At 48.9% G+C, this 49,663-nt stretch carries 44 protein-coding genes (1 of these 44 running past the window's edge); 27 read left to right on the forward strand and 17 right to left on the reverse strand.

All coding sequences use genetic code 11. The features are described 5' to 3' along the window. A protein-coding gene (locus F458_RS0115805; protein ID WP_018984409.1) for an MFS transporter crosses the window boundary here: on the reverse strand, nt 1–1,042 show its 5' portion. The gene continues 308 nt to the left of window position 1, outside the view; the window shows 1,042 of its 1,350 coding nt (coding positions 1–1,042); it begins with the start codon at nt 1,040–1,042; its stop codon lies off the left edge, out of view. A 171-nt stretch (nt 1,043–1,213) separates the two neighbouring features. On the opposite strand from F458_RS0115805, the gene uvrA reads away from it, so the two are divergent. From uvrA to F458_RS0115820, 3 genes are all read left to right on the forward strand, one after another. Next, a complete protein-coding gene (gene uvrA, locus F458_RS0115810; RefSeq protein WP_018984410.1) occupies nt 1,214–4,048 on the forward strand; it encodes an excinuclease ABC subunit UvrA in 2,835 nt (944 codons plus the stop codon). A 66-nt stretch (nt 4,049–4,114) separates the two neighbouring features. Further along, nucleotides 4,115–4,534, forward strand: coding sequence for an acyl-CoA thioesterase (locus F458_RS0115815; protein ID WP_018984411.1), 420 nt, complete (start codon nt 4,115–4,117; stop codon nt 4,532–4,534). Beyond that, nucleotides 4,527–5,240 carry a 2OG-Fe(II) oxygenase gene (locus F458_RS0115820; RefSeq protein WP_018984412.1) on the forward strand — a complete coding sequence of 238 codons (714 nt, stop codon included), beginning with the start codon at nt 4,527–4,529 and terminating at the stop codon, nt 5,238–5,240. The genes F458_RS0115815 and F458_RS0115820 overlap by 8 nt, the downstream gene beginning before the upstream one ends. 44 nt (nt 5,241–5,284) lie before the next feature. On the opposite strand, the gene F458_RS0115825 is transcribed toward F458_RS0115820, so the two are convergent. The 4 genes from F458_RS0115825 to F458_RS0115845 all read right to left on the reverse strand — a co-directional run bounded on the left by F458_RS0115825 (nt 5,285) and on the right by F458_RS0115845 (nt 8,823). Continuing rightward, nucleotides 5,285–6,118, reverse strand: a complete 834-nt coding sequence (locus tag F458_RS0115825) for a patatin-like phospholipase family protein (protein ID WP_018984413.1) — start codon at nt 6,116–6,118, stop codon at nt 5,285–5,287. A 427-nt stretch (nt 6,119–6,545) separates the two neighbouring features. Further along, the gene (locus F458_RS0115835) at nt 6,546–7,022 is read right to left on the reverse strand and encodes a DUF3299 domain-containing protein (RefSeq protein WP_018984416.1); all 477 of its coding nucleotides are present in this window, start codon (nt 7,020–7,022) and stop codon (nt 6,546–6,548) included. A gap of 143 nt (nt 7,023–7,165) precedes the next feature. After that, nucleotides 7,166–7,699: an inorganic diphosphatase gene (gene ppa / locus F458_RS0115840; protein WP_018984417.1), complete on the reverse strand. Its 534-nt coding sequence runs from the start codon at nt 7,697–7,699 to the stop codon at nt 7,166–7,168. A 146-nt stretch (nt 7,700–7,845) separates the two neighbouring features. Beyond that, on the reverse strand, nt 7,846–8,823 hold the full coding sequence (locus F458_RS0115845; RefSeq protein ID WP_018984418.1) for a class 1 fructose-bisphosphatase: 978 nt from the start codon (nt 8,821–8,823) through the stop codon (nt 7,846–7,848). Between the two features lie 253 nt (nt 8,824–9,076). Between F458_RS0115845 and mpl the strand changes: the two genes are divergently transcribed. The 3 genes from mpl to F458_RS0115860 are packed head-to-tail and all read left to right on the forward strand — an operon-like array spanning nt 9,077 to nt 11,891. After that, nucleotides 9,077–10,444, forward strand: coding sequence for a UDP-N-acetylmuramate:L-alanyl-gamma-D-glutamyl-meso-diaminopimelate ligase (mpl, locus tag F458_RS0115850; protein WP_018984419.1), 1,368 nt, complete (start codon nt 9,077–9,079; stop codon nt 10,442–10,444). After that, nucleotides 10,441–11,067: a flavin prenyltransferase UbiX gene (locus tag F458_RS0115855; RefSeq protein ID WP_018984420.1), complete on the forward strand. Its 627-nt coding sequence runs from the start codon at nt 10,441–10,443 to the stop codon at nt 11,065–11,067. Before mpl ends, F458_RS0115855 begins: the two co-directional genes overlap by 4 nt. Nucleotides 11,068–11,072: 5 nt before the next feature. Next, on the forward strand, nt 11,073–11,891 hold the full coding sequence (locus tag F458_RS0115860) for a S1/P1 nuclease (protein ID WP_018984421.1): 819 nt from the start codon (nt 11,073–11,075) through the stop codon (nt 11,889–11,891). Between the two features lie 5 nt (nt 11,892–11,896). Here the strand turns inward: F458_RS0115860 and rraA are convergent, their stop codons facing one another. Continuing rightward, on the reverse strand, nt 11,897–12,382 hold the full coding sequence (gene rraA, locus F458_RS0115865) for a ribonuclease E activity regulator RraA (RefSeq protein WP_018984422.1): 486 nt from the start codon (nt 12,380–12,382) through the stop codon (nt 11,897–11,899). A gap of 269 nt (nt 12,383–12,651) precedes the next feature. Here rraA and F458_RS0115870 point away from each other — a divergent pair, with 269 nt between their 5' ends. From F458_RS0115870 to F458_RS0115905, 8 genes are read left to right on the forward strand one after another with little or no spacing between them, the layout of a single operon-like run. Beyond that, on the forward strand, nt 12,652–13,170 hold the full coding sequence (locus tag F458_RS0115870; protein ID WP_018984423.1) for a phosphatase PAP2 family protein: 519 nt from the start codon (nt 12,652–12,654) through the stop codon (nt 13,168–13,170). Between the two features lies 1 nt (nt 13,171). Continuing rightward, nucleotides 13,172–14,239 (forward strand): MJ1255/VC2487 family glycosyltransferase, encoded by a 1,068-nt coding sequence (locus F458_RS0115875; protein WP_018984424.1) that lies wholly within the window; start codon nt 13,172–13,174, stop codon nt 14,237–14,239. 51 nt (nt 14,240–14,290) lie between these two features. Further along, nucleotides 14,291–14,449: an LPS translocon maturation chaperone LptM gene (gene lptM, locus F458_RS20765; RefSeq protein ID WP_156824275.1), complete on the forward strand. Its 159-nt coding sequence runs from the start codon at nt 14,291–14,293 to the stop codon at nt 14,447–14,449. Beyond that, the gene (gene lysA, locus F458_RS0115885; protein ID WP_018984426.1) at nt 14,449–15,699 is read left to right on the forward strand and encodes a diaminopimelate decarboxylase; all 1,251 of its coding nucleotides are present in this window, start codon (nt 14,449–14,451) and stop codon (nt 15,697–15,699) included. The genes lptM and lysA overlap by 1 nt, the downstream gene beginning before the upstream one ends. A 35-nt stretch (nt 15,700–15,734) precedes the next feature. After that, the gene (dapF, locus tag F458_RS0115890) at nt 15,735–16,565 is read left to right on the forward strand and encodes a diaminopimelate epimerase (RefSeq protein WP_018984427.1); all 831 of its coding nucleotides are present in this window, start codon (nt 15,735–15,737) and stop codon (nt 16,563–16,565) included. Next, nucleotides 16,562–17,254, forward strand: coding sequence for a DUF484 family protein (locus F458_RS0115895; RefSeq protein ID WP_018984428.1), 693 nt, complete (start codon nt 16,562–16,564; stop codon nt 17,252–17,254). The genes dapF and F458_RS0115895 overlap by 4 nt, the downstream gene beginning before the upstream one ends. After that, a complete protein-coding gene (xerC, locus tag F458_RS0115900; protein ID WP_018984429.1) occupies nt 17,254–18,171 on the forward strand; it encodes a tyrosine recombinase XerC in 918 nt (305 codons plus the stop codon). Before F458_RS0115895 ends, xerC begins: the two co-directional genes overlap by 1 nt. Before the next feature lie 9 nt (nt 18,172–18,180). Beyond that, nucleotides 18,181–18,897, forward strand: coding sequence for an HAD-IA family hydrolase (locus F458_RS0115905; RefSeq protein ID WP_018984430.1), 717 nt, complete (start codon nt 18,181–18,183; stop codon nt 18,895–18,897). Here F458_RS0115905 and cysE read toward each other — a convergent pair. Continuing rightward, nucleotides 18,880–19,698: a serine O-acetyltransferase gene (cysE, locus tag F458_RS0115910; protein WP_018984431.1), complete on the reverse strand. Its 819-nt coding sequence runs from the start codon at nt 19,696–19,698 to the stop codon at nt 18,880–18,882. The two genes, F458_RS0115905 and cysE, sit on opposite strands and share 18 nt — an antisense overlap. Nucleotides 19,699–20,103: 405 nt before the next feature. Here cysE and F458_RS0115915 point away from each other — a divergent pair, with 405 nt between their 5' ends. The 3 genes from F458_RS0115915 (at nt 20,104) to F458_RS0115925 (ending at nt 23,960) form a co-directional block, all read left to right on the forward strand. Next, entirely contained in the window at nt 20,104–20,289 is a 186-nt protein-coding gene (locus F458_RS0115915) for a CsbD family protein (protein WP_018984432.1), read from the forward strand. A 163-nt stretch (nt 20,290–20,452) separates the two neighbouring features. Continuing rightward, the gene (gene uvrD, locus F458_RS0115920) at nt 20,453–22,624 is read left to right on the forward strand and encodes a DNA helicase II (RefSeq protein ID WP_018984433.1); all 2,172 of its coding nucleotides are present in this window, start codon (nt 20,453–20,455) and stop codon (nt 22,622–22,624) included. 52 nt (nt 22,625–22,676) lie between these two features. After that, on the forward strand, nt 22,677–23,960 hold the full coding sequence (locus tag F458_RS0115925; protein WP_040610656.1) for a GGDEF domain-containing response regulator: 1,284 nt from the start codon (nt 22,677–22,679) through the stop codon (nt 23,958–23,960). Between the two features lie 14 nt (nt 23,961–23,974). Here the strand turns inward: F458_RS0115925 and rarD are convergent, their stop codons facing one another. Together rarD and F458_RS0115935 are read right to left on the reverse strand one after the other, a co-directional pair. Then, the gene (gene rarD / locus F458_RS0115930; RefSeq protein WP_018984435.1) at nt 23,975–24,886 is read right to left on the reverse strand and encodes an EamA family transporter RarD; all 912 of its coding nucleotides are present in this window, start codon (nt 24,884–24,886) and stop codon (nt 23,975–23,977) included. Between the two features lie 91 nt (nt 24,887–24,977). Further along, nucleotides 24,978–26,315, reverse strand: a complete 1,338-nt coding sequence (locus tag F458_RS0115935) for a magnesium transporter (RefSeq protein ID WP_018984436.1) — start codon at nt 26,313–26,315, stop codon at nt 24,978–24,980. Nucleotides 26,316–26,519: 204 nt separating this feature from the next. Here F458_RS0115935 and recQ point away from each other — a divergent pair, with 204 nt between their 5' ends. Then, the gene (gene recQ, locus F458_RS0115940; RefSeq protein WP_018984437.1) at nt 26,520–28,364 is read left to right on the forward strand and encodes a DNA helicase RecQ; all 1,845 of its coding nucleotides are present in this window, start codon (nt 26,520–26,522) and stop codon (nt 28,362–28,364) included. On the opposite strand, the gene F458_RS0115945 is transcribed toward recQ, so the two are convergent. Next, nucleotides 28,365–29,027 (reverse strand): glutathione S-transferase, encoded by a 663-nt coding sequence (locus F458_RS0115945; RefSeq protein ID WP_018984438.1) that lies wholly within the window; start codon nt 29,025–29,027, stop codon nt 28,365–28,367. 180 nt (nt 29,028–29,207) lie between these two features. Between F458_RS0115945 and F458_RS0115950 the strand changes: the two genes are divergently transcribed. The 4 genes from F458_RS0115950 (at nt 29,208) to ribA (ending at nt 34,613) form a co-directional block, all read left to right on the forward strand. Next, nucleotides 29,208–30,644, forward strand: a complete 1,437-nt coding sequence (locus tag F458_RS0115950) for a protein adenylyltransferase SelO (protein WP_018984439.1) — start codon at nt 29,208–29,210, stop codon at nt 30,642–30,644. Beyond that, on the forward strand, nt 30,632–30,946 hold the full coding sequence (locus tag F458_RS0115955; RefSeq protein WP_018984440.1) for a hypothetical protein: 315 nt from the start codon (nt 30,632–30,634) through the stop codon (nt 30,944–30,946). The genes F458_RS0115950 and F458_RS0115955 overlap by 13 nt, the downstream gene beginning before the upstream one ends. A gap of 65 nt (nt 30,947–31,011) precedes the next feature. Beyond that, on the forward strand, nt 31,012–33,915 hold the full coding sequence (locus tag F458_RS0115960; protein ID WP_169334845.1) for an EAL domain-containing protein: 2,904 nt from the start codon (nt 31,012–31,014) through the stop codon (nt 33,913–33,915). Nucleotides 33,916–33,998: 83 nt separating this feature from the next. Continuing rightward, complete coding sequence (ribA, locus tag F458_RS0115965; protein ID WP_018984442.1) at nt 33,999–34,613, forward strand: GTP cyclohydrolase II; 615 nt, start codon at nt 33,999–34,001, stop codon at nt 34,611–34,613. A gap of 34 nt (nt 34,614–34,647) precedes the next feature. On the opposite strand, the gene F458_RS0115970 is transcribed toward ribA, so the two are convergent. Then, nucleotides 34,648–35,502 (reverse strand): ATP-grasp domain-containing protein, encoded by an 855-nt coding sequence (locus F458_RS0115970; RefSeq protein ID WP_018984443.1) that lies wholly within the window; start codon nt 35,500–35,502, stop codon nt 34,648–34,650. Nucleotides 35,503–35,511: 9 nt separating this feature from the next. Beyond that, a complete protein-coding gene (locus F458_RS0115975) occupies nt 35,512–36,066 on the reverse strand; it encodes a hypothetical protein (protein ID WP_156824277.1) in 555 nt (184 codons plus the stop codon). 95 nt (nt 36,067–36,161) lie between these two features. On the opposite strand from F458_RS0115975, the gene F458_RS0115980 reads away from it, so the two are divergent. From F458_RS0115980 to F458_RS20235, 3 genes are all read left to right on the forward strand, one after another. Then, nucleotides 36,162–37,031, forward strand: a complete 870-nt coding sequence (locus tag F458_RS0115980) for a mechanosensitive ion channel family protein (protein ID WP_018984445.1) — start codon at nt 36,162–36,164, stop codon at nt 37,029–37,031. Between the two features lie 70 nt (nt 37,032–37,101). Next, nucleotides 37,102–38,577, forward strand: coding sequence for a methyl-accepting chemotaxis protein (locus tag F458_RS0115985; RefSeq protein WP_018984446.1), 1,476 nt, complete (start codon nt 37,102–37,104; stop codon nt 38,575–38,577). Nucleotides 38,578–38,579: 2 nt separating this feature from the next. After that, entirely contained in the window at nt 38,580–39,107 is a 528-nt protein-coding gene (locus F458_RS20235) for a DUF6436 domain-containing protein (RefSeq protein WP_018984447.1), read from the forward strand. A gap of 1 nt (nt 39,108) precedes the next feature. Here F458_RS20235 and F458_RS0115995 read toward each other — a convergent pair whose 3' ends face one another. The 4 genes from F458_RS0115995 to F458_RS0116010 form a co-directional block, all read right to left on the reverse strand. Then, the gene (locus F458_RS0115995) at nt 39,109–40,050 is read right to left on the reverse strand and encodes a histone deacetylase family protein (protein ID WP_018984448.1); all 942 of its coding nucleotides are present in this window, start codon (nt 40,048–40,050) and stop codon (nt 39,109–39,111) included. After that, nucleotides 40,047–41,888 carry a bifunctional acetyl-CoA hydrolase/transferase family protein/GNAT family N-acetyltransferase gene (locus F458_RS0116000; RefSeq protein ID WP_018984449.1) on the reverse strand — a complete coding sequence of 614 codons (1,842 nt, stop codon included), beginning with the start codon at nt 41,886–41,888 and terminating at the stop codon, nt 40,047–40,049. The genes F458_RS0115995 and F458_RS0116000 overlap by 4 nt, the downstream gene beginning before the upstream one ends. A 147-nt stretch (nt 41,889–42,035) precedes the next feature. Beyond that, complete coding sequence (locus tag F458_RS0116005; RefSeq protein ID WP_018984450.1) at nt 42,036–45,146, reverse strand: efflux RND transporter permease subunit; 3,111 nt, start codon at nt 45,144–45,146, stop codon at nt 42,036–42,038. Nucleotides 45,147–45,174: 28 nt separating this feature from the next. Then, nucleotides 45,175–46,311, reverse strand: a complete 1,137-nt coding sequence (locus F458_RS0116010; protein WP_018984451.1) for an efflux RND transporter periplasmic adaptor subunit — start codon at nt 46,309–46,311, stop codon at nt 45,175–45,177. 103 nt (nt 46,312–46,414) lie between these two features. On the opposite strand from F458_RS0116010, the gene F458_RS0116015 reads away from it, so the two are divergent. Further along, complete coding sequence (locus F458_RS0116015; protein ID WP_018984452.1) at nt 46,415–47,029, forward strand: TetR family transcriptional regulator; 615 nt, start codon at nt 46,415–46,417, stop codon at nt 47,027–47,029. 283 nt (nt 47,030–47,312) lie between these two features. Here the strand turns inward: F458_RS0116015 and F458_RS0116020 are convergent, their stop codons facing one another. Next, nucleotides 47,313–47,930, reverse strand: a complete 618-nt coding sequence (locus F458_RS0116020; RefSeq protein WP_018984453.1) for a DNA-J related domain-containing protein — start codon at nt 47,928–47,930, stop codon at nt 47,313–47,315. Between the two features lie 134 nt (nt 47,931–48,064). Here F458_RS0116020 and F458_RS0116025 point away from each other — a divergent pair, with 134 nt between their 5' ends. Further along, a complete protein-coding gene (locus tag F458_RS0116025) occupies nt 48,065–48,787 on the forward strand; it encodes a DUF1499 domain-containing protein (protein ID WP_018984454.1) in 723 nt (240 codons plus the stop codon). Nucleotides 48,788–49,663 lie beyond the last annotated feature (876 nt).

A 49,663-nucleotide genomic window follows, 5' to 3' on the forward strand; every position in this document is an offset into this window, starting at 1 on the left:
CGCCGATGAAGGCGCCAAAAAACTGGAAGCTGGCATAAATTCCCATGGCCGTGCCTTTTTCGCCGGCAGGCGCAATACTCGACACCAGGGCCGGAAAACTTGCCTCGAGATAATTGAAGCCGGTAAAGAAAAGAATCACCGCACCGACCACAACCCAGCGGGCATGGTCCTGGGCGCCTAACATGGCGAAAGCGACCGTCATCATCAACGCTGCGGCCATCACCACTTTGCGTGGGGTCTGCCCCTTGCCAATAGCCATCAGAATAATCAGACCGATGATAGATGCTACCAGTACCGGTAGATACAGCATCCAGTGACTTTCCAGGGTCATATCAAAATGCACCAGCGTTACCGGCAACTGTACGAACAACAGGGTAATCATCATATGCAACAGCATCACACTGAGATTAAGACGCCACAGTTGTGAAGAGACCAGTAATCGGCGCAATTGATTACGCTGTGGCAGAACATCCCCACTGCCTTGCATACCAACCGTGGGTACTGCCCACTGGATAAGGGGCATACAACATATCGCCAACACGCCGGTCAGCGCAAAAATACCACTTAAGCCCCAGCTATTGGCGATGAGCGGCCCGGCCAGTACCGCCAGATAAAATGAAAAGCCAATAGCAATACCAATAACTGCCATTACCTTAGCCCGTTGCGTCTCACGGCTAACATCGGTGGCCAGCGCCATGATAGCCCCGGCAATCGCCCCGGCGCCCTGCAGGATTCGCCCGGCAATCATCCACGCCAGCGTGTCTGCTGTAGCAGCAATAAAACTACCGGCTGCAAAGACGGTTAAGCCAAATAAAATAACCGGTTTGCGCCCCCACCGGTCCGACAACATGCCCATAGGTATTTGTAACGCAGCCTGTGTCAGGCCATAGCCACCAACGGCCAGACCTACAAGGACAGGGGAGTAGTCAGGATAATCCATAGCCGCCACGGCGAGTACCGGCATCACCATAAATAATCCCATCATGCGCAGAACGTAAACCAGTGCCAGGGACACTGCTGCGCGGACCTCTAACGCGTTCAAAACCTTACATTATCCTGTCATCGAAATTCGTCGCGCAGTGTACCACAAAAAGCTTTTTCGCCCATGACACGTTTTTCATTAACTGATCTGCCTTATTAAGCAGGCGTAACTAAATAGTATTTTCAACAGCCAGTGTGGCATACTGGAATTTTGGCAAACGTATGGGTTTCAATGGATAAAATCGAAATACAGGGTGCCCGCACCCACAATCTGAAAAATATCGATTTGGCAATTCCAAGAGATAAGCTGGTCGTTATCACAGGCTTATCAGGCTCTGGCAAATCGTCGCTGGCGTTTGATACGCTGTATGCAGAAGGCCAGCGGCGTTATGTCGAATCTCTGTCTGCTTACGCGCGCCAGTTTCTGTCGATGATGGAAAAACCGGACGTTGACCACATCGAGGGGTTATCGCCAGCTATCTCCATTGAGCAAAAATCGACATCCCATAATCCTCGTTCCACAGTTGGGACGATTACCGAAATATACGATTACCTTCGCCTTTTGTTTGCCAGAGTGGGCACTCCGCGTTGTCCTACGCATGATGAACCGCTTGATGCCCAAACTATCAGTCAGATGGTCGATAAGGTCCTGGAGATGCCGGAAGGCAGTAAGCTGATGTTGTTAGCCCCGGTGGTCTCTGACCGCAAAGGTGAACATGTTAAGCTCCTGCAAAATCTGGCTGCTCAGGGTTATATCCGGGCACGGATCGATGGTGAGGTTTGTGATTTGTCAGATCCTCCGGAATTGGATTTGCATAAAAAGCACACCATAGAAGTGGTGGTGGATCGCTTTAAAGTCCGGGACGACCTGCAGCTACGTTTATCCGAGTCGTTTGAGACAGCGCTGGAGCTTTCTGGTGGCAATGCGCGTGTTGTTGACATGGATACCCCGGACGCTGAACCTACTGTTTTTTCGGCTAACTTTGCCTGTCCTCACTGTGGTTATAGTCTTAGTGAGCTGGAACCCCGGTTGTTTTCGTTTAACAATCCCGCCGGCGCCTGCCCTACCTGCGACGGTCTGGGAACGCGGCAATTTTTCGATCCATCCCGTATTATTATCAATGACGAGCTGAGTTTATCTGGTGGTGTGATTCGTGGCTGGGACAAACGCAGCTATTATTATTTTCAGATGCTGCAGGCGGTTGCTGACCATTACGGCTTTGATCTGACCAAACCCTTTGCGCAACTAACGCAGGAAGAGCGCGATATCGTCTTGTACGGCTCTAAGGGTAAATCGCTGAAGTTTAAATATATCAATGATCGCGGCGATATCATGGAGCGCAAACATCCCTTTGAAGGCATCATTCCCAACATGGAACGCCGCTACCGCGAGACAGAATCTAACGCAGTGAGAGAGGAGCTTGCCAAATACCTTAGTCAGCAGCCATGTACCAGCTGCGGCGGCTCCAGGCTCCGTGAGGAAGCGCGTAATGTATTTATCCAGCGGACCAATTTGCCGGACATTGCTGAAATGTCCATCGCTAATGCTTTCGACTTTTTCGAAACACTTGATTTAACCGGGCAAAAAGCGCAGATAGCCGATAAAATCTTAAAAGAAATTCAGGACAGACTGGGCTTTTTGGTAAATGTTGGTCTGAATTATCTGAATCTATCCCGCAGCGCCGACACATTGTCCGGCGGCGAAGCGCAGCGTATTCGCCTGGCCAGCCAGATTGGTGCCGGCCTGGTAGGTGTAATGTATGTGCTTGATGAGCCCTCTATCGGTCTGCATCAGCGGGACAACGAGCGTTTGCTTCGTACCCTCACCCGCTTACGGGATTTGGGCAATACCGTACTGGTGGTGGAGCATGACGAAGACGCTATTCGAGAGGCCGATTATGTCATTGATATTGGTCCGGGCGCGGGTGTTCATGGCGGTGAAATCATCGCTGCAGGTTCGGTAGATGATATTATCAATAGTGAAGACTCACTTACCGGAAAGTACCTGTCTGGCCGAGAGCGAATTGAAATTCCCGCACAGCGCAACAAGCCTGACAAGAAAAAATGGTTACACCTGGAGGGTGCTACCGGCAATAATCTGCAATCTGTCACGCTGGACGTGCCGGTAGGTTTGATGACATGTGTCACCGGGGTATCCGGCTCAGGTAAATCAACCCTTATCAACGATACATTTTATCCCATTGCACAGCGTGAACTAAATAATGCCACCGCCAATGAGCCAGCCCCCTATACTATGATGAGCGGACTTGAGCACCTGGACAAAGTGGTGGACATTGACCAGAGCCCCATCGGCCGAACACCGCGCTCTAATCCTGCCACTTATGCGGGTATTTTTACGCCTATCCGCGAGTTATTTGCCGGCACTCAGGAATCCCGCTCACGAGGTTATAAACCGGGCCGCTTTTCTTTTAACGTCAAAGGTGGACGTTGCGAGGCTTGTCAGGGCGACGGGATGATTAAAGTAGAAATGCACTTTTTGCCGGATATCTATGTGTCCTGCGATGTGTGTAAAGGCAAACGCTACAATCGTGAGACTTTGGAAGTCCAGTACAAGGGTAAAAACATCAACGAAGTGCTGGATATGACAGTGGAAGAAGCCCGGGAATTTTTCGACCCGATTCCTTCTATTGCCCGAAAACTTCAGACCCTGAAAGATGTGGGCCTGGCATATATCCGACTTGGTCAGGCTGCCACTACACTTTCCGGCGGTGAGGCCCAGCGTGTCAAACTGGCCCGGGAGTTATCCAAGCGGGATACTGGTCAAACGCTATATATTCTGGATGAGCCCACCACCGGTTTGCATTTTCATGATATTAAACAGTTGCTGGCAGTATTACATCGGTTGCGGGATCACGGGAATACTGTGGTTGTTATCGAGCACAATCTTGATGTGATAAAAACAGCCGACTGGATTGTAGACTTAGGGCCTGAAGGCGGGTCCGGCGGCGGAGAGATTATTGCGCAAGGAACGCCTGAGGATGTTGCTAACGCAGAAGTTTCCCATACGGGTAAATTTCTCAAGCCAATGCTTGAACGGCAACAGTAGGTTTGTTTGGTGCTTCCGCCGTGCTAAGGTGGAAGCACTACAACAACTTGATTCAACACTAAACTTATGAGCGAAGCACGCCCTTTAGAAACAACATTTGATGTGAGATTTTGTGAAACAGATGCGCTGGGACACGTGGGAAATACTGTGTTGGTGCAATGGTTTGAAGCTGCACGTGACCCGGTGTTTGCTTATTTTGTGCCCACCCTAGACATCAAACAATGGCCCCTGATTCTGGCCAGTTATCACGTCGACTTCCACCATCAGCTGTTCTACGGTACGCCGGTCACCATCAAAACATATCTTCAGCGTATCGGTCGCAGCTCTTTTGTTACTCTGCAGGAAGTCTGGCAAAACGATAAAAAATGCGCCACGGGCACCACCACCTTGGTCAATTTTGATTACCAAAATCAGTGTTCTGCGCCTATCTCTGAAGAGATAAAAGATAAACTTTCTGTTCACTTGCTGGAGTCACATGATGAGTAGTAGTAACGATTTCATCGAAGTCATTGATGATGTCCTTGACCCGCAGCTTTGTGCTCAGATTATCGAACGGTTCGACAATAGCCCCAATCTTGCGCCCGGTCGCACCGGCGGTGGTGTTGATCTTGATAAGAAACGTAGCGTGGATGTGTCGTTCAGCGAAAATGAAGAGTTTGCGTCGTTTTTTCAGCCTGTTATGGAAAAAACTGGCCAGGCTTTACTTAACTATATTGAGAAGTATTTCTTTGCCCTGGTGGGGCCTATTGCTCTAACGGTCAGGCATCCGCAAACGGGTGAACCGGTCAAACTGACTCATGACAATTTTGCCGAAGTAGGTAAGCCAAATTTGTCTAACCTGCTTAACTATCTGTTTCGAATTGGTGAAGTTAACGCTCAGCGTTACACCGCGCAAGAGGGTGGCTATCCTTATTGGCATTCAGAAGTGTATCCGCAACTTCCCCACAACGATGCGTTACACCGTGTATTGTTATTTATGTATTACCTGAATGACGTTGAGGAAGGCGGTACGACAGACTTTTATTATCAGGATCGCTCTGTGACCCCGAAGACGGGCAGAATGGTCATTGCACCGGCCTACTTTACGCATACCCACCGTGGCCAGATCCCCACCAGCAACGACAAGTATATACTGACCTCATGGCTGTTGTTCAGTCGTGCTGAGCATATCTATACACCTCAGGGGCAGTAACACGCTGCCCGCTGTAAATAACAGCACTGATTGCAAGCGGTCGTCTAGGCAGCCGCACGCTGCGCTTTAAACATTTTCCGCGCCGCGATTTTGCCCAACTTGTAACCGCGCTCCAGCTTTTTCTTATCCATGGTAAGTCTCTTAACCTGAAAACCGGCCGGCGGAGCTACTATCGTAAGATTCAAATCAGCTGGCGGATTTTTCAAAAATGACAGCGTTTCGTTATAAATACCAGGCCGTTGCAGCAGGGTTTCCATTAATTCGGGCTGATGGCCGTATAAACGCTCAAATAACCAGGGCGACCTGATGGTCGGCTTCGAAAAGCCTAAAGGTTGTGACAAGACTACTGTAATATCACGGGCGCCCATCTCATACGCCTTTTTAACCGGAATTGCATCAGCTACACCACCATCCACATAACGATGATTACCAATTACAGGCTGCTCGCGATACGCCATGGGAATGGAACAGGATGCCACCATCAAATCATCAATATTATCGTGGTCAGCACGCAGGTAATCACATTGCCCGGTATCCACATTTGTCACCCCTACATACAGAGGAATTGCCGTTTTAATTGTGGGCAGGCGGCTGTCGAGTTGCTGACGACACTGATGCCACAACCAGTGAACATCTGTCATATGGCCACCACGGATAAATCGCAACGGGCTGAAAAACTCCCTGCGCGTGGCATAATCGGTGATGATTGTGCGGCTCAGACCCGGTATCTGCGATACGTATGTAGCCAGATTAGTGGCCCCAGCCGACACGCCGATGGCAAAATCAAAGCTTTGCTGATGACTTAAAAACATGTCCAGCACGCCTGCTGCAAAAACCCCGCGCATCGCGCCGCCTTCAACTACCAGTGCTTTGTTCATGCAATATCTCCGTGCCAGGTAAGTAACAACTACACTGCACCGTTTCCATATGACTGCCATTTCAGACAGAACGATGTCATGAGCCGCTGAATCTTTAAACTATGACGTTATTATTCAAGATTCTGACCAACCTTTTATCGAGCAACTATTAATTTGGCAAAGGCGTTTGATAGCGGCTGCAACCAGCCTGTCCAACAACAAGGACTCGGACATTTTACGTAATCAAATTGCCGGTGAAGATGAAATAGCCAACCACGTTTGGCGGAATGAGGGCGCAAATACCGCTGCCTGGTAATGGCATGGAGAAATTAAACGGGCAAAGTGAACGTGTTAATGCTGCCAGCCATTTTTTCTGCGCAGCTGTCCACCGTGCTATTTATTTTTTCGTCACCGTAGATGAGCATTGATGCTACTAACGCTGGTTGGTTTAAAACGGCGCGACAGACTCACCGGTTAGTCGATATCCAACTGACGCTATGTCGCCCTTCCAGCCAGCTGTTGAGAGTGTGCCAGTAACCCAAATCGCGTCATACAAATCGTCAATAGCAACACCTTCTTCAAATTTTACGTAAACAATCTGATTGGACGGCGGCGGTGGTACGTGTATGCACGCCCCAAAGTATGGCACCAGCAGGAACTCAGTGGTTAATTCGGCAGTCCCTTCCAAAGGTACTACGAAGCCGGGAATTTTCACGCGCTTTCCGTCGTACTTATCGACGACAGGCGCATTAGGCTGAAGTTGTGTCATCTCTCCGTCATGCTGAACCGCTGGGGCATCTAACTCGTTAAACCCTTCAGGCACAAGATCTTCCCAATAAACCTCCTGTGGCTCGGCGCCGAGGGCACCCGTCGAAGTGATAAAAAGTACAGTGAAAACCACTGATTTTACTATTCTGCTAACCATATTAGTTCCTGTTCTCACCTTACCTGTGCGATAACTTGATATTGCTGAAACGCAATTTTTGTTCATCTGACCGTTAAAAAGTATTTCGGGCATTAAACAAAAAAAAGGGCCGGTTCGGCCCTTTTCAATATACACAGACAGTTTTATTTATTCTGTTCAAAGCGCTTTATGCTGCTGGTAATTTCATCTTTGGCGGCCTGAGCATTTGCCCAGCCGTCAATTTTGACCCACTTACCAGGTTCCAGATCTTTATAGTGCGTAAAGAAATGCTCAATCTGCTGCTTAGTCAGTTCAGGCACATCATCAATTTCTTTAACATCACGATAAATCGTAGACAATTTATCCACTGGCACAGCAAGAATTTTCGCATCTTTGCCCGACTCGTCCGTCATGTTCAGAACGCCCACCGGACGGCATTTAATTACCGACCCACTGTGAATTGGAAACGGGGTCATTACCAATACATCTACCGGGTCACCATCTTCTGACAATGAGTCATTAACATAACCGTAGTTCACCGGGTAATGCATACAGGTGGCCATAAAGCGGTCCACAAACATGGCACCAGAATCTTTATCCACTTCATATTTTACCGGGTCCGCGTGGGCCGGGATTTCGATGATAACATTCACTTCATCAGGCGCATTAGAACCTGCGGTAACATCGTTCAGACTCATGAAAAGTTCCTTAGTAGTAGGCTAAAAGTCGACTCGCTACAATAAAACGAATTCGGTTTATTGCAGCAAATAGTTAAAGTATACGGCGCGCGTGACAAAATGAGAACTGCTGTTCTCATGTAGTTGACCACACACGCATCAATTGATTATTTATCAGTCTGATAATAGCTTAGGCATGTTTCAACCTCTTCTTTTGAACCAAGAATGGTTGGTACCCGCTGATGGATTTCGGTTGGCATCACTTCCATGATGCGACCATGGCCAGTATTCGCCAGCCCGCCAGCCTGCTCCATTAAAAATGCCATTGGATTGGCTTCATAAAGCAGTCTCAGTTTACCGGGTTTCGACGGGTTCCGCTTATCAAACGGGTACATGAAAATACCACCGCGACACAATACCCGGTGAATATCACCTACCATCGCAGCCACCCAGCGCATATTGTAATCTTTGCCTCGGGGGCCTTCGGTACCTGCCAGCAAATCATTGATATAATTTTTAACCGGGTCTTCCCAGTGACGCTCATTAGACGTATTAATTGCAAACTCAGCAGTTTGCTCTGGCACTTTGACATTAGGATGGGTCAGCAAAAAACCACCATGGGTTTTATCCAATGTATAAATATGCGTGCCGCGCCCGGTAGTCATCGCCAGCATGGTCGATGGGCCGTACAAAACGTAACCAGCAGCAACCATTTGCGAGCCGGGTTGCAAAAATGCTGACGGATCATCAGGCTCCATCCATTGCGGAGCATGGGTGATAGAAAATATAGTACCGATCAGGCTGTTGATTTCAGTATTCGATGAGCCGTCCAGGGGGTCAAAACTGACCAGATAATTGCCTTCCGGGTTACAGGGCACCACTGTGTCTTCTTCTTCAGACGAAATCGCCTTTACATAGCCTGAATCACGCAACGTATCTTTTAAAATCTGGTTGGAGATCACATCCAGCTTTTTCTGCGTTTCACCCTGAACATTTTCACTGAGGGTAGACCCAAGTACCCCGGCAAGCGCGCCCTGGCTTACCCGAAAAGAGATTTCCTTACACCCGGCCAGCATGGTGCGTAAGAGTAAAATAAGTTCAAGGGGGGCGCCGTCATGCTGCAGCTGTGAGTTTAATCGTTTCATGTGTGCTAATGCCTTGTTTCTTTTGTAGGGTAATTATTATCGGTATAGATAGCCATATCTGTGCTTCACCGGTCCTGAATTATTGTGCTATGCAAATGGCTGACCAGCAAGCTGGGCCGAACCATGGGCATCGGTTCTTTTTTGACCGGCAAAGAGATTGTACCTTTGAAACGACGTACAGGGAAATGAGTTATTCGATCCACCGCTGCCTTCTGATAAAGTAACGCACTTCTTCGCCAAGGCAGTAACCGCTATGCACGTACACATTCTGGGGATCTGTGGCAGCTTCATGGGAGGCATCGCCGCTATCGCAAAAACACTGGGCCACACAGTGACAGGCTCAGATATCAATGTATACCCGCCCATGAGCACACAGCTTGAAGCGCTGGGTATCACACTAACCCAAGGCTACGACCCGACGCAGTTTGAGCCTCAGCCCGATATCGTTATTATTGGCAACGCGTTGTCCCGCGGTAATCCGGCAGTAGAATATGTGCTGGATCGCAATCTGCCGTACACCAGCGGCCCCCAGTGGCTGCTGGAAAATCTGCTTAACGATCGCTGGGTTATCGGTGTCTCGGGTACCCACGGCAAAACCACTACCAGCAGCATGATTGCCTGGATACTTGAGTTTGCCGGCCTTGAGCCAGGCTTTTTGATCGGGGGAGTCCCGGAAAATTTTGGCATCTCTGCGCGGACAGGCGCCAGCCCGTTTTTTGTCATCGAGGCAGATGAATATGACAGCGCATTTTTTGATAAACGGTCCAAATTTGTCCACTATCGCCCCAAAACACTGGTTATCAATAATTTAGAATTTGATCATGCGGATATCTTTGCTGACCTGGCCGCCATCCAGACTCAGTTTCATCATTTGGTGCGTATGGTGCCCCAAAACGGATTGATTTTATCGCCTGCGAACAATGCGGCCATTGACCAGACGCTGCAACGGGGTTGCTGGAGTCAGCAACAATTCTTAGGCAAAGACTGGCAGGCAGAGCTGGTGAACCCTGATGGCAGTGTTTTCACGGTATACAAAGCAGGCGTCAAAGTAGGTGTAGTAGACTGGGCATTATTAGGCCAGCACAACGTGGATAATGGTATGATGGCCATCGCCGCCGCTCACCACGCCGGTGTACAAATAGAAACCGCAATCGACGGACTGTCGGGCTTTAAAAATGTAAAACGCAGAATGGAGCTAAAGGGCGCAGTTAACAATATTTCTTTATATGACGACTTTGCTCACCACCCCACGGCCATCGCCACTACCCTGGCCGGTTTGCGCAACAAAGTGGGCCAGCAGCGTATTATCGCCATCCTTGAGCCGCGCTCCAATACAATGAAAATGGGTGTCCACAAAGATACCCTTACCAACTCCTGGCAACAAGCCGATGAAGTTATTGTTTATGAGCCTGCCGGTATGAACTGGTCGCTGGCAGACTCGGCGCTGGCCAGCCGTGCGCCAGCGCATATATTTCAGAAGACGCAGGCTATTGTTGACTGGGTAGTGGAACACGCACAGCCAGGTGATCATATTGTGGTAATGAGTAATGGTGGATTTGAGGGTATCCACCAGCGGCTGCTTGATGCCCTTCAGGGTACAGTGTCACAGGAGATAATATGACCGAAAAACGAATAACCCTGGCGATAACCGGTGCATCCGGAGCGCCTTATGCTATGCGTTTGCTGGAGTGTCTGGTCAAAGCAGACTATGAGGTGTTTGTACTGATTTCATCTGCGGCAAAAGTCGTTTTTGCCACTGAGGAAGACCTGAAAATTCCGGCCCGCCCGGACGCAGCGGCAGCATTTTTCACCCAGCATTTTGCTGCCCGCGAGGGGCAGATTAGAGTGTGTGGCAAAGAAGAGTGGTTTGCACCGGTAGCATCAGGTTCAGCGGCCCCCAAAAAAATGGTTGTCTGCCCCTGCTCCACCGGTACGCTTTCAGCCATAGCCACTGGCGCCAGTGACAATTTAATAGAGCGCTCTGCGGATGTAGTAATGAAAGAACGTGGTCAGCTCATTTTGGTTCCACGGGAAATGCCTTTATCGTCTATCCACCTGGAAAATATGTTAAAACTGTCACAAATGGGTGTCACAATCATGCCAGCCGCCCCCGGCTTTTATCATCAGCCCACCACTATCTCCGATTTGGTAGACTTTGTGGTAGCGCGAATTCTGGATCATCTGGGACTGGACCAATCGCTGATTGCCCGATGGGGTTATCAACCATCCACGACAAAGGACTAAAACACATGCACGTATTTTTCGGAAAAAAACGCTTGCTGACGCTGGGTCTCGCCAGCAGCTTGCTGGCCAGCCTTCCGGCATTTGGCTGGGGTCAGACTGGCCACCGTGTTACCGGTGCTATTGCACAGCATTACCTAAGCCCCCATGCGACGGCCGCGGTAGATGCATTGTTACCCAATGAAACTCTGGCCGAAGCATCCACCTATGCCGATGAAATGCGCTCCAATCCGAGCCATTTCTGGCAGGATGTATCGCCCCCGTATCACTACGTAACCGTGCCCGAGGGAAAAACCTACGCGGAGGCGGGCGCGCCAGAACAGGGCGATTCAGTCACCGCCTTAAATCGTTTTACCGAAACACTGACCGATGACACTGCCTCACAGGAAGATAAGCAACTGGCACTGCGGTTTCTGGTACACATCATCGGCGACCTGCATCAACCACTTCATGCCGGAAACGGCACTGATCGCGGTGGTAATGATGTAAAGGTACGCTTTTTCTGGGAAGACTCTAATCTGCACCGTGTCTGGGACTCGCAGATGCTGGCCCAGCGAAAACTGTCATTTTCTGAATGGACTCGTTGGCTAAACGCAAAAATCACCCCGGAACATCTCACACAGTGGAATACCACTGATCCACTGGTTTGGATTAAAGAGAGCACAGCAATACGTGACAGTGTTTATCCTGACAACGCCAACGATATGTCTTACGATTATTTATACAACCACCTGCCCACCGCCAAAGAGCGGCTGCAGCAAGCAGGGGTTAGAATTGCATTCTATCTGAATGAGGTGTTTGACCCTGCAAACAAGAACCAGGGCTAAATGCCCTAATCAATATCCAGAGGTTCCGGCGATAAAATGACGCCGGTACTGTCAGCATAAAGGTGATCTTCGGGCAGGAATGTTACACCGCCGAAGTTCACCGGAATATCCGCATCACCGATACTTTCGCTGTCCGCGTTAACCGGAATAGCAGCAATGGCCAGGATGCCTATGTCATAATCAGTCAGGGTATCCACATCACGCACACTGCCATAACAGACAATACCTTCCCAATCGTTATCAATAGCCAGTTGTGCCGACGTTGCATCTACCAAAGCACGACGTGTAGAGCCGCCACCATCAATTAATAAAACTTTACCACTGCCTGGCTGAGCCAGTACCCGGTCTATTATTCCCCGATCCTCATAACATTTTACTGTGGTAATCTCACCGCCGAACGAGTAGCGCCCACCATAGCTGATAAACATAGGATCAACCACATCGACACTATCAGCAAACAAATCACATAATTCAGAGGTGTTATAATCCATCACGAAGCCTTTTGGATTGGAGACCGAAGTCAGTTACGAAAGTTACACGCCGAAGCCCGTCTTAGCGCTTGTGCTACATGTGGTTAGCATAGCATCATTTGGGGCAAACAGAGTGGCGCTTTTTGTATTAAATGTAGTCGTTACACGCTTACCTTACTTTTCAAATCAGCCTACGGCAACACTGTCATAAAGGTTTCTTCATTTTGTCACCGGATGGTCACAGACCCTTTCTACTCTACGGGCTAAACAATGGGCTGCAGGACCAAGTGATGCGACTGAAAACCCTGAGCGAATATGATACCGCGCTGTTCTACCGACTCAATCGTCTGACTGCCCAGCGCCAATGTCGCCGCGTGCTGTGGATGTCCAAAACCGGCGATGGCTACCTCTATTTTGCTCTCGGTATGCTGCTGTGGGCATTCGAGCGTGAACATGGCGAGTTATTTTTGTACACCGCGTTGATGGCCTATGGGCTGGAGCTGCCGGTGTATGTCGTCATGAAAAAACTGTTCAGGCGTCCTCGCCCCTGCGATTTACTCAGCGATATGTTTGTTCACGTAAAGCCCTCTGACAAATTCAGTTTACCCTCGGGTCACACCGCTGCAGCCTGGCTGATGGCCAGTATTATCGTTTATTTTTATCCTGATTTTGCATTGCTGGCATGCAGCTGGGCAATGCTTATTGGTCTTTCCCGAATTTTACTGGGCGTGCATTACCCGACCGATATACTGGCGGGTATGTTACTGGGTATCGCAATCGCCTCAGCAAGCCTGTGGGTAATGGGATGATATGAAAATACTTTACGGCGTACAGGGAACAGGAAACGGGCATATCGCCCGGGCCCGGATCATGGCGGCAGCATTGCAACAACACACCGATGTAAGCGTCGACTTTGTGTTCTCCGGACGCGCCCCGGACAAATACTTCGATATGGATGTTTTTGGTGACTACCGGACATTGCCGGGGTTAAGTTTTGCAACCAGGCATGGACAGGTGGATAAATGGGCCACATTTCGGCAAAACAACGTCCGGGGTTTTATTGCCGATGTCCGCGCCTTTGATGCCAGCAGTTATGATTTACTTGTAAATGATTTTGAACCCGTTACTGCCTGGGCAGCCCGGCGGCAGAAGGTGCCATCAATCTCCATTTCTCATCAGGCGGCGTTTGCCTATGCCGTTCCCAAATCTGGCGACAGCATACTTGATAAGCTGCTACTACGCTATTTTGCCCCTTGCGAGGTAAAACTTGGCGTACACTGGTTTCACTTTAATCAGCCTATAGTTCCGCCTTTCATTTGTGACAAACCTGCGCAGCAGGAATTACATGCCCACATTCTGGTCTATCTTCCGTTTGAGGATATCAGTGATATTCAACAAATGCTTGAGCCACTGTCTGAGCATCATTTTGTGTGCTATCACCCGGCGATAACAAGTGACGTGACGAACGGGCATATTAGCTGGCACCCTCCTTCCAAAGCCGGATTTGCACGCGCATTGAGTCAGTCATGCGGCGTCATCGCCAATGGTGGATTTGAATTGTCCAGCGAGGCCCTGCATTTGGGCAAAAAGCTACTTATAAAACCGTTACACGGCCAGTTCGAGCAACTGTCGAATGTGCTGACGTTGAGCCAGCTGGAGCTTTGCCAGACGTTATTTCAGCTTGATACCGATATTGTTGAGGAGTGGCTTGAGGCGCCAGCCGCTGAAGCCATTACTTTCCCCGATGACCCTACTATTCTCATCAACTGGCTAAAAGCCGGCGATCTTGCGGATACCGAATCACTGTGTGAGGCGCTGTGGAAGCAAGTAAAGTTCGGCGACAGAACGCGACAAAAACTATTGTCTCTTGCATTTTAATTGCGCGATGCGATGATAACAGCATATTGAGTAATGCCCAGTGGGATCATCGTGCAAAAAACATCACGTATCATCGGTTTATGTGCTCTGGCAGCGCTGCTGCTCAGTGCATGTGGCTATCGCGGTGCGCTATATCTTCCTGATGAAGAAGCCGCTAACCAGCGTACTGCGCCGTCTGCGACACAAAATCAACAGGGGGAGACCCCGTAATGGATCATTTTACGTATCAAAACGGCAGTCTGTACGCCGAAGAGGTGTCAGTAACGGATATTGTCGCGCAGCACGGTACGCCGGCATATATTTATTCACGAGCCACCCTTGAGCGCCACTGGCATGCGTTTAACGATGCTGTGGGCAACCACCCTCATTTAATTTGTTATGCAGTAAAAGCTAACTCCAACCTTGGGGTCCTTAGTGTGCTGGCTAAACTCGGTTCGGGGTTTGATATTGTTTCCGGCGGTGAACTGGCACGTGTCATTGAGGCTGGCGGTGATGCCGGCAACGTTGTATTTTCAGGTGTTGGCAAAACCCATGATGAGATTGCTTACGCCCTGGAACAAGGCATCATGTGCTTTAACGTTGAATCTGAGCCTGAACTTCACCGAATCAATGAAGTGGCCGCACAAAAAGGTTGCATGGCGCCCATTTCATTACGTATCAACCCTGATGTGGATGCTAAAACGCACCCCTACATCTCCACCGGGCTAAAGGCTAACAAATTTGGTATTGCCAGGGAGCAGGCTGTAGCCACTTATGAGCTTGCCAATGCCCTGCCCCATCTGAATGTCATTGGCATGGATTGTCATATTGGCTCACAGCTTACTGATCTTACGCCCTTTGTGGATGCTTTGGACAGGTTACTGGTTCTGATTGACGAGCTGGCAGAAAAGGGTATTCAGATATCTCATCTGGACCTGGGTGGTGGTTTGGGTGTTCCCTACGATGCCGAGACGCCGCCCCACCCTAAAGATTACGCAGCAGCACTGGCCCAGCGTATGGTGGGCCGGGAAAATCTGAAGCTTATTCTGGAGCCCGGCCGGGCAATTGCGGCAAATGCTGGTATTTTGGTCACCCAGGTGGAGTTTATTAAAGACGGCGAAGAAAAGCATTTTGCAATAGTGGATGCGGCGATGAACGATTTGTTGCGTCCGGCACTGTATTCTGCCTGGCAAAATATTATTCGGGTGGAACAGCAAACCACCGCCTCCCCGCGTATATACGATGTGGTTGGCCCGGTGTGTGAGACGGGTGATTTTCTGGGTCGGGATCGGGAACTGGCGGTGGCGGCCGGGGATTTGCTTGCTGTCAGAAGCGCTGGGGCCTATGGGTTTACTATGGCATCAAATTACAATAGTCGCTGTCGTCCGCCCGAATTGCTTGTGGATGGCGACCGCGTTTTTGTCGTCAGGGAACGAGAAAAACGCAAAGATCTCTGGCAAGGCGAGTACAAACTTCCGTAAACTAGCGCTATGATTACAAGGCAGATTAGCAGTTAATGCACATACAGTTTTCCAAAATGCACGGGCTGGGCAACGACTTTATGGTCGTGGATAACGTCACCCAGAATGTCTTCTTCTCACCAGATAAGATACGGTCTTTGGCAGATCGTCATTTTGGAATTGGGTTTGACCAGCTGCTCTTAGTGGAACCTCCTTACGACCCCGAGCATGACTTCCATTACCGCATTTTCAATGCAGACGGCTCGGAAGTATCGCAGTGCGGCAATGGTGCGCGTTGCTTTGCCCGTTTTGTCCGGCAAAAAGGACTGGTCAACCGTAATAAAGTGCTGGTAAGCACAAAGGCGGGGAAAATGGTGCTGTACCTGGAGAAAGATGGCCAGGTAACGGTTAATATGGGCAAACCAGAATTTGAACCGGCCCGGATCCCATTAAAGGCGAATAAACAAGAGAATGTCTACCTGACCCGGGAAGGTAACCATACGCTGTTTTACGGGGCCGTTTCCATGGGCAATCCCCACTGCGTATTGTCAGTAGATGATGTAACGACCGCTGACGTGCAGATCATTGGCCCATTACTGGAGCGTCACGAACGGTTTCCCGAAGGCGTTAATGTTGGGTTTATGGAAGTTGTCGGGGCCGACTATATTAAACTCCGTGTATTTGAACGTGGCACGGGCGAAACTATGGCATGTGGCAGCGGCGCATGCGCGGCTGTTGCGGTTGGACAGATGCAGGGCAAGCTGGGTAAAGACGTGCGTGTTGACTTACCCGGGGGAACGCTGCGTATCCGCTGGCAGGGACCAGGCTCGGTATTAAAAATGACCGGACCGGCAGAACATATTTATGATGGACAGTTAACCTTATGAACGATGTGACCGGGCAGGCACAAACATCATCAAACAGCGACTTTTCTTCAGAGACGATGATTAGCGCCCGTGATGTTGCCGACTTTTTACGCCGAAACCCTGAATTTTTTGTCCGACATCCGGAGTTACTGGAAGATATTCGCATTCCTCATATGCAGAAGGGAAGCGTGTCACTGGTAGAGGTACAAAGCGAGCAGCTGCGTAAAAAAGTCCGGCAGCTCAATTATAAACTCAGCCAGTTAATCAGTATCGCCAAACAGAACGAAAAAATTTATCGCGTTTACACCGATCTCAACGTGCAGTTACTAACCTGCCAGAGTGTCGCCGAAATTCAGCTACGGCTTGAAGAAGTACTACAGGAAAAGTTAGCACTGGCTTCGGTTACCCTCAAGTTATTTAAAGGTCCGCATGCCCTGCCAGAATTACAGCGCCGGCTTTTTGTGGAAAAACGTTTCAAAAATGAGCCCTTCTTTTTCGGGCGTCTTAGTCAGCATGAGCGACATTTGCTGTTTGAAGATGCAGTTGCCGAGTCTGCGGCATTAATTCTCATCGGTAAAGAAGAGCCTCTGGGTATTGCGGCGATTGGCAGTAGTGATGCCAGCCATTTCACACCTGACATGGATACCCTGTTGCTAAAGCAATTACAACAGGTTCTCAGCTATGTATTACCAGGCTTGTTAAAATACTAATGCGATCAGCAGTGACACCCTCAGCGGAACTGTCTGATGACTGCGCATTTTGGATTGATAAATTTTTACGCCACCTGCAGGTAGAACGCGGCCTTTCTCCACATACGCTGAGCAATTATCGCCGCCAGTTACACTTTGTGGGTGTCACACTACAACTTCAGGATTGGTCTGGCCTGACACCCGTCGATGTCAAACGGGTTCTAAGCATATCTAAACAACAGGGCAAGCATGCTCGCAGTATTTCTTTACGTCTTTCTGCATTGCGTACTTTTTGTCGTTATCTGATTGATGAGGGAAGACTGTTCAGTAATCCTATGGATGGGATCCAGGCCCCCAAGCAGGGCCGGCCGCTTCCAAAACAGCTTAATGTGGACGATATGCAGCAGTTGCTAAGCGGCCATGAAGAGGATTTGCTAAGCTATCGCGATAAGGCAATGTTTGAGCTGCTTTACGGTTGTGGTCTACGACTGAGTGAACTGACTGGTTTGAATCTCAATGATTGTCTGCCAGATGGCTTACTGAGAGTCAGAGGCAAGGGTAGTAAGGAACGCCTGCTGCCTGTCGGCAGAATGGCGCAAAAGGCATTGCAGGCCTGGTTAAAAGTACGCGGTAATTTTGCCGAAGCTGAAGAGCAGGCCGTTTTTCTCAGTAAGCGTAAAAATCGCATTTCTAACCGGCAGGTCGCTAATCGGCTGGACCAGATGGCCCGGCTACAGGGCATCGACAACAAACTTAATCCACACAAGTTGCGCCACTCATTTGCTACCCACGTACTGGAGTCCAGCGGGGATCTTCGTGCCGTGCAGGAACTTTTGGGACACGCTAATTTATCTACGACCCAGGTTTATACCCATCTGGATTTTCAGCATCTGGCCAAAGTTTATGATCGCGCCCATCCACGAGCGCGCAAAAAGTAAGGAGAGCGCATGCGCTTTTACCGCCCTCTGGGGCCAATTCGTGCTATGACATTCGATCTGGACGATACTTTATATGATAACGGACCGGTTATTCGGGCGGCTGAACAAACACTGAAAACGTTTATCGCCCAACGGTATGACTATGCCAGCGCGCTGACTCCAGCCCAATGGCACCAGATACGGGAACGGCTACTGACCGACACCCCTGACTTATCATCAGATATGGGACAGCTTCGCTTACGTACACTTGCCGAGGCGCTGCGCGACGATATCAGCGAAGAAAAAGCCCGTCAGGAAGCAGCAAAAGCGTGCTTTGACTGCTTCTATACTGCTCGTAGCGAACTGGAACTACACGATGTGATTCATACAACATTAACTGCGCTGGCGCAAAAACTTCCGCTTATCGGTATTACCAACGGCAATGTTGATGTTAAAAAGATTGGCGCCAGTGACTATTTTACTCACGTGTTGCATGCCAGTCTGGAAAGACCAATGAAACCACACCGGCACATGTTTGATGAAGCAGCGCAGTTGCTTAATTTGCCCCCCGCGCAGATCCTGCATGTTGGTGACAGCCTGACCAATGATGTTTTCGGGGCGATTTGCGCCGGTAAGCAGGCTGCCTGGTTTGCCTGTAATCGACCCATGGCTATCAACACAGAAAAGACACGTGTATTACCTCACGTAGAACTGGACGAGTTTGAGGAACTACTCGCTCTGGTCTGACATGCCATTATCTTCCAGCACATTTTGCCGCATCGAATCACAAGGCCGTTCACAACTGGGCCTGCCAACAACTTTGGCAGGCACTCCAACTACGGTAGTATGTGGCGGAACATCACTGAGCACTACACTTCCGGCACCTACTTTAGAGCCGCGACCAATCTCGATATTACCCAGAATTTTTGCGCCGGCACCTACCAGCACGTCCTGCCTGACTTTAGGGTGACGGTCGCCAGACTCATTACCGGTACCGCCCAGGGTAACACTCTGGAGCAGCGAAACATTGTCTTCAATAAGAGCGGTCTCACCCACTACAATACCGGTGGCGTGGTCAACCATGATCCCTTTGCCCACTCGGGCAGCCGGGTGCATATCCACACCAAAGGCTTCTGAGTTACGACTTTGTAGAAACAAGGCTAACTGATGCCTGCCCTGCTTCCACAGGTAATGTGCCATGCGATGCACCTGCACAGCCTGAAACCCTTTAAAATAAAGCAATGGGGTGAGGTAGTTTTCTACGGCGGCATCCCGGTCATGCACCGCCTTGATGTCTGCAATAGCGGCGTCAACAATTTCAGGCTGCAGCAGATAGGCCTGGTCGAATACTTCACGAATCGCCAGTGCCGGCATGACATCGTCAGCGACTTTGTTGGAAAGGATAAAACTCAGTGAGGACTCAAAATTATGATGCGTAAGAATACACGCATGAATATAACTGGCCAGCAGTGGTTCATTGCCCGCGATTTGCTTGGCTTCATTTTTCAGCGTGTGCCAAAAGTCCTGAGTTCCGGTAAGTGCCTGCATAGCGTTAGTCCCGATGGTGGAGCATGATCCGTATGTGTACATTGACTGGTGTGTACTGTGACGCACCAGATTACAAACATCAACAGTGCATAAGATAATGTACAATACGCGGTATATGCGTGCGTTGTACCCATGCCTAAGGGCAAATGATCAGCTTTTTCCATTAAAAAAACGCCATGGAAGATCTGGGTTTCTTTCACCAATGAGTGTAAAAGCTGCAAAATTTCTGTATGAATGTCATTGTTAATTTTATTTATATATCTTAATACCTTAGCGAAGCGTTCGTTTAACGCTTTCAGATCATGAGGTTATCTTTGTAATAGGTTGCTGGTATGAACCATGCATCAATAAGATTGGAAACCTGCTTAGATGCAGGTATTGCAATACTCTTAATGGAGGGACGCTATGAACAACGATAAAATCGAAGGTAACTGGAAAGAAATGAAAGGCAAAGCCCAGCAAAAATGGGGCAAGCTGACCGATGATGATCTGGATGTTATTGATGGTCGCCGCGAAGAACTAATCGGTAAGATTCAACAGCGCTATGGCAAAAGCCGTGAAGAGGCTGAGCGCGAAGTCGACTCTTTCTAAGTATTTATTGATGCCCGCAGCGCCCGCTGCGGGCATCGCTTTTCCCCCTACCCCGAAAACCGCCTCTTCATTCTAATAAAATTTTCTGCTTTGCTGTATAAACGCACAGTTCACTGGCATAATTACGCTCATTTGTGACAATTAAAAACAGGTGACGGAAATTATGGATGTCTCTTTGCTGCTTGACAGCCTGAACGACAAACAACGTGAAGCGGTGGGTGCTCCTCCGTCCAATATGTTGGTACTGGCAGGTGCTGGTAGTGGCAAAACCCGCGTTCTGGTTCACCGCATTGCATGGCTGATGGAAGTTGAGAATATGACCCCCTTCTCCATACTTGCCGTTACATTTACGAATAAGGCAGCACGGGAGATGCGCGGGCGTATCGAGTCCCTAATGGGTCGTAATCTGCATAATATGTGGATTGGTACATTTCACGGTCTTGCCCATCGACTGTTACGTAGTCACCACGCCGAAGCTGGCTTACCTGAAAATTTTCAGATCCTTGACTCTGATGACCAGTATCGTCTGGTAAAGCGTATTTTGCGGGCCATGAACCTGGACGAAAAACACTGGGCACCCAAGCAGGTTCAGTGGTACATCAATGGCAATAAAGATGAAGGACTGCGGCCACACCACATTGAAACCCACGGCGACGCGGTGGCCCAGAAGATGCGCGAAATTTATGCCGCCTATCAGGAAGCCTGTGATCGGTCAGGTCTGGTAGATTTCGCCGAGCTGCTGTTGCGCGCCCACGAACTTTGGGCCAAAAACCCCGAAGTCCTGGCCCATTATCAGCGCCGTTTTAAAGCCGTGTTGGTTGACGAATTTCAGGATACCAACAATATTCAGTATGCCTGGTTGCGGATGCTCTGTGCCGGTGACACGAACAATATTATGATTGTCGGGGACGATGACCAGTCGATTTACGGTTGGCGCGGTGCCAATGTCGATAATATTCATAAGTTTCTAAAAGATTTCACCCAGACCAGCACCATCCGGCTTGAACAAAATTACCGCTCAACAGGCAATATTCTTCATGCCGCCAATGCAGTTATCGATAACAACGATGGCCGGTTGGGGAAAGAGCTATGGACTGAAGACAGCGAAGGCGAGTTAATATCTGTCTATGCCGGATTTAATGAGCTGGACGAAGCACGATTTATTGTCTCGCAAATTAAAGCCTGGCTGGATAAGGGTAATCCGCTTAAGGATTGTGCGATTTTGTATCGTAACAACGCACAATCACGGGTATTGGAAGAGGCCCTGCTCCACGAAACCATCGCTTATCGTATTTACGGCGGTCTGCGCTTCTTCGAGCGTCAGGAAATTAAAGACGCGCTGGGCTATTTGCGTATGATTAACCACCCTCATGATGATGCGGCATTTGAACGCGTGGTCAATACCCCGAGCCGGGGCATCGGCGAAAAAACCGTTACTCAGGTGCGAATTGCCGCCCGCGAACAAAACTGTTCGCTGTGGCAGGCCAGTAACCTGCTTATCAGTGAGGGAAGTCTGACAGGACGGGCAGCAAAGGCTCTGCAAAGCTTTACCACGCTCATCAGTGAACTTGAGCAAACAGTTTTGTCATTGCCGCTGGAAGAGCAGGCTGATAAAACCATAAAAAATTCCGGGTTATATGCGATGTATCAGGCTGAACGCGGAGAAAAGGCCCAGGCCCGGCTGGAAAACCTTGAGGAGCTGGTCACTGCCTGTAAACAGTTCATTGTGCCCGAAGAAGCCGATGAAATGACCCCTCTTTCCGCTTTTCTTGCTCACGCTTCTTTGGAAGCTGGAGAAACCCAGGCAGATAAAGAGCAGGATGCGGTTCAGATGATGACCATCCATAGTGCCAAAGGCCTCGAGTTCCCGCTGGTTTTTCTGGCAGGCGTTGAAGAAGGTATGTTCCCTTCTCAAATGACTAATGATGAGCCTGGCAGAATGGAAGAAGAGCGCCGCCTTTGTTATGTCGGTATGACCCGTGCGATGCAGAAACTATTCATCACTTACGCTGAAAGTCGCCGGGTTTACGGCCAGGATAAGTTTCACACAGCCTCTCGCTTTATCCGTGAAATTCCTTCTGAATATATTCAGGAAGTTCGCCTGAAAAGTCAGGTGTCCCGGCCGGTGCATAACCGGTTTAGTCGTACCGCTTCTCACGAAGCCTTTGAAGATAGTGGATTCAACCTGGGCCAGCGGGTAAGTCACCCTAAATTTGGTGAGGGCGTTGTGCTGAATTTCGAGGGTGCGGGAGACCACGGCCGCGTGCAGGTCAATTTTGATGAGTTTGGCACCAAGTGGCTGGTACTGGCTTATGCTAAACTAAAGGCTAATTGAAACCCCCACTAAAGCGCGCACAATATATCGTCTGTAAATGGGGATTGTGCGCGTGCAAAACAAAGTTCTTATTATTGAAGACAGCCGAACGGCGATAAATATCGTCGTTAAACTGGTGGAACAGGCAGATCTTGTGCCCGTGGTGTCGCAATCGCTGACAGAAGCAAACCACCTGTTTATGCAGTCCCCCCCGGAAGACTACCTTTGCGCCATTGTCGATTACAATCTACCGGATGCCCCAAACGGCCAGGCGATTGATTTTTGTCTGGATAGCATTCTGCCGACCATTGTTGTTACTGCCCGTATGGATAAGGGCACGCGGGACGATGTGTTGCGTCGTGAAGTTGTCGACTATATTCCCAAAGAAAATACCCAGACCTACGATTATCTGGCGAGGCTATTAAAGCGTCTGGAAAAAAATAAGCAAATAGGCATTGTCGTGGCTGGTCAGTCTCGGACAGCGGCAGTAAGGATGACATCGTTATTACGACGGCATAATTTTATTACCTATGAAGCCAATAGCGCTGAGCGCACTTATCAACTGGTGCGTGAAAATCCTGAAATACGCCTCGTGATCACCGGCACCGACTTTGATGATGTAAAAAGCACCACCATAATTTCCAATCTTCGCATGGATTACGCTAAAGAACGCCTGGCTATCATCAGTGTTAATACTCAGGAAGCACAACTCAGCTCTGCTCGCTTTATCAAATCCGGCGCTAACGATTTTCTGTTAACACCCTATTGCCATGAAGAATTTCTGTGTCGAATTACCCAGAATATCGAGCTTATTGAGAATGTTGAAGCCCTTACTGCTATGGCGAATTCAGACTTTCTAACCGGATTATTCAACCGTCGTTATTTTCTCAATAAGCTATCCGGACTGGCAGTCCAGCGTGGTAAACGTTATGCGCTTGCGGTGATTGATTTAGACAATTTCAAACAGGTTAACGATACCTTCGGTCACGAAAATGGCGATGTAGTGCTGGTTCATACTGCTTTACTGCTACGCCAGCATTTTGCCGATGCTGTCATCGCCCGATTTGGTGGCGAAGAGTTTTGCGTGTTTATGGCGGACACTGATGCGCAGACTGCGGTAGATCGAATGGAATCATTTCGCGTCAAAGTCTCTCAGCAACCGGTTACTATCAGCCAGACAAGCATCAATATCAGTATCAGTGCCGGCTTGCTTACCGCTCCTGCCAGCTCACTGGTCAACAGTATATCCCGGGCTGACAAACTGCTGTATCAGGCAAAAAACGCCGGCCGCAATCGTATTGTATCGGACATCGCGTTTAGTCGAGCGTTAGAAAGAGCGAGTCAGAAAACACCCTGATTTTCTCTGCCGGGTCAAACCGCCCTGGCCCGGCGGGCTGTGCGATAAGCTTTCAGCGAATCGACACTAAACAATACCAGCGCAGCCCATACAAATGCGAACGTAATCAGTCGGGCAGGTTCCAGTGGCTCATTGTACAAATACACCGCCAGTAAAAACATCAGTGACGGGCCGATATATTGGAAAAAACCCAGGGTTGAATACATCAGCCGTCGCGCCGCTGCCGTAAAACACAATAATGGCGCGGTGGTAACTATCCCCGCCGCCACGAGTAATACGTTCAGCGTTACCGTATTGTTGAGCATGTTAGAATAAGAAGAACCAAACCACACCCAGTAACCAACAGCCAGCGGTAACAGCATCAGCGTTTCAATAAATAACCCGGGTAGTGAATCTACAGCAACCTGTTTTCGTAATAACCCGTAGACACCAAATGTACCGGCTAATACCAGTGCCACCCAGGGTAAATAACCATGGGCAAATACCAACACGCTTACTCCCACCACAGCCAGAATTACTGCTACACGTTGCATTGGTCTGAGCTTTTCACCCAGAAACATTCGCCCTAAAAACACATTGAGCAGCGGGTTGATGTAATAGCCGAGACTGGCATCCAGCAGATGATTGTTATTAATGGCCCAAATAAATAGCAACCAGTTCCCCCCGAGCAGCAAACCGGCCACTGCCAGTGTTTTTAATACTTTTGAGGAATAAAATGCCAACCTGACTTTATTCCACTGGCGGGTAACACCCAGTAGCACTATAAGTACCAGTACCGACCACACTACCCGGTGCACCAGAATCTCCAGTGCAGGCATAACCTGCAGTTGCTTAAAATAAAGCGGCGCTATTCCCCACATTGAATAAGCGGCAATAGCGCAGAATACGCCCGTCTGTGTGCGTTTTGCATCAGCCTCTGTATGCATAGCGTAAAATACCTGTGCGGTTGGGACACCGCGCAGTGTTAGGTAAAACGCGGCATAAAATTCAGGAAAGTAGTAGCAGGCTGCAAGTCTATTACAGCAGAAGCAACGTGCCTAGCCCCAGGAAGGCCACAAAACCGACAATGTCAGTGACTGTGGTCAGAATAACTGAGCCGGATAGCGCCGGGTCGATCTTCAGTTTGTCCAGAATAACCGGGACAAATACGCCGGCAATGGCAGCGGCGACAATGTTGAATAAAATGGCCAGGCAAATGACCACGCCGATAAGCACATCGGTAAACCAGAAGTATGCGACTATACCGATAACCACCGCCCAGATGACCCCATTAACGCCGCCTACCTTCAGTTCCTTTATCATTAATGCCCTAACGTTGGCATTAGTGACCTGCCCGAGGGCGAGCCCACGCACAATCAGTGTCAGCGTCTGACTACCGGCGATCCCCCCCATGCTGGCAACAACGGGCATTAATACTGCCAACGCTACCACTTGTTGCAATGTCGCCTCAAACAATCCAATAAACCACGAGGCCAGAAACGCGGTAAGTAAATTGATGCCCAGCCATACCGCACGATTACGGGCACTTTTGGCTACCGGCGAGAATAAATCCTCATCTTCATCCATCCCGGCTGTAGCCATTACCTGCCGCTCGTAAAATTCATTAATCAGTTCGCCGGCAGAAGTAATATCCAGCCGCCCCAGCAATTTATTATTTTCATCTACCACCGGTAATGCGGCAAATCCAGAGCGCTGAACCTGTAGGGAGGCATTCGTTGACTCATCTGACCCCTTTAAGACCGAAATATTGTCTTCAATTAATTCCACCAGCGGCACATGTTCAGGGGCGCCAAATAGCCGAGTTAGTTTAACGGCTGCGGAAAACTGCCCGGAACGGTTGACCAGAAAAATGGTATCGCAATGCATGGGCACATTACGTCGAATCAAACGTAAACCATCTCTGACTTTGGCATTCAAAGGAAGTACCAGCAGATCGTGAATCAGCCAGTGGCCCACCTGGTCATCATTATACTGCGTGGCTTCCCGGAAAAAGAGCTGTTGCTGCGCATCCAGTTCGGCGTAAGCCAGATCCACCAGCCGGTTAGGCAGCGAGTCCATGAGTTCGAGTAACTCTTCGGCTTCAATGTCAGAAAACAGGGCGGACCACTCGTGCTCTTCTGTCGCATCAATAAGAATTTCGCGCGGGTCAGAGCGCATCTCGACGAGCACATCGAGCTTGCGTTCGCTAGGCAGGTCCTGCCATAACGAAAGACGCGGATCGACGGGGACAGATTCAAGTAGCGTGGCGACAGCCACATCATCGTGAGAGGCAATGGCATCAAGCACCGCACTGGTATCTTCAGTGTTATTTTCAGATACGATTTCCTGGATAAGATCCGGTAATGGTTCGGCCACGTCATGCTCCTTGGTGAATACTGCCCGGGACGTTTGTGCTTTTTACAACGCCCCTGATAAAAACGTAAGGATCCACTTACCGGATCCACGCCTTTGACAATTGCCATCATAAGCTAAAAGAATAACAGGCACTTAGCCTAACGCCGAAAAGAAATTTTCATTTACCCGTGAAGCGAAAGCAGAAAATGCGTAAAATCCCCAGCGATGACGATAACTTCCCCCCAGACTGAACCTGCACAGTTGTGTGACCCGGACGCTCAGACAATTCTTGAGCGGGTTTTCGGTTACGCAACATTTCGCACCGGCCAGCAAGCAGTGATTGATAAAATCATCGATGGTCAGGATACATTAGTACTGCTGCCTACCGGTGGTGGCAAATCATTGTGTTATCAGATACCCGCAATGGTTCGCCCGGGTACAGGTATTGTGGTGTCGCCATTGATTTCACTTATGCAGGATCAGGTGGAGCAACTCCATGCTTTAGGCGTAAAAGCTGCTTACCTGAATTCCAGTCTTGACCATGAAATGCAGCAGCGCATTCAGACGGCACTGTTAAACAACGAATATGACCTGCTGTATGTCTCGCCTGAGCGTTTGCTGCAACCCTACTTTCAGAATCTTTTGCAACAGCTCGAGGTGTCGTTGTTTGCTGTTGATGAGGCACATTGTGTCAGCCACTGGGGCCATGACTTCAGAATGGATTATCGCTTACTGGGAAGGCTGAAAAATCGCTACCCTGATATCCCCGTGGTAGGTCTGACCGCTACCGCTGACGCGGCGACTCAGGCAGATATTCTGGTCCAGCTTAACCTTAAAAGCCCGTTTGTATTTAAAGGCAGTTTTGACCGGCCCAATATACGATATCGGGTCATGTCGAAATATAAAGGGTTTGAACAGGTGCTGGAGTACGTTAAACAACAGGATGGCAATAGCGGCATAATTTACTGTAACAGCCGGGCCAAGGTTGATGATTTATACGCCAAACTTCATCGTGCAGGTATCAGTAGCGCAGCTTATCATGCCGGAATGGATGCCGATGAACGCGAGTATGTGCAGCGCCGGTTTTTAAACGATCAGGTCGATATCGTGGTGGCCACCGTCGCGTTTGGTATGGGCATAAACAAGTCCAATGTGCGCTTTGTAGTGCATCACGATGTGCCCCGCAGTATTGAAAGTTACTACCAGGAGACCGGCCGGGCGGGGCGTGATGGCCTGGACGCTGAGGCTTTATTGCTGTTTGACGAAAAAGATGCCGCACGGGTTAAACAGTGGATAGAACAAGGCGATAAACCCGAGCGCAATCAGGTGGAGATTCAGAAGTTTGCCGCCATGGAAGCTTTTGCAGAGGCGCAAACCTGCCGCCGTCAGGTATTACTTAACTATTTTTCCCAGTTTAGTGACGAGGCCTGCGGCAACTGTGATATTTGTCTTGACCCGCCCAAGCTTATTGACGGCCTTGTTATCAGCCAAAAAGTACTCTCCTGCATCTTGCGTCTGGAGCAGCAGGCAGCTACCCAATATGTCATCGACGTACTTAAGGGTAAGCAACTCCGTCGCATTAATGAAAATGGTCATCAGGATTTATCGGTATATGGCATTGGCAAAGATGAATCCGACAGTTACTGGCACAATATTATGAATCAGCTTATCCACCAGGGTCTGGTGCGGGTTGATCTTACTGCTGGCGCGGCATTGCGCCTTACCGAAGCGGCCCGCCCGGTACTAAAAGGCGATGTGGCGGTGAAATTAGCCGTTCCCCGGCTGACTTTCAAGGCCGACAAGAAATCTAAAAATACGCCGGCGATCTACGATAAAGCCCTGTTCAAACGGCTCAAGCACCTGCGTAAATCACTTGCTCAGGATCATGGCGTACCGCCCTACGTAATTTTCTCCGATGCGACATTGGCAGATATGGCAGCAAAAACACCCACCACCAGAAATGATATGCTGGATGTCAGCGGTGTAGGCCGCACAAAAATGGAGCGTTACGGCCAGGCGTTTTTGCAACTCATTCTGGATTATCTGGACAGTGCCGTTAATAACGCCTGATCAGGCGTAATCGTATTCGCCGCCCTTTTCCAGCGCACGTTTGTAAGCTTCACGACTATGGATACGTTTTACGTAGGCGTTGATGGCTGTCCATTTACTGGCATTTTCGCGAGCAACCAGCGCTTCCAGCGGAAAACTCATTTGCACATCAGCAGCACTTGGACCATCCCCCACCAGCCAGTCACGCTTGGATAAGCAGGACTCCACATAGCGCAGACTCTGTTCCAGATTAGGGCCATAGTAGCTGTCGATAATGGCATCCAAAATCTTTTTGGCCAGGGGTCTGATCAGCGTCGGACTTTTCTGTTTGGCTTTTTTAAATACCAGGCTTGCCACCAACGGTGGCATCAGCGATCCTTCAGCAAAGTGTAGCCAGAACAGATATTCCTGATAATCAGTATCGTTATCAGGCACCGTAAACGTTCCTGCTCCATGCCGACTGATCAGATATTCCACAATCGCCCCTGATTCAGCCAGTTTGCCATTTTCAAGTTCCAGCACCGGAGAGCGTCCCAGCGGATGCACCGCTTTAAGCGCATTAGGTGCAAGGTTAGTTTCAGGGTCTCGCTCATAGCGCTCAATTTTATAAGGCACTTCCAGCTCTTCTAACAGCCACAGAATGCGTTGTGAACGCGAGTTGTTTAAATGATGGACGGTGAGCATAATTCCCTCGATACAGTGGTAGTGTTTAAATAAGGATATAACTGTGCGTTGTGCCGGTTATTTTATGTTTTTGATATATACGCCCGGCGCACAGGTCAGATTACCTGCATATAGTGCTTTTATCGAGCCAGGCGTTTTGGTAGCTTAACCTGATTATCTTTTAGAGGCTGAGGAAAACGTGTGAAACTCACACACTTATATGCCACAGAGCTGAACGAGACGGTGACCCAGGTCTACCCGGATTTGCCAGAAGATTTGCAATTGAAACTGGTCAATCATCCTCATGCCCGGGAGTTATCACTACCGCAAGATTGGTGGAGTGACAATACCCTGGTCCGGCTGCTGAAAGATACAGAATTTTGTCTCAGTCGTCAGGCGGTGGCGCAAAAGTATGGCGGCTACCAGTTTGGTCATTGGAACCCCCTGCTGGGCGATGGCCGCGGCCTGTTGCTTGGCGAGGTTGAGAACCAGACGCACCAGCGTATCGACCTGCACCTTAAAGGTGCCGGGCAGACCCCCTATTCACGCCAGGGTGATGGCCGGGCCGTGTTGCGCTCTACCCTGCGAGAATATATTGGCTCAGAAGCTCTGTTTCATTTAGGCATCCCCTCTTCCCGCGCCCTGTGTTTATTCGACAGCACTGAGACTGTTTTGCGCGAAATGCCGGAAACCGCCGCCATGATGATTCGAACCGCCCCCAGTCATTTGCGGTTCGGCCACTTTGAGTATTATTATCACAGTGGCGATAGTGCCAACCTAACCCGACTTTTTGAGCACACCTTTATCCATCATTTCCCTGAGGTGCTGTCTCAGGCTAACCCGCACCAGGCTTTGTTAAAAGCGATTGTATTGCGCACCGCACGTATGGTGGCACTCTGGCAGGCTTACGGATTTGTCCATGGTGTCATGAATACAGATAATATGTCGGTGCATGGCATCACGTTCGACTTCGGCCCCTATGCCTTCATAGACAATTTTGTCAGCAATGCAGTGTTTAATCATACTGATCACCAGGGCAGATATGCATTTGATCAGCAACCAGGGGTGGCTCTGTGGAATCTTAACGCGCTGGCGCAGGCTTTTTCCGGTTATTGCAGTACAGACGAACTGAAACAGACCCTGATGCTGTTTGAACCGACGTTTATGTCTTGTTACCAGCAGCTTATGGCCACGCGGCTGGGATTTAGCGAGAGCAATGAACAATCACTTGCGCTGGTCAACGGTTTCCTGTCCATGCTTGCGAATCAGCAGCGGGATTATCATAAATTATTCAGAAAACTCAGTGGTCAGGATCTTCACCAAAAAGAGTCTGCAATGCGCGATGATTTTATTGACCGTAGCGAGTTTGATAGCTGGTGGCAGCAATACCGGCACTACCGATTGGCCAGCGGCGATCCTTCTGCACAGTCGGCACTGATGGACAGTGTTAATCCGGTTGTCGTGGCTCGCACACATCATTTGCAATATGCTATTGATGCTGCCAAAGAAGGCGACTATGCCGTAACCCGTGAGCTACTACAGGCATTACAGTCACCTTTTGATGCCAAGTGGCTAAGCACGCAATGGGCCGACGGGCCCATTGAAGAGACCGCGGTAAGTCTGTCATGCAGCAGCTAGATAACATAACACTAAGTGAAGCGTTAGCGCTGCATGATACGTCGGTGCAGGTTATTGTTCCGTTACCGCAAACCCCGCTAAAAGCCGAGCAGCTCGCTCGGGCGTTTACCAGCCAGTTTGGTTTTGTCGCCGGTCCGGCAGATTGGGGAGCCGATCGATATCAGGTAATGCTAAGCAAGCTGGATGATGATGAGCCATTACGGTGTATACTTTACATAGAGTGGTTGTGTGAAGCCATCTGGCTGGAGCCTACCGGCACGACAAACTTGCAGACGCTCTGGCAGGCTCTTACCACGCGCTAAAAAGTCTTTTGACGATGTGCTGTTTGGTTTGTCGGGAGGATGAACGATGGGTCACAGGAGAAGCAGTGCGAATAAGGTTGGAAAAAGAGGTGCATGAAAGCCCTGCAGTGGTAATCGGGTATCGAATGATACAGAAGTGGTTTTTGGCACTTATATTCCTGTGTGCCGGTTTCTCGCTGAATGCTGCACAATCACCCGCTTTTCACGCCACGGTGGTTATTGACGATACCTTCAGCACCGCTCAGGTGTTGCCTGAGGCTTTTTCTACATCGGCTCGCACCAGTTACCGCCAGGTGCTCTCCGGGCGACCTGGTGTTTCTCAGTCAAAAAACACTGCGCTGCGCCACTGGTACAGTTTGTCACTGCAAAATAATACCGCGACAACCCAGCATCTTTATCTGAATAATCCTCTGGTGATTCCCCGTCCGGCGACGATTTACCTGCTGGATAACCGTGACCGTATGCTTGATGTGATCAGCTATGAACATGGCGATTATGATCTGGTCAGTCAGCTTACCACAGGGCTGGTTCTGCCTGTAACTGTAGCACCATCTTCATCACTGAAAGTACTGCTTGGTATAAGTGGCGACAAGCCTGGCTATTTTCCTCTGCAAGTACACACCAGTGCCAGTTATGATCGCTATTCCCAGCCGCGCCTGCTCGTCACAGGAATTATTTGCGGGGCTCTGCTGCTGCTGACGGTTTATTTCTTTTTGAGCTACATCTACCAGAAAACCACTGCACGCTTCTGGCTGGCATCGGTGGGCCTGCTTCTTTTACTACTGGCGGCCAGTACTCTGGAACCAGTGGGCCGGATACTGCAGTTGATCAATTATGGCACTACAATTATGACCGTCCTGATGACGGTACTGCTGCTCTGTCTGGCTAAATTTACCCATGCTCTGTTTCCGCGCATTCCGGTCTGGCTGCGCTGGCCGAACTTATTGCTTTGTCTGACTCCGGTAGTGCTACTTGCCTCGCCCGGACTACTGCCTGATACAATATTTTTATTGCAAATTCTGCCCTGTTTTGCGTTACTTCAGACATTGCTGTCAGCATTATTTAAAGACCGTCGCAACCGTTCGCTTAATCGTTTACTGGCGCTGGGATGGTTGATGTTAAGCCTCAGCTACGCGTTGTTTTTAGGCAGTTATAATCCCCGCCTGGTTATGCTCATCAGCTCAGAGCTCAACGCCGCCGTGTCCCTGTTAGTTGCCATGTGCACATTCGCACTATGTGTCTTACTGGCAGAGCGGGATATGAGTCGTCAGCAAATTCATACCCACGAACGGACTATCGATAGTCTGAATGTGTTTTATGATTTATTTCGCAATGCTGCCGAGGGTCTATACACTTCTACTTTGGATGGCGACCTGCGGTCGGTCAATCCGGCGATGTGCAATTTATTTGGTTACGCCGATGAATCCACCATGCTCCGTGAAGTGCCTAATACCCGTAAGTTTTATGCTGATGAGAATGATCGCGATTTGTTAGTGGGGGAGCTGCTTGAACAAAAAGTGATAATGGGCAGAGAAATGAAGGGTATAAAAGCAGATGGCAGTGAGTTCTGGTTTTCTATTTCCTGTCAGTTGCATCAGGAAAATGGCGAGACATTTATGTCTGGCTCTATCTTCGATATTACCCGGCGAAAATTATCGGATATCAGTCTGACCTATATGGCTAGCCACGATCCGCTTACCGGCGTGTTTAATCGAAGAGAATTCGAGCACTCCTTACAAGTGGCATTAGAACAGCCACATTATCACAATCCGGTAATTGTGCTGTATCTGGATTTGGACAGGTTTAAGGTCGTTAACGATAGCTGTGGTCATAAAGCCGGTGACCGCCTAATTAAAGAGTTAGCCGAATTGCTGGCAAGCAAGATAAGTGATCGAGGCATGCTGGGGCGTCTGGGAGGAGACGAGTTTGGCGTACTGCTAACTACCCAGACAGAGGAATCTGCTTATCTGTTAGCAATAAAATTACTGGATGTTGTTCATAATTATCGCTTTTTCTGGGAGCAGCGAATCTTTACCGTAGGAGTAAGTATTGGCTTACTTAATGCCACCACGCACAAGACCGATGCTGAAAATGCGCTGAATATGGCCGACGCCGCCTGCTATCTGGCGAAGCAGCAAGGACGCAACCAGGTTTACTGTTACGAAAAGGACGATGCCAGCCTGCAGGCTTATGAGCGAGAGCGCACTTGGGTAGCGCTCATTCAGCAAGCACTTAACGAAGACCATGGCTTCGTACTTTACTACCAGCACTACATGCCGCTTAATACCACTATGCAGGGAGATTTTTATGAAATCCTTCTGCGATTGCCACTGCCTAACGGTAAGCTGGCAGAACCCGCTGATTTTCTGCCCACAGCAGAGCGCTACAACCTGACGCCCAGAATTGACCGCTGGGTGACAGAGCACACCTTCAAGTGGCTTAGTGAGCACCCGGAGCGTCTTGCTAAGCTCAATTGCTGCAATATTAATATCAACGGATTTTCTTTGGCTGATAAGGATTTGCGCCGGTTTCTGCTAAACGCATTTCAGCAGCATGCCATTCCCCATCAAAAAATCTGTTTTGAAATCAGCGAAAACACTGCCACCATCAAAAAGGAAGAAGCAGTATCTTTTATCGAAACATTTGATAAGCATGGTTGTTTGTTTGCGATTGATAATTTTGGCAGTGGCTTTTCTTCTTACGGATATTTTAAATCGCTTCCTATCCATAGTGTTAAAATTGATAGAACATTTACCCGAAGTCTTTTAGGTGATGCGGTAGATATGGCAATCGTTACTGCTATAAGGGATATAGCCAGGGCCCGGCAGATACAAACCATTGCAGAATGCGTAGAAGATAAAGCCACTATGACCCAATTGGGTAAACTGGGTATCGATTTTGCCCAGGGGAATGCAATTGCGGCGCCCGCGCCACTGGATCAGTTCAAATCGCTGGGCGACAATGCCTAAAACTGTTATATTATCACAATTACTTGCATTTTTTCGGGCAGCCCCCACGTTGAGGACTCCCAGTAATTCGGTTTAGAAGTGCCATGACCATTAAACAGCCAAAGTATGAATATGTAAGCTCTGCCCGTTTGCCTACCCGACATGGCGAATTTCGTATCCATGGGTTTGTGGAGGCGAGCGGCCAGGAACATGTCGCACTTTCATACGGTAAATGGGAAAAAGGCGATACGGTGCCTATTCGCATTCATTCTGAGTGTCTTACCGGAGATGCTTTGTTTTCTACCCGTTGTGACTGCGGTTTCCAATTGGAAAAAGCGCTGCAGAATATTGTTGAACGGGGTCAGGGTGTATTGCTGTATTTACGTCAGGAAGGTCGCGGTATTGGACTGTTAAATAAAATCCGTGCCTATAACCTGCAAGATAGCGGAATGGATACGGTTGAAGCTAATGAGCATCTCGGCTTTGATGCCGATTTGCGCAGTTATGATATTTGCCAGCTGATGCTTGAAACGCTGGATGTTACCCACGTTGAGCTAATGACCAATAACCCTAAAAAGATGGCTGCGCTGGAAAAGCTGGGCGTTAATGTAGTGGCCAGAAAGCCTATTGATCACGGTATCACAGCAGATAATAAACTGTATCTGAAAACCAAAACCGAGAAACTGGGGCACGTTTTCGACCCTCACCTGTTTAAATAGCGCAGGGTCGCCCCGCCCTTCACTCTGGCAGTGCTTATAATGCAAATACCGCCTCAACAAAGCGCTGGGGCGACTGACTATCCAGATTGAAATAGAGCGATGGCTCGATCAGTTCAACTTCAATAATACACCACTTATGGGCAAAGCGGACAATATCAATACGCGCATACAGAGCGCGCTGGGGTAATGCGCCGAGTACCTGTTCACACACGGCTTGCATCTCAGGCTGTGCGGCTACCACCTTCAGTGACCCTCCGTGTTCTTCCTGAACACGAAAATCACCCTCTGCCGGTTTTTTTAAAATGGCATGGCTTAGGGTGCCGCCAAAATAAAACAGTGAGTACTCACCCTCTTGCACTATCGCGTCAATGAAAGGCTGAATCATATAGGGCCTTTGACGGAAACACGCAGAAAGCGCTTTTATCTGCTCATTGAATGTCTTGCGGGTTACAACGAACGTATCATCTGCATTAGCACTAACAGTAGGCTTGACCACAAGTTTGGCGGTCTCAAACTCTTCAAACTGAGCAAGCAACTGGGGTCTATCAAACGTTGATGCCCAGGTTGTCGGTAATGTTGGCACGCCAGCTTCTTGCAGATCTATTAAGTAGGACTTGTCCAAATTCCAGCGCATAAGATCAAACGGATTTTGTAGCGTTGTCTGCTTATTTATGACCGCCAGAGTACGAATAAAGGCATCGGGTTGCTGCTGGTAGTCCCAGGTGCTGCGCACGATAACCATGTCATACTTTTGCCAGTTAACGTTGTCAGCGTGCCAGGAAACTGTCTCAACATCACAGCCGCGCGCCCTGAACGCCGGTATCAACAATTCATCGTAAACAAAGAAATCATCAAGATTGTCGGTGGACAGGAAACAAATACACTGCATCATCGCACCTTAAAACTCGATCAGTAACTTATGGTCACGAATGCTTACCGATTTAGGCATCTGGTTGCCAAGAAAAGGGATATCGAGATCTTTGAGATCCAGCAGTAAAATCATCGGCGCTGGCTTATTTTTGAGTTGTTTGACCTGCTCCAACAGATGCGCATCCTGCTTCAGGTTATGTTCAATCACTTCAAAATCTGTCATACGCGGCTCAATCACCTGTAACGTGCGCTTTTCACCGGAATAATCCAGTGTACCGTCGAAAGCGGCGCGCGCTTTCACCCGTTGTTCGCCACGGTTGGCGGTGAGTGTGACCTCAACTTTTAACTGATTGGCCACCCCAAGTTCCAAAAACGGTTCGGTAAAGACCGCCTCAATCCCCTGATATTGCTGGGTCTGAGGAAAAGCTGCACCAATCATTTGATTCAGGTCTTGTTGCGATAACCGCAGCGAAAAAGCCTGCGCCTGCGACGCGCAAGCGATAAAAAAGATGACAGTCATCAATATCTGTCGTAGAAAGCGTTGACCCATTTGTCTCTCAATCTCATAAACAATTAGAATCACTGTACCATAATCACCTCATTTCACAGCATCTTCCCTAATGCTTTACGACGATGTTACGTTTAAGCGGGTTTACACAGGAGTTGAAGCCTTTCAGTATGTGGGACCAAATCAATGAAAATCTTAAAATAACGTTATTTACCCTCTACGATCACGCATTTACGCTGGGCGAGGTTCTACTGGTCCCCATTGTTTTAGTGGGCGGCTGGTTTATCACTAACAAGTTTGCCCATCTTGCGACGTTCAGGCTAAGAAAAACCGGCGCCAGCGCTGACACCATCCATCTTTTTAAGCGCATTTTTTATATTCTGGCCATGGCGGTGCTAATTATCACCACGCTGGATTTTCTAAATGTACCTCTTACCGCCTTTGCGTTTCTTTCCGGTGCTGTAGCTATCGGCTTTGGTTTTGGCGCACAGAACATCATTAATAACTTCATTAGTGGGTGGATTCTGATGTGGGAACGCCCGATTCGCATAGGCGATTTTCTTGAAGTTGCAGAGGCCCGGGGACGGGTAGAAGCCATAAATACCCGCTCTACCCGGATCCGGCGGGTGGACGGCGTACATATGCTTATTCCCAACAGTAAACTTCTTGAAAATACAGTCGTAAACTGGACGCTGATTGATTATCTTACCAGAACGTCGGTCCGGGTTGGCGTTGCCTATGGCTCTGATTGCAGAAAAGTCGCGGCCCTCATTAAGGCTGCTACAGAGGCACAAGAGGCGATTCTGACAGAGCCTGAGCCGGTGGTTATCTTTGATGATTTTGGCGATAACGCGCTCACCTTCGAGGTATTTTTCTGGGTAAACGCCACGGTTGAACGCGATTTGCGTCTGATTCGAAGCGATTTGCGTTTTGCCATTAATGATACGTTCAACGAAAATGAGATTGTGGTTGCTTTTCCACAGCGCGATGTCCATGTGGATGGCAAGCTCTCTCTCGTCTCCTCCGAGACGAATAATTAATCTAAAGTTTAGAGGTTTAGATGCGTTGACGCTGCTACACTCCTTCCCTCACGTTGTATGGGAGAAAAGCATGTACCCGTGGCATTACGACGGAAACAAAATATTCCGTAATATTCTTATTGTGCAGTTTGTCGCTGCAATCGTTATCGGTTTTATTACTTCACAGCTAACTGTCGCAGTAATATTGGGTGTACCAATTGTTGCCTTGCCTTTGATTTTGTCAGTTACTCAACCCGGGCGGTTTATTACCCAGGTTTGTCAGGCCGTCGGCACCCAGCTGATGACTGCTTTGCATATTCATCTGTCGTTTGGCCTTATTGAAATGCATTTTGAAATATTTGTATTGCTTGCGTTTCTGGCCTATTTCCGTGACTGGCGGGTTATCGCTGCGGCCACTGCTGTTGTCGCGGTGCATCATATCGGCTTTTTCTTTATGCAGCAGGGCGGAACCCCCGTGTATATTTTCGAGACCGGTCATATCACTTATGGCATTTTGCTATTACATGCTGGCTTCGCGCTCACTGAAGGGGCCGTGTTGATGCTAATGGCACATAAAGCCAAACAGGAAGGCGAAGCAGGCCTGGATATCAGGGTTGCCATTCAGAAAATGCTGGAGAGCGATGACAGTATTAATCTTGATGTTCCCATCAACACAAGAACAAATAACGGCAAACAACTACAACGTTTAATTACGCAAATCGCTGCACTGGTGGAAAAATCGCGACATTTAACCGGTGAACTGGCCACCGCCACCAGCCATATCAGTCTTTCCGCGGATTACACAAGAACCTTTTCGGAGTCGGCAGTGGGCGAGATCGCACTTATATCGTCCTCCTCCGAGGAAATTGCGGTATCAACCGCGCAGGCAGCGGAGCAAACCCATAAGGTGAGTGATCTGACCAACGAAGCCACTGGACAGATTGATGCATCAAAACAGATGGTTAACTCTACTGGACAAACTATCGAATCATTGAGAGCCACCCTCAATGAGGCAGCCACAACCAATGAAGAACTTAATCAGCATTGTGCTGCAATCTCTGAAACGATGCGAAATATCACTGCGGTAGCTGATCAAACCAACTTACTGGCGTTAAACGCTGCTATCGAATCGGCCCGGGCTGGCGAGCACGGCCGTGGATTTGCTGTAGTGGCCGATGAGGTTCGTACACTGGCGATTCGTTCTAAGGCCAGCGCCGATCAGATAAGCGACGCAACCGAACAGCTTCTTGTCAGCACACAGCGATCGGTAGAACAAATGCAAAGTTGCATCAGTCTAGTGGATGAGGCGGTCAATAATAGCGGCCATGCTTCCGTCAGCATGGAAGAAATTGCCCTCAAAGTCGCTCAGGTTTCCCAGCTTATGGAGGAATCCTCCTCGTCTGCCACTGAACAGCAGGAAGCCACCAGCTCAATCGCTCAGAGCACCACCCGACTTCAGCAAATCATTGATGAAGGCAGTGGCCACTCGATAACACTGACCGAGCAGGTCGATAAACTAAATCAGTTAAGCGACTCCATGCACAATACACTGATTGGTTTTAAATAATAATGAAGCAGCGTGGTTGGTGGATACTTGTTGGCTTATGGTTTACCGCTTGTGCGTCAGGGTTAGGCTACTACTCCATCAGCCACATACAGACATTTGATCCGCATCTCACCCTTAATCAGGCGGCCGCGGGCCAGGATTTTGATAAGCAGCTTAGCGCAACCTTGGCTCAGGCAGCCGTTTTGCCGGGTACGCTGCTGCATATTCGTCCAGAGGGCGAGTGTTATTGCGACACGCTGGCACGTACCCACTTGCGGGCATTGGGAGAGGCCTTGCCTTCCTATAGTATTAAAAGTATGTCCGTTTCGTCGCTACCCGGAGTTAGCCGGTGGCTGACACGTTTACCCGCCCTGGCGCTGTTGGATAAAAACGGAGAGGTACGGTATCTGGGGCCTTATGCATTAGGCGCCGGATGTTTTAGCGGTAATACTCTGGAAACGCGAATTATTGCACTAGCCAACTCATCGTTGCGCAGTCCTGGCGCAGTGGTAATCAGTGACGCCACTGGTTGCTTTTGCGATGCGGCCTGAATCAGGCTCCGCCGGTTTCCTGATTATCACCACCCAGCCCTTTTAAATGGGCCACCACGCTTCGCCCTAAAGCACTGAGGTCGTAACCGCCCTCAAGGCTGCTGACTACTCTACCATGACAATAAGTATCAGCCAGATCGCGAAGCTGATGGCTTATCCACTTATAGTCGTCTTCGCTGAAGCGTAAATGCGCCATGGGGTCTTCAGCGTGGGCATCAAACCCAGCGGAAATAACAATAAGCTGAGGTTTAAAGCTATGTAGCCGCGAAAACCAGTTGCTGGCAGCCTCGCGAAATTCTTTTCCCGTGGCCCCAGCATTCAGTGGTGCGGCCACAATATTATCGGCATGAGGCTGTGTGCCGGTAAACGGATACAGAGGGTGCTCAAAAGAAGAACACATTAATACACGGGATTCACCCTCAAAAATATGCTGGGTCCCATTTCCGTGGTGCACATCAAAATCAATGATAGCAACACGTTCCAACGCATATTTATTCAGCGCATGGGCCGCTGCCAGCGCCACATTATTGAAAAAACAAAACCCCATGGCCTTATCTTTTTCAGCATGATGCCCCGGCGGACGCACCATGCAAAATGCCTGGCGATTTTCTGCGGCCATCACCCAGTCCACAGCTTCTGTGGCTGCTCCCGCTGCATAACGTGCCGCCGATAATGTTTTATTCATCATGGCAGTTTCATCATCCAGCCAGACTATCCCCTCCTGGGGTGCGCGACTGAACAAGTCATCAACATAGTCCTTAGTGTGAACCTGATACAGGGCACTCTGATCAATCATCTGCGCATCAGCATGCTCACAACTCATCTCTAGCCCCGAGGCGAGCAACTGATCGTTAATCGCATGAATACGTTCAGGACATTCCGGGTGATCGGGCCCCATATCATGCGATAAAGAGTCCTTGCCCCGATATATACGAATCGTCATGGTTGTTCCTCTAAATCCAGCACCAGTTCAACATCACTGGGGTCATCACTCAGTTTTCGCCGAAAACCGTGCTGTTCAAAAATAGTTATCATAGGTTTATTGTCTGCCCGAACGTAGGCCATCATTCGACTGATTTGTCGCTGCCGGGCGATATCTATTAAACGGGCCAGCAGACGCGTCGCCATGCCTTTGCCCTGATGGGTCTCCCGGGTTACAAAAGCAGCTTCGCAGGAGTTATCCTCTGGATAATAATAAAAACGGCCGACGGCGTGGATAGTGATACGTGAGCCATCCTGGCGAACGATACACAAAGCGGCATCAGTGCTTTGATCCACGCTTACCAGATTGCAGGATTTCTCCCGTGACATTTGTTTAGGATCGTAGTTATACCGCAAGCGCAGCGTTTCTTTGGTATGTGAGTAGAAAAACTCCTGTAGCCGGCGCTCATCAGCAGGATTCAGCGGCCTCAGATAAAAGGTTTCTCCCTGAATCACCAGCTTTTTCAGTTGAATAGCCCCCAGCTCAGGTATTTCGGTAGGGTATTTTTCCTGATAGTGCGGTACCCAGTAATGCTTTCTTACCTCTTCAAGCAAATGGGCGCGAAATTTAGGATGGGCCACCCGAATCAATTCCAGCGCCCGCTCCCGGATACTCTTACCTTTTAGCGACGCCACGCCGTATTCAGTAACCACATAGTGCACATTGCCGCGGGAGGTGACGACACCGGCACCTTCAGTAATACTTGGCACAATTCGGGAAATGGTTTCGTTTTTTGCTGTCGAAGGCAAAGCAATAATAGGTTTACCACCTTTGCTAATTGAGGCCCCTGAGACAAAATCCACCTGCCCGCCGATACCAGAATAGAAGTCATGGCCGATGGAGTCTGCTACTACCTGCCCCGTTAGATCTACTTCTAATGCACTATTAATCGCCACCATATTGTCGTTCTTGGCAATATTGGTGGGTTTATTGACATAACTGCTGGCATAAAACTCAATATGCGGGTTTTTATCAATGAAGTCATACAGCTGACGGCTGCCAATAGCAAAGCTGGTGACTGTTTTGCCGGGATGAAAAGTTTTTTCACGGTTCGTAACGGCGCCGGATTTTATAAGCTCAATAGTGCTGTCTGTTAGCATTTCGCTGTGAATGCCCAAATCTTTGTGCTTGCACAGGTACTTAAGTGTGGCACTGGGGATTTTGCCGATGCCAAACTGGAGGGTTGCGCCATTCTCGACCAGCATGGCCACGTATTGACCAATCCGTTCAGCCTGATTATCAATAGGCGGCGGCCTTACCTCTGTCAGGGGCTCATCGTGTTCAATACAGGCACAGAATTCTGATATGTGCACATAAGAATGGCCGGCCGTACGTGGCACGTGTTTGTTTACCTGGGCAATAACCCGATCGCAGTGGCGCACCGCAGACATACAAATATCTACCGAAGCACCCAGGGAGCAGTACCCAAACTCGTCGGGGGGACTGACGTTAATTAACACGACATCAAGGGCTAGCGTTCCATCGGTAAACAGGCTTGACACTTCAGACAAAAAACACGGGGTATAATCAGCCCGACCTTCATCCACCGCCCTACGGACTTCCTGTCCGCCGATAAAAAATGTGTTCACTTTGAACAGATCGCGGTAAGTTTCCTGCGCCCATCGGGTGTCACCTAGGGCCAGGCCGTGAACCAGCTCAATATCACTAAGGCCCTGACTATTATCGATAAGATTCTGAATCAATGCATAAGGCACTGACGCGTGTCCGCCCACAAAAATTCGGCACCCGGATTTTAGCAGCGTGCGCCAGTCAGGCTTGTCAGGTAGCACGATGTCCATAATTGTCTCCACCAAGAAACATTCTCCCATCATGCCAGATTTACCACACAATGCACGCAGGCCGGTGCAGTATCCTATAAGCGATTAGTCTTAAAACACAAAAGGCAGCGTCATGCTGCCTTGTGAATAGTAACGCCCGGAATAATCTTACTCGTTCTGCTCGACTTCTTTTCTTCTGAAAAGTTTTTCCACAAAAACGTAGAACATAGGGACAAAGAAAATCGCCAGGAATGTAGCCGCGAACATACCGCCCATGACCGCAATACCAATAGCATTCTGACTAGTGGCACCGGCCCCACTGGCTATTGCCAGCGGCGTGACACCTAAAATAAACGCCATCGATGTCATCAGAATTGGCCGGAAACGCTGTTTTGCTGCGACTGATACTGCAGTCATCAAATCGACTCCCTCTTCCACCTGTTCTTTGGCAAACTCCACGATGAGTATCGCGTTTTTGGCGGCGAGCCCCACCGTAGTCAAAAAGGCCACCTGTAAGTAAACATCGTTAGGCAGATTAAAGAAAAATGCCGCTACCACGGAGCCAAGGACGCCAAGAGGAACAACCAGCATGACGGCAAATGGCACGGACCAGCTTTCATATAACGCCGCAAGACATAAGAACACCACCAGTATGGATAACGCGTAAAGCATGGGTGCTTGCGAACCGGCAGCTTTTTCTTCAAAAGAGATTCCCGCCCAGGCCAGGTCAAACCCATCAGGTAACTGTTGGACCAGCTTCTGCATCTCATCCATTGCCTGGCCGGTAGACACACCCGGTGCCGGGCTGCCCTGAACATTGACCGACGAAATACCGTTAAACCGTTCTAACTTCGGTGAACCATAGTCCCATCGGGACGTGGCAAATGCGCTAAACGCCACCATTTCGCCATCGTTATTACGCACGAACCAGCTGTCTAAATCCTCAGGATCCATGCGATACGGTGCATCTGCCTGCATGTATACGCGCTTTATCCGCCCATCATCAATGAAATCGTTCACATAGGCTGAACCCCATGCAATGCGCAGCGCATTATTGATTTCGTCGAGCGATACGCCCAGCGCGGAGGCTTTTTCATTATCAATATCAATCTTGAACTGGGGCACATCACTTAAGCCGTTGGGGCGCACACCGGTCAGGTTGGGGTTCTGCGCAGCCATTCCTAATAACTGGTTCCGCGCATTCATCAGCGCCTCGTGACCATTGCCACCGCGATCCAGCAACTGTAGGTTGAAACCGGTAGCATTGCCCAGCTCACGTATCGGCGGCGGTAAAATTGGGAAGGCCTGAGCATCATCCAGTTGACTGAACGCGCCAAATGCACGCTTGATTATCGCAAATGCACTTTGCGACTCATCGCGTTCAGACCAGTCGTTTAAATGCACAAAACCCATCGCCGCGTTTTGCGCTGAACCAGCAAAACTAAAACCCACCACGGTAAACAAATCGTGCACCGCGTCTTTATTTTCCTCAAGGAAAAAGTCTTCTACCTCTTTCACTGACTCCAGCGTGCGCTGCGCGGTAGAGCCCGGCGGCGTGTTGAGCAACACCATTATATTGCCCTGGTCTTCATCAGGTAAGAATGCCCCAGGCAGCCGCATAAAGACGAACACCATAGCCCCGACCATTACGCCGTAAACTACCAAATAGCGTTTAAAACGCGCCGCAATATGGGTCGCTGTGCGCTGATAACGATCACGACCTTTATTGAAATTACGGTTGAACCAGCCACCGAAACCCTTGTTTTTGTCTTTGTTCGGATCGTGCTTTTTAAGCAATGTTGCACACAATGAAGGCGACAAAATAATAGCCACCAATACAGAAAACGCCATTGCTGAAACGATGGTGATGGAAAACTGACGGTAAATAGACCCGGCCGAGCCGCTGAAAAACGCCATGGGTATGAATACAGTAGACAAAACTGCCGCAATTCCAACCAGTGCACTGGTTATCTGCCCCATAGATTTTTTCGTGGCCTCTTTAGGAGAAAGTCCCTCTTCCTCCATGATTCGCTCTACGTTTTCAACCACGACGATAGCGTCATCTACCAACAGACCAATGGCCAGGACCATAGCAAACATGGTTAGTACGTTGATACTAAAGCCAAAAATATACAGCACTGCAAAGGTGCCCAGCAAAACCACCGGCACAGCAATAGTAGGGATTAATGTGGCCCGCCAGTTCTGCAGGAACAAGAGCATGACCAGAAATACTAACACCACCGCTTCTACCAGCGTTTGCACAACAGATTTGATAGATAATTCAATGAAAGGGGAGGAGTCCACCGGGTAAACCACTTCCACGCCCTCAGGGAGCTGGCTTTTAAGCTCCTCAACCCGGGCTTTAACTCTTTCGATAGTGTTTAGCGCATTGGCCCCACTGGTCAGACTGACCGCCATACCAGAAGCCGGCTTACGTTTGTAGCGAGTAATATAGCTATAATCCTGAGAGCCTAACTCTACTCGCGCGACATCTTTAAGTCTGACCTGCGAACCATCGGTATTGACGCGAAGAACAATATTTTCGAAGTCTTCTGTTGTCTGCAGCAGCGATTGTGCCTGAATGGTAGCATTAATCTCCTGCCCTTCTATGGCTGGCATGCCGCCGAGCTGGCCGGCAGACACATCGGTATTCTGGATTTGAACAGCAGCCTGCACATCAACGGGTGTCATATTAAAGCTGTATAACTTATCCGGATTGAGCCAGATTCGCATAGAGCGCTGGGCACCGAACACTCGCACATTGCCCACGCCGTTAACTCGGGAAATAGGATCGCGAAATTCTGATACCAGCAGGTCGCTCAAATCAAACTGAGTCTGTTCACCATCCACTGAATAAAAGCCAATTACCAGCGCAAAACTGTCGTTAGATTTAGTGACCGTAACCCCTTGTTGCTGCACAGTCGCGGGTAGCAATGAGACAGCGCTCTGGACTTTATTCTGGGTCTGAACCTGGGCTGTATCTGGGTCAGTACCAGGTTCAAAAGTCAGATTAATCGACATGCTTCCGCTTTGGCTGCTGGAAGAAAAATAACGTAAATTATCAATACCGTTAAGGTTTTGTTCGATGACCTGGGTTACTGAGTTTTCAACACTTTTTGCCGAAGCGCCTGGGTAAGAAGCACTTACAGTAACCGATGGCGGTGCAACTTTCGGGTACTGTTCCACGGGCAAACTGAATATAGCCAGTACGCCGGCCAGCATGGTGATGATTGCCAGCACCCAGGCAAATACGGGTCGATCAATAAAAAAACGTGCCATAGATCTAAGTTCCTGCCAGAATTAAAAGTCAGCTGCCCTGAGAGCTTTGCGTTTGTGGATTTACCGTCGCACCCGGCTTCACTTTCTGATAACCGGCCACAATGATGCGCTCCCCCTCGCTCAGCCCACTACTAACCAGGTAACTGCTCTGGTAGCTTCTGGGGACTTCAATGGTTCGGGCTTCGACCTTATTATCTGCAGTAACCACATAAACAACTAATGAACCATCAGGCTGGCGCATCGTCGCACGTTTAGGTACCAGTAGGCCCTGGTCTTCTGACTTAATAATATGTGCCTTTACGAATAAACCCGGCATCAGTACGCTATCCGGATTGGGAACTACCGCCCGTAAGGTCACACTACCTGTGGTTTCATCCACAGTCACTTCCGAGAACTTAAGCTCGCCGCGTTGTTCATATGTGGTGTTACTGTTTTCATCCAGAACCACTTCAACCGGCATAGCCTGCTCGCCCTGCATAGCACGGCGCAACGCTATAATGGCTTTGCCAGAATTTTGCATGTCTACAAAGACAGGATCGAGTTTGGTAATTGTGGCTAGCTCCTGGGCCTGGTTTGCTGTTACCAACGCACCCTCAGTGACATATGAGCGACTGATTTGACCGCTAATAGGTGCATAAACTTTGGTGTACTCGACGTTGACCTGGGCCAGGTCAATTGCCGCCTGGGCTACACTTATCTGTGCTTCTGCCTGCGCCGCCTGCGCAACCACATCGTCATACTCCTGCTTACTGATAGAGTTACCTGAAAGCAGGTCTTCGTAACGACTGGCTTTAGCTTCTACTGTCTTAAGATTTGCTTCTGCACTCTTAAGATCAGCCCTGGCGCTTGCCAGTTCAGCTTTATAGCGCGCATCATCGATTTGGTAAAGCTGCTGCCCCTTCTCAACGACAGCGCCTTCTTTAAATAATCGCTTAGTGATGACACCGGCCACTTGCGGGCGTACCTGGGACTGACGAAATGCTGAAATACGTCCGGGTAACGCAAGAATATCCGGCACTGTAGAACGCTTCACAGTCGTTACGGTAACAGCGGTCGCTGGAGCTTCGCCGCCTTGAGAGCCTTGACCTTGCGCTGACTGTTCTGAACAGCCAACTGTAGCGAGCAGCAAAAACGCCACGGCACTTAAAATGAAATGTCGCTTCATAGCAATGATAATCCTGAGTGTGCACTGGACAAATTATGTATAAACCTATACCTTTTAAAGATACGTTCTTGTATGTATGTTGTCAATCAAACCAGGAAACGCAATGAGACGCACTAAAGAAGAAGCCGAGCAAACAAAACAAGCCATTTTGGATGCCGCCGTAGACGTCTTTACTGAGCGAGGCGTTGCACGTGCGACCCTTGAGCAGATTGCACAGAGTGCTGATGTTACAAGGGGTGCGGTGTACTGGCATTTTAAGAACAAAATTGAAATTTTTGATGCATTGCATGAGACCCTGCATACCCCCTTTATTGAGAGAATCATGCAGGGATTGGAAGTCGAACACCCGAATCCTGTCGACCAGCTGCAGACTATTTGTACAAATTTAATACTCGATTTGGATAAAGATGCGCAGCGTTGTAAAGCGATTAAACTGTTTATGTTTAAATGCGACTATTCCGGTGATTTTGAACAATGTAAGGCTCGGCACAACGAAAAAAAGCGGGAAAAGCTGGCAGCGTTTGAAGCCTACTTCGCTCGTGCAAAAAAGAATATGACGCTACCTGACACAGCCGATCCCAAAGTATTGGCCCTCTCGGTAAGTTGCTTCATTCGCGGCGTCGTAGCAGAATATCTCGAATCACCGGAAACGTTTAAACTGGGCCAGGATGTTCCCAAAATGATGCAATTATTTTTCAGTGGTATCCTTACCAAATAGCCCGCGTGAAACAGCGCTACGCGAAGTTCTCTCATGCGTCATAGAGAATATTTCAGATTTTGCGCTCTTATTATCTGATAGAAATAAGCCAGCCGATAAAACAGAACTGATATCTAATTACCTTGTCGGGCATGTCTGAAGTTTATGTGACCTCTTTTAGCCTGACTTCTCTCCGTTTAAGGTTGCCGCATTCAATAGTCACAACACCGACACTGCTTACAAAAGTAAAAGGCTCGCGCGAGCATGTGTTGCTCCACAACATAATTGAGGTAAAAAGAGGCTGCTAATTACGCACCATTAGAATCTGATAGGCATCGGTTAGTGACTGGGATCTGGTTACACTGCCCCCTTTGTCAGGGTGATATTTGTGCTGCAGCGCTTTATAACGACGTTTTATCTGTAAACGCGTTGGGGTAGAGTCTGGTAAGAAATTCATAATACAGAGCGCCTCTGCCACTTCCTGTTCACTGGCCTGCCTCTCTGTGTTCATTGTGCGCCAAAAGCTGTCTAACAAATCGTCCACATCACTGGTGCTGGTTTTGCTAAAGTGCGACCAATCCAGATAGTAGTCCCTTAGTGGATCGGCATCGGTAATATCTATACCAGACGCAGACTGAGCAACTAATTTAATCTGGGTGGCTGATATTAGCAGCTCGCCATGCCCCGATGTATGTAACTTATCTTTGAGTAAGTATAAACAGTGGAAAAGAATAAAGTGAGTTTGAAACAAACTCAGTGAGTCCCGCAGCGCATTTTTATCCAGTAACTTATATTCATCAGATTGTAGTAACCCAATCAGTTCAAACTCTGTAATACCTGCTTTGAGACGACACAACTCCTCTGCCAGCGCATCAGAGATTTTTTTTACTAATGGATGTTCTGTATGGTGCTCAAGAGGCATACATACTCACTTTGTTTAAAATAATTAGTATTTAGCAATTACATGAAAAATGTATTACTCATTTATTAGGTGCGCCGTCGGCATGTTTATAGTGTAATGATAGGTAAATATTAAAACAAATAAGGGAACTTACTGTGCGAATTATTGTAGCGTTTTTAAGCATTATCAGTTTTTTGATGGTGGTACTTCCAGGGCCACTTTATCAGTATTTCGGGATGGATTTAGGTTTAGCGTTTACCTCTATCCGTTATGGCGTTTTTGTCGGTGGGGCCGCTCTTATCGTTATAATTCTACAAATAATTATTGCCCGTAAGACAGTCAGATGGGGGAGTACGTTATTTTATACCGTGCTGGCGCTCGTTGCTGTGATTATGCCACTTAGCATGATGGGAAAAGCTTCTACCGTACCTCCAATTCATGACATTACTACAGATGTAACAAACCCACCGGGCTTTGTAGCGGTAGCACCATTGCGTGCTGAAGCACCTAATCCTTTAGAGTATGAAGGTGGCGAAATAACCAGACAGCAACTTGATGCCTATCCGGAGATAAAAACACAACTTTTTGCCCGCCCGATAGATGAAGTTTACACAGCAGCCGAAAAAGTGGTCCAGGAGATGGGCTGGGCGCGTGTCGAAACTAACGCCAAAGAAAATACTATTGAAGCAACCGCCACGACTACCTGGTTCGGCTTTAAAGATGACGTGGTAATTCGACTGACACAAAAAGAAGACGATACTTTGGTAGATATTCGTAGTAAATCACGGGTAGGACAGAGCGACCTGGGAAAAAATGCAGAGCGCATTAATACATTTTTTGAGAAATTAAGACGTAAAACCGATGTTGTGTCTGAATAAAGCAATATAAGTAGCGGTGTGGGTGAACCACTGTTGTCACCCACTCTGTTCAACTGTGATACATCACTGGATAATAGTGGGTTTGCGAGTACTTCAATATTGATAAAGTGACAGATACATCTTAAACAGAATTAAACTACTAACAATTGAAAAAATAGAGTAAGTGTTGCTCTGCTGCTTCTTCAACGCATAAATCCTCTTCTTCCTCGCTGTATTTCAATAACGATTTTTGTTCATCTAAGCCTATGCACTTGCAGATGTAGGGTCTTACACTGAGGCTGTGTCATGCGTGTGAACAAGCCTTCAAAAGTATCAAGATGGATAAGTTTACAGCCTTTATAAGGTCAATACTGTCGGACATGTTTTTTAAAAAACGAGCGCCGTTAGGGCTGATACAAGCTTATACACTAGTCAATATTCACTGCAATACGCGTCACTTCTTTTCCGGGTATAACCTCTACATAGTAAGCGCTGGCCCTGGTAAACAACTAAATTACCGGTATACAGGCGAGGGATCGCTTATAAGAAGGTCCTTTTTTATTCTGATAGAGAATGTTGAGCATAGCTACCCACCACGTGTGAAAACACATGATTATTTCAGCTGTATGATATGGACGATCGTAGCTTCGCGAAAAACTTTTATGGAACCAGTTTTAATAGCGTTAGCTGACCGAACCTGTAGCAGCATCAGGAAACGTTTCATCGTCAGTGATTTAAGTCCGCTGTAGCCGGCAAGGGACAGTGTGCTACTCTGCCAACCACGTTGTCACATGGGGTTGGACCCACACTGGGTGAAGAGCGGTGCTTCGTCAGAAGCATGGCGAATGCCGGTGGCATTCGACAAGGGATGAACCGGCAGCAAGGATGCTGCCGTGG

Origin of the sequence: Salinimonas chungwhensis DSM 16280, from assembly GCF_000378185.1 — a bacterium.
Taxonomy (GTDB): Bacteria; Pseudomonadota; Gammaproteobacteria; order Enterobacterales; family Alteromonadaceae; genus Alteromonas; species Alteromonas chungwhensis.

Bases quoted from the DNA above. Each gene is read 5' to 3' on its own strand.
- uvrA (WP_018984410.1), top strand. From the start codon at position 1,214: ATGGATAAAATCGAAATACAGGGTGCCCGCACCCACAATCTGAAAAAT.
- F458_RS0115815 (WP_018984411.1), top strand. From the start codon at position 4,115: ATGAGCGAAGCACGCCCTTTAGAAACAACATTTGATGTGAGATTTTGT.
- F458_RS0115820 (WP_018984412.1), top strand. From the start codon at position 4,527: ATGAGTAGTAGTAACGATTTCATCGAAGTCATTGATGATGTCCTTGAC.
- F458_RS0115825 (WP_018984413.1), bottom strand. From the start codon at position 6,118: ATGAACAAAGCACTGGTAGTTGAAGGCGGCGCGATGCGCGGGGTTTTT.
- F458_RS0115835 (WP_018984416.1), bottom strand. From the start codon at position 7,022: ATGGTTAGCAGAATAGTAAAATCAGTGGTTTTCACTGTACTTTTTATC.
- ppa (WP_018984417.1), bottom strand. From the start codon at position 7,699: ATGAGTCTGAACGATGTTACCGCAGGTTCTAATGCGCCTGATGAAGTG.
- F458_RS0115845 (WP_018984418.1), bottom strand. From the start codon at position 8,823: ATGAAACGATTAAACTCACAGCTGCAGCATGACGGCGCCCCCCTTGAA.
- mpl (WP_018984419.1), top strand. From the start codon at position 9,077: ATGCACGTACACATTCTGGGGATCTGTGGCAGCTTCATGGGAGGCATC.
- F458_RS0115855 (WP_018984420.1), top strand. From the start codon at position 10,441: ATGACCGAAAAACGAATAACCCTGGCGATAACCGGTGCATCCGGAGCG.
- F458_RS0115860 (WP_018984421.1), top strand. From the start codon at position 11,073: ATGCACGTATTTTTCGGAAAAAAACGCTTGCTGACGCTGGGTCTCGCC.
- rraA (WP_018984422.1), bottom strand. From the start codon at position 12,382: ATGGATTATAACACCTCTGAATTATGTGATTTGTTTGCTGATAGTGTC.
- F458_RS0115870 (WP_018984423.1), top strand. From the start codon at position 12,652: ATGCGACTGAAAACCCTGAGCGAATATGATACCGCGCTGTTCTACCGA.
- F458_RS0115875 (WP_018984424.1), top strand. From the start codon at position 13,172: ATGAAAATACTTTACGGCGTACAGGGAACAGGAAACGGGCATATCGCC.
- lysA (WP_018984426.1), top strand. From the start codon at position 14,449: ATGGATCATTTTACGTATCAAAACGGCAGTCTGTACGCCGAAGAGGTG.
- dapF (WP_018984427.1), top strand. From the start codon at position 15,735: ATGCACATACAGTTTTCCAAAATGCACGGGCTGGGCAACGACTTTATG.
- F458_RS0115895 (WP_018984428.1), top strand. From the start codon at position 16,562: ATGAACGATGTGACCGGGCAGGCACAAACATCATCAAACAGCGACTTT.
- xerC (WP_018984429.1), top strand. From the start codon at position 17,254: ATGCGATCAGCAGTGACACCCTCAGCGGAACTGTCTGATGACTGCGCA.
- F458_RS0115905 (WP_018984430.1), top strand. From the start codon at position 18,181: ATGCGCTTTTACCGCCCTCTGGGGCCAATTCGTGCTATGACATTCGAT.
- cysE (WP_018984431.1), bottom strand. From the start codon at position 19,698: ATGCAGGCACTTACCGGAACTCAGGACTTTTGGCACACGCTGAAAAAT.
- F458_RS0115915 (WP_018984432.1), top strand. From the start codon at position 20,104: ATGAACAACGATAAAATCGAAGGTAACTGGAAAGAAATGAAAGGCAAA.
- uvrD (WP_018984433.1), top strand. From the start codon at position 20,453: ATGGATGTCTCTTTGCTGCTTGACAGCCTGAACGACAAACAACGTGAA.
- rarD (WP_018984435.1), bottom strand. From the start codon at position 24,886: ATGCATACAGAGGCTGATGCAAAACGCACACAGACGGGCGTATTCTGC.
- recQ (WP_018984437.1), top strand. From the start codon at position 26,520: ATGACGATAACTTCCCCCCAGACTGAACCTGCACAGTTGTGTGACCCG.
- F458_RS0115945 (WP_018984438.1), bottom strand. From the start codon at position 29,027: ATGCTCACCGTCCATCATTTAAACAACTCGCGTTCACAACGCATTCTG.
- F458_RS0115955 (WP_018984440.1), top strand. From the start codon at position 30,632: ATGCAGCAGCTAGATAACATAACACTAAGTGAAGCGTTAGCGCTGCAT.
- ribA (WP_018984442.1), top strand. From the start codon at position 33,999: ATGACCATTAAACAGCCAAAGTATGAATATGTAAGCTCTGCCCGTTTG.
- F458_RS0115970 (WP_018984443.1), bottom strand. From the start codon at position 35,502: ATGCAGTGTATTTGTTTCCTGTCCACCGACAATCTTGATGATTTCTTT.
- F458_RS0115980 (WP_018984445.1), top strand. From the start codon at position 36,162: ATGTGGGACCAAATCAATGAAAATCTTAAAATAACGTTATTTACCCTC.
- F458_RS0115985 (WP_018984446.1), top strand. From the start codon at position 37,102: ATGTACCCGTGGCATTACGACGGAAACAAAATATTCCGTAATATTCTT.
- F458_RS20235 (WP_018984447.1), top strand. From the start codon at position 38,580: ATGAAGCAGCGTGGTTGGTGGATACTTGTTGGCTTATGGTTTACCGCT.
- F458_RS0115995 (WP_018984448.1), bottom strand. From the start codon at position 40,050: ATGACGATTCGTATATATCGGGGCAAGGACTCTTTATCGCATGATATG.
- F458_RS0116000 (WP_018984449.1), bottom strand. From the start codon at position 41,888: ATGGACATCGTGCTACCTGACAAGCCTGACTGGCGCACGCTGCTAAAA.
- F458_RS0116005 (WP_018984450.1), bottom strand. From the start codon at position 45,146: ATGGCACGTTTTTTTATTGATCGACCCGTATTTGCCTGGGTGCTGGCA.
- F458_RS0116010 (WP_018984451.1), bottom strand. From the start codon at position 46,311: ATGAAGCGACATTTCATTTTAAGTGCCGTGGCGTTTTTGCTGCTCGCT.
- F458_RS0116015 (WP_018984452.1), top strand. From the start codon at position 46,415: ATGAGACGCACTAAAGAAGAAGCCGAGCAAACAAAACAAGCCATTTTG.
- F458_RS0116020 (WP_018984453.1), bottom strand. From the start codon at position 47,930: ATGCCTCTTGAGCACCATACAGAACATCCATTAGTAAAAAAAATCTCT.